Below are 50,774 nucleotides of genomic sequence, written 5' to 3' on the forward strand. Positions count from 1 at the left end.
GACGTTCGGATAAAGCTTCCGTTGGACAAAGTAATCGTCTTCAAGGGCAATTCTTTCGAGTTCTACGGCCATTTCAAGTAACGGATCGTCTTTCACGCCTAATTCATCAAAGACCTCACGGCAGGTTTCTTGGAGAATTTTTGCCCGCGGGTCGTAGTTCTTGTAGACCCGGTGGCCGAAGCCCATCAGACGGAACGGATCGTCCTTGTCTTTGGCGCGTAAGACGGCTTCACCGACCTTATCAACCGAGCCGATTTCACCCAACATCTGCAACACGGCTTCATTGGCACCACCATGGGCAGGTCCCCAAAGCGATGCGATCCCGGCCGCAATACAGGCAAACGGGTTGGCACCAGAAGATCCAGCTAATCTCACTGTTGATGTTGACGCGTTTTGTTCGTGATCGGCGTGCAGGGACATGATTTTGTCCATCGCACTCGCGACCACGGGGCTAACTTTGTAGTCTTCCGCCGGGTGGGAGAACATCATGTGGAGGAAGTTTTCAGCAAAGCCCAGTTCGTTCCTGGGATAGACGAAGGGCTGGCCAATCGAGAATTTGTAGGCCATCGCTGCAATCGTCGGCATTTTAGCAATCAGCCGGTGCGACGAAATCATGCGATGTTCAGGATCATTAATATCCAAGCTGTCATGATAGAATGCAGATAAGGCACCAACGACGCCACACATGATGGCCATCGGATGCGCGTCACGACGGAAACCCGTGAAGAAACGGTGAACCTGATCATGGACCATCGTGTGGTTGGTAATAATACTATCAAAATCAGCTTTTTCAGTCGCGTTCGGCAAATCACCGTTCAGAACCAAATAACAAACTTCTAAGAAATCAGCGTTATCGACGAGTTCAGCGATAGGGTATCCGCGATACAACAGAATGCCTTCTTCGCCATCAATGTAAGTAATTTCAGATTCACAACTGCCGGTCGACGTGAAGCCAGGGTCATAAGTAAAATGACCTGTCTGTGCATACAGCTTGCTGACGTCAATGACGTTGGGCCCGATGTTACCCTGATACACCGGCAACTCATAATTATCGCCAGAGGCGTTGTCTGTCAGTGTGAAGGTGTGATTGGCTGTGGTTTTTGGCATATTGATCCTCCCAGTCCGTTGGCGGTCTCAGCGTTACTTCCCATCCCAGGCCGTCGCGTGATCCGTCCGTTGATATAAATGTTTTTTGTTCGCTACTGTTTTAAACAAATTCCCAATCAATTCAAGACATCGTCGAGTCGACCTAAGGATTCTTCGCGCCCCAGGACGGCCATAACATCAAACATTCCGGGCGAAACATGGGTGCCCGTCAGGGCCGCGCGAAGCGGCTGCAGAAGCTTGCCAAGCTTGAGGTCCTGTGCCTCTGCTAAGTCTCCGACGGATTGCTTCAAACGATCTGCCGACCAGTCGTCAATATCGGCCAAAGCGGCGTGAAGAAGGCACAGTTTTTCAATCCCGTCCTCCGACAACAGCGTGGTTGCTTTCTCATCCATAGTCAAAGGACGTGTCTTGGCATAAAATAGTGCACTATCAGCGAGTTCTATAATTGTCTTCGCACGTTCCTTTAAGTCATCCAGCCCCTTGTTTAGCCAGATTTCAGTACCTTCTGCGACGCGACCACCAAGCTTTTCCGTGATCACGGGCAAGATGAATTTACTGAGCCGTTCATTGTCACCATGGCGGATATAATGGCCGTTCAGGCTGGTTAATTTGTCAATGTCAAAACGCGCTGGTGACTTGCCGACGCCGCCCAGATCAAACCATTCTACAGCCTGCTCGCGAGAGATAATTTCGTCGTCGCCATGACTCCAGCCAAGACGTAACAAATAGTTAAAAACAGCTTCGGGCAGGAAGCCATCATCGCGGTAAGCTTCGACACCCAGGGCACCATGTCGCTTTGATAGTTTGGCGCCATCTGCACCATGAATAAGCGGGATATGGGCAAACTCAGGACGCTCCCAACCAAGCGCATCAAACAACAAGGACTGGCGAAACGCATTGGTCAAATGATCGTCGCCACGGATTGCATGGGTGACCCCCATGTCGTGGTCATCGATGACCACGGCCAGCATATAAGTCGGCGTTCCATCGGCGCGCATTAGCACCATGTCATCGAGTTGATTGTTAGCAACCCGAACCGTGCCTTGGACCAGGTCCTCAATAACGGTCTCGCCCTCATTAGGTGTTTTAAGCCGGATGACGGGATCAACGCCGTCTGGAGCCTCAGAGGGGTCGCGGTCACGCCAGCGTCCATCATAAAGGGCCGTCGTTCCCTTCGCCCGCGCTTCCTCGCGCATTTGGGTCAGTTCTTCCGGCGAACAGTAGCAGCGGTAGGCGTTGCCCTCTCCTAATAGACGCTCGACAGCGGCCTTGTGGTCTTCAACCCTTGCGAACTGCGAAATCGCATCCCCATCCCAGTCCAGTGCCATCCATTTGAGACCGTCAAGAATGGCGGCCACGGCATCGTCGCTCGAGCGCTTGCGGTCGGTGTCTTCGATCCTCAGCAGGAACTTGCCACCATGGTGACGGGCGAACAGCCAGTTATACAGTGCTGTGCGCACGCCGCCGATATGAAGGAATCCGGTGGGCGAGGGGGCAAAACGGGTGACAACGGTCATGAATTGATCTGTTATGCTGCGGTTGAAGAGAGTGCCAGTGATGTAGCATATTTTGGTTGTTGTCCAGCAGAGTGTTTTAAAGGTCTGAGAGAACGTGCCTATGATTTTTGCCCGTATATCCGAGATGGCGTTGGAGGAGCAGGATCGCTGGGTGCTGTGGGTTCCCGTGCTGTTCGGGCTCGGCATTGCAATTTATTTTGCTTTACCGACCGAGCCGGTCATTTATGGCGGGATTCTGGGGTTAATTGCGATCGTTGGCATCGGCTATCGCGGACGCAGTAATCGCATCATCCTGTGGTGCGCGATCCTCATTGGAATAATAATCGCCGGTTTTTCAGCGGCACAATACAGAACCGCGTCGATCGACGGTCCGATCTTGTCCCGAGCCGTTGGTCCGACGACGGTGACAGGGCAGGTGGTCCGGGTTGAACTTTTCCCTACCGGGTCCCGGCTAAGCCTCCAAAAACTGCGCATTTCTGGGGTTGGTCCGGCGGAGACCCCCAACCGCATTCGTCTTCGGGTAAAGACCTCCAAAGGGCCGGATGTTGGGCCTGGCGACTGGATCAGAATTCGCGCCCGTATTACGCCTCCGCCGCCCCCCGCAATGCCAGGCGCATTCGACTTTCAGCGCCAAGCCTATTTTAAGGGACTGGGCGGTGTCGGGTTCAGTTATGGCGCACCTACAATTCTAACACCGGCAAAAGAAACCGGCGTTATGTCCTTGATTCTTAAGATAACATCTCTTCGACAGGAATTGGGCACTCGAATTTCTGCGGCCTTATCTGGTGACACCGGGGCCGTCGCACGGGCCTTGATGCTGGGGGACCGGACCGGCATTTCCAAGAAGACCATGGAGGCGATCAGAAATTCAGGGCTGGCGCATCTACTGGCAATTTCAGGACTGCATATTGGCCTCGTCGCGGGGCTTTTATTTTTAGGGATTAGAGGCCTGTTCTCGCTGATCCCCAGAGTATCGCTTTATTACCCCGTCAAGAAGTGGGCGGCGGCCTTGGCGCTGCCAGGCGCGTTTGCCTATGCGGTAATAACGGGTGGGTCCGTGCCGACGGTCCGGGCATTACTGATGTTCAGTCTCGTTTTGCTGGCGGTGATCCTGGATCGGCGCGGATTGTCGATCCGGCTGGTCGCTTGGGCAGCGCTAATTGTCCTTATATTTCAACCGGAAAGCCTGTTAGGCGCTAGTTTCCAACTTTCCTTTGCAGCGGTGACTGCGTTGATCGCCGGGCATGAAGAAATCACACGGCGGCGGCGCTACCAAGAAGGCGAACGTCCGTGGTGGCAGCGCTTTGGCTTTGTGTATTTAGCGGGTGTTGCGCTTACAACCGTGATTGCCAGCACGGCGACTGCGCCCTATGCACTGTTTCATTTCAATAGGTTCGCCGATTATGGATTATTGGCAAACCTGATGGCCGTGCCGGCGACCGCGCTTTGGATCATGCCGTGGGCGTTGCTGGCATTTGTGCTGATGCCCTTGGGATTGGAAGCCCTGGCGCTGCACCCAATGGGGTGGGGAGTAAATTTGGTCTTGGATGTTGCACATTTCGTGGCCGGGATTCCTGGCGCAGTTACGGTCCTGCCGTCAATGCCGACCATTGGTATAGCCGCGATGACCCTTGGCGGGCTGTGGTTGTGCTTGTGGCGCGGTAGGTGGCGACTGTTCGGTGGTGTCGGGGTCGCCGCCGCGCTGATCAGTATAACGTTAGTCCAAACGCCCGACGTCATTGTCGATGGCGAAGCGAAATTGATGGCGGTGCGGACGGCGGACGGTGGGTTGGCGGTATCGTCCTTGCGAACGGCGCGGTTCAATCGTGAGATCTGGCTTCGAAAAGCCGGAGTGACAGAGGCATCGGTCTGGCCCAAGACCGGGCGAAATACCGAACAGTATCTGACATGCGATGGGGTCGGATGCCTTTACAAGAGGGCTGGTCGGGTCGTGTCTTTGACCCGGGTCCCGGCGGCCCATAGCGAAGACTGCTGGACCGCAGACGTGCTGATTAGCCTGGTGCCGGTTCGCATTGTTTGTCGCGGACCGAACGTGGTCATCGACCGCTTTGATCTTTGGCGAAACGGGACACATGCGATTTGGCTGAAGGGTGCAAAGATCATTGTCCGTTCCGTGAATGAAGATCGTGGGCACAGGCCGTGGGTCGTCAGGCCTGTTTCCAGGAGCGAGAGGAAAGGATCTAGCTCCTAACCGAATATTTTTAAAGAGTATTCAAGTCCGAATTCGATTCGATTATGTAGTGAATTTATTTCGCCATAACTTATTGAAATTATGTCGATAATTTATACTTAAATTTTTTTTCAGCCACTACAGTTATCGCCGAACGCTAAGCGAAATGAAAATCCTGCAATTAAATCGTTGTTTTTAGTTGTATTTCCGAAACAATCCGACCAATTTGCCTTGAACTTTGACCTGATCCGGCCCGCAGATTCTTGTTTCGTAGGCGGCGTTCGCAGGCTCCAGCGCGATGGAATCCCCCTTGCGGCGCAGGCGTTTTAGGGTGACTTCGGTGTTGTCCACCAGGGCCACCACGATTGTGCCGTTTTCTGCCGTGTCTGTCTGTTGGATAATGACCGTATCGCCATCGTGGATGCCGGCTTCAATCATAGAATCGCCATCGACATCAAGGGCATAATGGTCGCCCCGCCCGAGTATGGAAGCGGGGACTTCAACGGAGTTTGAATTATCCCGCAGTGCCTCAATAGGGGTACCCGCAGCGATCCGACCCCACAGCGGTAGGCGCACGGCCTCGCTTTCACCAAGCGCTGAGTCAGGCATGACCGGCATGGCGGTGGCAGCACCATTGAAACTGCCTTGGATAACGTTTGAATCTGGCGAATTAGCGTCGTCTGAGAGGTCCCGATCCAACTGGTTTTCAGGCCGCTTCAAGACTTCAAGCGCGCGCGCCTTATGCGGCAGGCGACGGATGAAACCGCGTTCCTGGAGAGCTGTAATCAGGCGATGGATACCGGATTTGGAAGCCAGTCCCAAAGCATCTTTCATTTCGTCATACGACGGCGAAACACCTTTTAAATTCAGTTGCTTATCAATATATGAAAGTAGTTCATGTTGCTTCTTAGTCAGCACTGGATGTCTCCCGCGATACCGGTACATGTAGCCTAAATTTGCAAAATTCCACAAGCTACAGAACAAAACCAAAACATTTGCCTATGTTCTAGTTTAGTTCTCCTTTGGCGTCAAGAGGGTTTTTCGGGACGACCTGTCTTTAGATTGTCAGTAAGCCTTGAGCGAGCGTAATGATTTCTACCCGATCCCCGGCTTTGGCGGGGGCCGCGTGGGGAGCACGGATTACCAGGCAGTCGGATTGGGCCAAGCGGGCCAGCATCGCGCTGTCCTGCAATTTTGCCGAAACAACCACAGGGTTGCCGTCTGCATCTTGGCTGAACTGAGACCGGAGATAATCCTGACGTTCATCGTTGGCGGGCAGGTCTTCGCCGAGAATTGCGGTCTCTCCTGTGGCTGATGAGGTAGGCATCCCCAGCATGACCTGGATTGCCGCGCGGACAAATATGATTGTTGAAACCGCCGCAGATACCGGGTTTCCTGGGACACCCAACACTGGAACATCGCCCAAGCGGCCAAATATCAGCGGTTTCCCAGGACGCATGGCGACCTTATAAAAGCCAAGGTCCATGCCTTGATCGCCCAAGACCTTGCCAACCAGATCATAGTCCCCGACAGATGCCCCGCCCATGGTGACCAACAAGTCTGCGCCCTTTGCCCCTTGCAAGCATTCCAGCAAAGATTCTTCAGTATCCTTGGCAATACCTAAGTTAATCGCCTCACCACCACAGGCTGCGACATAGCTACCAAGCGCAACACTATTTGAACTGATGATTTGACCAGGGCCAACAGGTTCCCCTGGCATGACAAGTTCATTTCCCGTGGCCAGCACCGCAATACGGGGTTTGCGGCGCACAGTAAGCCAAGGCGCGTTCATCGCTGCGGCAGTTGCAATGTCTCGTGCTGTCATCAAGCGTCCCGCCTTCAGCAACACGTCGCCATCACAAAAGTCCATGCCTTTTGGGCGGATAAACTTTCCTTTGGGCGCACTTGTCAGGACTTTTATTTGGTCGCCATTGGTCTCGGTATTCTCTTGAATAACAATAGCATCTGCGCCATCGGGGACAGGGGCACCAGTAAAAATCCGCGCAGCCTGGCCCGTCTGAACGACCGCGTCGTAGCTGCCACCTGCCTGGGATTCTCCCACTTGCGTCAAGGTTACCGGGACTTCCGCCACATCCTCAGCCCGCACTGCATAGCCATCCATGGAGGAAACGTCCGCGGGGGGGTGGAATACCTTGGCCGTAACATCTTCTGAGAGGACGCGACCGTGTGCCTCTTTCAGGGTGATCGTCTCACTGCTGAGTGGGGAGAAACCCGCAACGACGAGATCAAAAGCCTCTTGTACCGATATCATTTTATTATTCTGCCTTGAACTCGCCGGACTTGCCGCCAGCCTTGTGGATCAATCGTACATCCGTGATCTGCATGCCGCGATCAACCGCCTTGCACATATCATAAACCGTCAGCGCTGCCACGTTGACGGCGGTCAGGGCCTCCATCTCAACACCCGTGCGGCCCTTGAGCTTGCAGGTCGCTTCAATCTCAACCGCATTGTTCGCCTCGTCACAGTGAAGGTCCACGGTTACTGAGGAAAGGTTTAGGGGATGGCAGAGCGGTATGAGGTCAGGCGTTCTTTTCGCACCCATAATTCCAGCCAGCTGAGCGACGCTTAGGACATCACCCTTTTTAACGCCGCCACCAACGATCAGAGCCATGGTCTCCGCCTGCATGAGGACCCGGCCACGTGCGGTCGCAGTGCGCTCCGTCGTGTCCTTTTCGGACACATCAACCATAACGGCGTTACCGTCGGCATCAAAATGGGTTAAGTCAGCCATCAATCGACGCCGAGTAAGGTTTTGAGTGCCTGTTCCACGTCGTCTTGGCGCATTAAGGATTCTCCGACCAAGAAGCAATAAACCCCAAGATCCGCAATCCGGTCCAGGTCGGCCTTTGTATTAAGCCCGCTCTCACTGACCGACAGGGTGCCTTGTGGCAGCATTTTAGCCAGCCTTTCTGTCACACCTAAGTCAACTTCCAACGTTTTCAGGTTGCGATTGTTAATGCCAAGGAGGCGGGTGTCGAGGTCCAGGGCCTTGTCCAATTCTTCTTCGTTATGAACCTCCACCAAGACAGACATGCCCATTTCCATAGCTTGTTGTTCGAACTCATGGGGCTGGGCACCCTCAAGGGCCGCCATAATCAGTAGAATGCAATCGGCACCGAGGGCTCTGGACTCGGTGATCTGGTAAGGATCGATCATAAAGTCCTTGCGGAGAACCGGAAGGGACACCGCGTCCCGCGCGGCGATCAGATGATCGTTTGAGCCTTGGAAGTAAGGCTCATCGGTTAAGACAGAAAGACACTGCGCGCCGCCGGCCTCATATGCCTTGGCCAACGTTGCCGGATCAAAGTCTTCACGGATAAGTCCTTTAGAAGGCGAGGCTTTTTTGATTTCAGCGATGAGTCCATATGCACCAATAAAGGCTGAGTTTTCGAGCTCACGCTCAAACCCACGGACAGGTGACGCTGCCTTTGCCTGTTCTTCAAGCTCGCTTAGGGGAACCGCAGATTTACAAGCGGCGACATATTCGCGTTTGCGATCACAGATTTCAACCAGGATGTCACTCATCTGCTAGTTCCCAGAGTTGGTTATCTCGACCAGTTTATCCAGCGCAGCCTTGGCGGCTCCGCTATCGATGGAAGCCGTAGCCTGAACCGCACCATCCTGTAGGTCTTCCGCTTTGCCGGCGACGATTAGGGAGGCGGCGGCATTGTAAATCACCACGTCCCTAAAAGGGAAAATCGCCCCCTCCAACAAGCCAATTATCGCATCAGCATTATAGGCAGGGTCGCCCCCTTTGAGGTCAGCTGGCGTCACAACTGGAATATTGGCATCGAAGGGTTTGATCTCGAATGTCGTCACTTCACCGTTCTTTAGTTCAGCGACATAGGACGGACCCGTTGTGGTTAGTTCGTCCAGGCCATCTGAACCATGCACCACCCACGCGGCTTCACAGCCGAGGTTTTTGAGAACACGGGCCATTGGTTCGACCCATTCCTTGGCGAAAACCCCGGTGAACTGGCGCTTTACGCCGGCAGGGTTGGAGAGCGGGCCGAGAATATTAAAGATCGTGCGGATGCCCATCTCAACCCGCGGCGGGCCGACATGGCGCATGGCGCTGTGGTGGCGGGGGGCCATCAGGAAACCAATGTTGGCTTCTCGAATAGACTGCTCAACCAAGCTTATGTCCGCGTCGATGTTAACGCCCAGGGCTGTCAGGACGTCGGCGGCACCTGATTTTGACGACAACGCGCGGTTGCCGTGCTTGGCGACGGGAACACCAGTGCCGGCAACGACAAATGCCGTGGCTGTAGAAATGTTGTATGTGCCGGAACCATCACCACCGGTGCCGACGATATCCATAGCATTTTCAGGGGCTTGGACGGATAAAGCTTTGGAGCGCATGGTTCGAACGGCACCCGTGATCTCCTCCACAGTTTCGCCCCGAACCCTGAGTCCCATCAAAAACGCGCCGATTTGTGCCTGGGTGGCGTCACCCGACATGATGATGTCAAATGCACTTTCGGATTCTGCTTCGCTTAAAGTCGTGCCGTCGGCAATCTTGCCGATAAAGGCCTTCATATCGTCAGCTTGTGTGTTCATGCGGCAGCCTTTCCCCCTGAGGCGATGGTTAGAAAATTCTTCAATATTGTATGTCCGTGATCGGACGCGATGCTTTCGGGGTGAAACTGCACCCCATGGACGGGCAGGGTCTTATGCGACAACCCTTGAATGATCCCGTCGTCGCTTTCAGCGGTGATCTCAAAGCAATCGGGCAGGCCTTCTCTCGCGACCGTCAGCGAATGATATCGGGTCGCTGAAAACGGCGACGGTATTCCGTGAAACACACCGGTCCCCGTGTGGCTGATCTGACTGACTTTGCCATGCATTGGTTTCGGTGCGCGCACGACCGAGCCACCAAATATTTGACCAATGGTTTGATGACCGAGACAGACCCCGAAAACAGGGATTGAGGAGGACGCTTTTTCGACAAGGTCCAAGCAGATTCCAGCTCGGTCAGGATCGCAAGGTCCTGGCGAAATGACGATCCCATCTGGCCGCAAAGCAATAACGTCGTCGGCGCTTAAAGCGTCATTACGATAGACATCAACCTCCGCCCCCAACTCCCCAAGATAATGCCGAAGGTTGTAGGTGAAGCTGTCATAGTTATCGATTAGTACATACATTTCAGTCTTCTATGTATTTCTCTTAAAGCGTAATATTGATTGATTTCCCGGCAATACCGCCAGCCGCAAACCCCATTTACGCCCTATCTGAAAGAATGCAAGCCCCACGGGGATGCGTCAACCATGTGGTTTGCAGTGTTTAAAGGCAGTGGAAGGCAAAAAATGATTGAAACTGCAACTGCAAATATTTTTCAGTGTCCAGTCGAGTGTCCAGTCGACGGTTTTTTGTGTCCAGTATCAGCCCCAATTCAGCGCAGCAATAAGATACTTGCCGATTTGTGGGTATCGCTAAATTTCAACGGGTTAGGTGTGGGTTACTAGACAGTTCAATATACTGTCCCTTTAATTATTTTCAGGGAAGTCGAAAATCTTTTTTGTTCGCGAACATTTTAGGCTTTGCATCCGGAATCAAACTCCGCCTACTTATTGGGTCGAAAATCTTAACAATATAAGGAAATTCGACAAATGGCCTTTAACTTCCCCCCTGATCACGAAAGCCCTTCAAAAAAGAAGCGCGCTGAACAAAAACGCAAAATTGATGCTCGTAAAAAGCACGAGACCGACTTGGAAGCCGACAGCAAAGAGCGGCAGCAGAGAGTGCGGGATAAGTATTCGAGTTTAGGCTCAACTGGAAAAAAAGTTGAGGAAACATCAAGGACGAAAAAGAAGGCTGCTTCAACCAAATCTGGGGTCGACTGCCACACTTGTATTAGCACCAAGAGTATACACCGATTACCACTTGACGGTAGTACGTTGTATGGCATAGGCGTGGCGCCATTCAACAAAAACATTTCTTACAAATGTGTGCCCGGTTTAGTTTGGGGGTGCAATTGGGAGAAAGCATGAGGTCAATCAAGGCGTTGATTGGTGCCATCCTGGAGTATCTGAATTAGGAAGCCAACTATTTTGGCGAATGCGAGATTTTTCTCGGCGCCGGATAGATGTCCGTAATTCTTAACAAGTTCGTCTTTGTATGGCTGAGGATCAATGAGGGAAAAAGAAATAGCTCTCCATCCTAGGCTTTCAATTTGGTCTACTTTAGACGGGGCTTTGCCTGTCTCTTGTAATTTTGCGATGGCACTTGCGGCTTTGCCTGAGCCACGTTTTGCAGCTGCGACGTATTGGGACAGGGCGGGCTGGAAATTTCCAGTCCGCTCCACTTCCGCGTGCAACTCTTGACCCTTTCGGAAGTCTGTAACTCCTTGGTTCAAACCCTTTTTAACGACCATTTTTCGGTAAGCTTTGCCCAATTCCGCCATGGCAGAATAGTAGCCCAGGTTATGTGACTTGAGATATAAATTGATGCCTTTTATTGGGTCCCAGGAGACGCCGCATCCCTGCATATAAAGTTCACCTAGTAAGCTGGGTGCATATGGGTCTCCTTGGGCAATGGATCGTTTGAACCAAACAATAGTTTGTTCGATGTCCCTGGGAAGACAGTTGTCTTCATCTACATAAATGAACCCGATGCGGTAGAGCATTTCGCTGTTCCCGAGGCGGGCCGCGAGGGCCATCCATTTTTTAGCCTCTTCTTCATTTTTCTCGGTGCCTTCCCCCAACTGAAACGTCTCAGCCAGAGTTAGCGCTGATTGGGCGTGGCCGTCATTGGCGGCCTGGGTTAGCCAATATACTGATTTTGCATGATCTTTTGGGACGCCCCAGCCACGCTTGTAGGCGGTACCAAGTTCGTCTTTCGCACCGGTATGGCCTTGCTCAATAGCCTTGCGGAGCCAGAATACGCCCTTTACAGGGTCATAATCGGGAAGGTTCTTAAATTGGTATGAGTCCCCCAACCTGAATTGCGCCTCTGCATCACCGGCCTCGGCGAGCGTCCGCCATATATCTCGCGCCCCCCTGATATCGGAATTATCCATGGCTTTCCAGGCGCGTTCGTGATCAGACAAATTGGTGCAAGCGGAAATGATGAACACGAGTGCCAGACACGCCAGTATTCGCATAATTGAAATGTCCCCCGATTAGGTTTGGTAAGTGTATTTGTTCTAAAGGCTTCTATGAAAGGACTAGGCGGATTTTCTCGATTTAACATTCCGATCCCCCTTGACCTTCCAGTTGCTGGAAGGACCATATAAACATTACAGTGTGCTATAATGTTTGAAGTGAGACCTTTCCATGAATGATGTCGCCACCAACACCCATCTTGATCCTGTCTGTGGAATGACCGTCGATCCGACGACGTCTTCGCATCATTTCGCTCATGATGAAGCGGATTATTATTTTTGCTGCAATGGTTGCAAAACGAAATTCTCTGACAGTCCGGAGTATTATTTATCGGGCCAAGCGGCGCGAGATAAAGCGGCTAAGGAAAAAGCCTCGGCAGAGGCGGAGTTTACCTGTCCCATGCATCCGGAAGTGGTCCAAATAGGGCCGGGGGATTGCCCCGCCTGTGGCATGGCGTTGGAGCCAATGGAGGTCAGTCTCGATGATGGCCCCAACCCTGAACTCATCGACATGACCCGGCGGTTCAGGATCGGGCTGGTTCTGGCGTTGCCACTGGTTGTGCTGGCAATGGCGGCACACATCCCCGGCGTGACGGTCCCAGAGGCCGTACAAGGCGTCGCTGGGGTCTGGCTGCAGGCACTATTGGCGACACCTGTGGTGTTGTGGGCTGGCTGGCCCTTACTGACCAAGGGGGTTGGCTCAATTGTGTCCTGGAACCTGAATATGTTTTCCCTCATCTTGGCAGGTACGGGGGCGGCTTACCTTTATAGTGTTGCGGCCACGGTTGCGCCGGGGGTATTCCCCGAAACCTTGCGCATGGCCGACGGCACCATTGGTGTGTACTACGAGAGTGCGGCTGTGATTGTGGTGTTGGTGTTGCTGGGCCAGGTGTTGGAGCTCAAGGCCCGTGATCGGACGGGGGAAGCGCTGAAAGGGTTGCTGAACCTGGCCCCGGACAATGCGTCCCGCGTGGCCGAGGATGGATCTGAGAAATCCATTAGCCTGGAAAATGTCCATGTAGGGGACTGCCTGCGGGTGCGGCCTGGCGAACGGGTTCCTGTCGACGGGCAGATTTCTGACGGCGAAAGCCACATTGATGAATCGATGATCACCGGCGAGTCTGAGCCTGTGCGAAAAGCTGTTGGTGCTACGGTGATTGGCGGGACGGTGAATGGCAAAGGATCATTCTTGATGAAGGCGGAGCGGGTCGGGCGCGAGACCATGCTGTCGCGGATCGTTCAGATGGTGGCGGAAGCCCAGCGGACCCGTGCACCCATCCAAAGCACGGCGGACAAGGTGGCGGGAATATTTGTACCCTTGGTCGTGGCCGTCGCCGTCTTGGCGTTTGTTGTTTGGTGGATTTATGGGCCTGAACCATCGTTAAGCTATGCGTTGGTAGCGGCGGTCTCCGTCCTGATCATTGCCTGCCCGTGTGCCTTGGGGCTGGCAACACCGATGTCGATTATGGTCGGTACCGGACGGGGCGCGGAAGCCGGCGTTCTGGTCCGCAATGCCGAAGCCTTGGAAACCCTAGAGAAGGTCACCACGGTCTGTGTCGATAAGACCGGGACCTTAACCGAAGGCAGGCCTATTTTAACCGCCGTGCACCCAGCTGAGGGAGTCGACGAAAACGATCTTTTGTCTGCTGTCGCTGGTCTGGAACGCGGCAGCGAACATCCAATCGCCGCCGCCATTGTCGCCGGGGCTGAGGCGAGGGGAGTGAGTATCCTTGAACCTTTGGATTTTGAGGCTGTGCCGGGGTTTGGAGTGCGGGGCACTGTAAATGGGGAATCGGTGATCGCGGGGACTGAAAAATTTCTAGTTGATCAAGGGATAGCTTCACCCACAATTTCATCAGATGACACCGGCAGTCGTGTTTATATCGCCGTGGATGGGCAGTTCGGTGGAATATTGGAGGTCGCGGATGCCGTCAAATCTAATGCCAAGGAGGCGGTGGAACGTCTTCAAGGTATGGGTATACACGTTGTGATGATTACGGGTGATAACCGGGAGACCGCCCGCCATGTCGCAAAGGAAGTCGGCATTGACGTTGTTCATGCCGCGGTATTGCCTGAAGGCAAAGCAGAGATTGTGAGAGATCTCAAAGATAATGGTCAGGTCGTCGCCATGGCTGGCGACGGGATCAATGATGCGCCAGCCCTGGCAATTGCCGACGTGGGAATTGCGATGGGAACAGGCACAGATATTGCTATTGAAAATGCCGGGATTACGCTCTTGAGGGGTGATATTGCCGGGATTGCTCGCGCCAGACGGCTGAGTACTGCAACCTTAAAAAACATCCGGCAGAATTTATTCTTTGCGTTTATTTACAACGGATTAGGCGTTCCCGTTGCGGCAGGGGTTTTGTTCCCAATCTTCGGCGTAATGCTAAGTCCGATGATCGCGGCAGCGGCAATGAGCTTGAGTTCAGTGTCGGTTATTGGAAATGCGCTACGGCTGGGCAGCATAGATATAAAGGGAAATGAAGAACGATGAACATTGGAACCGCATCTGACCTATCTGGCGTACCGCCGAAAACGATTCGTTATTATGAAAGTATTGGGCTGATTCCGGCAGTACTCCGAGCCGAAAACGGATATCGGGATTACGCCCAGGATGATGTCGAGACCTTACGATTTATCAATCGGGCGCGGCGATTGGGCTTTTCGGTGAAGGATGTCGGGAATCTTTTAGGGTTGTGGGGAGACCGCGGTCGTTCCAGCGCAGATGTCAAAGCGGTGGCGTTGCGCCATATTGATGAAATTGATGAGCGGATCAACGAACTGAACAGCATTCGCCGAACACTCGCGCACTTGACTGATCAGTGCCATGGAGACGACAGGCCGGAGTGCCCAATACTCGACGACCTATCCCGAAAAATGATTTGAACTCAATGTCTTACCAGGATAATTAGTGCGTTGCCGAAACGTCTTCTTCCTTAGGCTTCGTGCGGGCTTTTGCCATAGCACGCTCTAACTTATCAATTTTTTGTGTCAGGACCTTCATGTCCATCGTTTGTTTTGCAGCATCGGTGCGAATTCCCTGGACGTGTGCTTTAACGAACTCAACCGTTAACACCTGAACCTTCTTCATAGCAATAATGGCCACCAACAGCGCTGAAATAGCCGTAATGAATGCAACACCACCAAGTAAGTAAACCAAGGGACCCCTCCATCCGATTTAATTCTAACCAAATTTTTCTTTAGGCCAGAATAATCAGCGGGATAAAAATTGCAACCATTCCAAAGTCGATTTTGGTGGATAATTCGGATTTATTTTTAAAATTTAGGATTCATTAACCATCACAGGTCATGATCCGTTAACCATACCAACATGAGTGACCTGGGGGACTCAATGTTAAACGCAAAATCATATGAGCATATTAGTGCTCAATTTCAGAATATATCTCAATGGATTAGCGAAGCTGAGACGGTGGATGATCCTGACCGGGCCAAAGCTTTGTATCAACTTGCTATGGACCAAACCCAGGCTTTGGCTGATTCTGTTCGCCAAGGGCTGGACGTAAATGATTTAGTACGGGCACTGCCACGCCCTCAAGGACGGTCCTAAATCCCACCAAATCCGCCAACGAAACCTAAGCCTCGAAAAAAACGAGGGAATAAGTCTCCTGAGCCCGTGTTTAGCCGCCTAAGTGTGCTAGGCCGACGCGCAAAAATATCAAAAAGTTGGGGTGTCTTGGCGGGCTTAGCGGTTTTAGGGTTGATCGGTGGGTACGCCGTTGGGCATTTTTTCACCCCGGAACCGCACTCTTCACTATCTGAAAAACCGCAAAAACCTGCGGTTACCGGACATAAACCGGTTGCGTGGTACAAAAATCAGAGCGCACCGCCAACGATGATTAAGCGGCCAGACGCGCCCATATTTCCAGAAAATAATTTAAAGGTTCCTGGGCAGGAAACCTGGGGGCGGGCCTATGAAGAGGGATTGCCTCGAGAAACTTATATTGCGCCCGATACAAATTTAATGAAGGAAGAATTGGTTCTCGAAGCGCCGGAGTCCTATTTTCAGAAAGAAAAATCATCGGAAGATATTGTAAATAAGGAAGAAAACAGAATATTAGGAAGGATAGAGGAAGCGAAATCAAGTGCCCCCGTAGTGGACATGCCGCCCTGGCGACAATTTGCCCTCGCGACCCCAATTTTAAAGGGGAAACCAGTCATTGCCATCGTAATTGACGACATGGGGGTGGATCGGCGGCGGTCTAATCGGATGATTGGCTTTCAAGGGCCGTTAACGTTGTCATTTTTGACCTATGCAAAGGACTTAAAGGAGCAGGGGGCTCAAGCGCGGGCCAAGGGTCATGAGTTGATGCTGCATGTATCCATGGAACCGAGCAGTAATAAGGTTGATCCAGGGCCCAATGTTTTATTGGTCGGGCAAAAACCTGAAACAATCCTTCAACGGCTCAGGTGGGGGCTTGACCGGTTTGAAGGATTTGTCGGAATCAACAACCATATGGGTAGCAAATTTACCTCTCATGTCGCTTCGATGAGAGTGGTTATCCAAGAACTCAAAAAACGTGGTTTATTGTTCCTTGATTCTCGTACCAGTGGCAGGACCGTCGGTGCAAAGCTGGCCCGGCGGGCGGGCGTGCCATATGTCGAACGGAACGTGTTTCTTGACCACGATGACGACGTTGAAAAGATAAAGGCTCAACTTAAGACAGTAGAAAATATCGCTCGCAAAAGGGGGCGGTCTGTTGCCATTGGTCACCCAAGGGATGCGACACTTAAAGCGCTTGAGGGATGGTTGTCGACTGTTACTTCGAAAGGGTTTCAGTTGGTCCCAATTAGTGCGTTAGCGCGTGTCGTTCGGAGAAAAAGTTAACTGAAATAGAAATGGTTCATTGTGAAATTAAGACTCGGTAAGGTTTTCTTTAAGCAACTCGAGAGCCAGCCATTCTTCCTCGAGTGATTCCTTTATTTTTATCATTTTCGTTATAGAATTAGATAAATTTATCAATTCATTAGCGTTACCAGCAAACTGGTTGGTATTTTCCATTTTTTTGGACAATATTTCAATTTCTAGGTCCAATTCGTCGATCTGATCAGGAATCATTAAGAGCGCGCGTTCCTGTTTGTAACTAAGTTTTTTTTTCTTTTTGGCAGATGTTGTCTTGGGTTTCTCATCGGCCTTAGCTTTGGGCTTCGCTGAAGTGATGTATTCTTGCCTTTGAGTTAGGTAATCGCTGTATCCACCGGGATATTCCTGAACCTGACCGTCTCCTTCTAGAGAGATGGTCGAGGTGACGATCCGATCGAGGAAATCACGATCATGGCTGACCAGAAGTAGGGTGCCATCATAGTCCGATAGAACTTCTTGAAGGATGTCCAAGGTATCAATATCGAGATCATTTGTCGGTTCATCCAAGACCAAAAGGTTGGAGGGCATGGCTAATGCTTTTGCCAGCAAAAGACGATTCCGCTCTCCTCCAGACAAACTTCCAACAGGACTTTTTGCCTGACTGGGTGCAAACAGGAAATCTTTCAAATAAGAAATCACATGTCGCCCGATACCACCGACAAAAACTTGATCCCCACCTTGGTCACATAGCGTGTCCCAAACAGATTTAGATGGGTCCAACTGGCTCCGGGTCTGATCAAGAAACACAGGCGTAAGGCTCGTTCCTAGTTTTATTTTTCCACTATCGGGGGGAAGGTCCCCCAGCAGGATCCGCACCAACGTCGTCTTGCCGGCACCATTGGGGCCAATAATGCCAACTTTATCGCCACGCAGAATTCGAGTTGAAAATTTATCCAAAATCACAGTGTCGCCGTAGGATTTGCAAATATCTTCAACGTCGACCACAAGTTTACCCGACGACTCACCTGATTTTGCGGCCAATTTAACCTGTCCAGGCGTTGAAATCTGTGCCGCGCGGTCGCGTCGAAGGTCTCGTAGCCGCCGCATTCGGCCCATATTGCGTTTACGCCGGGCCGTGATGCCTTGGTGCGACCAGACAGTTTCCTGGGCGATCAACTTATCGAGCTTTTTTGTTTCGGTTTGTTCCTGGGTCAGGATTTCTTCGGACCAGGCGTCAAACCGACCAAACCCTTCATCCATTCGGCGCACAATACCACGGTCGAGCCAAAACGTGGTGCGGGTCAGAGTTTCGAGAAAACGGCGGTCATGGCTGATCAGGACAATTGCGCCGCGGTAGCCAGCCAATTCCTGTTCCAGCCATTGAATGGTCGGCATATCAAGATGGTTGGTTGGCTCGTCCAACAACAAGATATCCGGTTCAGGGGCAATAACGCGCGCCAGGGCAGCGCGCCGGGCTTCTCCGCCTGACAGCGTTGTGGGGTCCAAGTCTCCTGAGATTCCAAGGGCTTCCATGTAGATATCAGCTTTATAGGCGGCATCAGGTCCTTGATCCGCGAGCCCTTCATTCACAAACGCCCTGACAGTATCGTAACCTCCAAAATCTGGTTCTTGCGGGAGATAGGCGATCTGGGTGCCGGGCTGAACAAAACGTTCGCCGCCGTCGGCTTGACTAATATCTGCGATCACCTTCAACAGGGTCGATTTACCGGCACCATTACGGCCCACCAGACAAATCCTGTCATTACCATGAATGGCCAGCTCAGCCCCCGTGAACAAGGGAGTTTCGCCAAACGCGAGGGTAATATCTTTGAGGGTAATTAAGGGCGGTGCCATGAGACGCGTAATCGGGGCCTGTACATTTGTTGAAGTGGGTACTAGTCCTTAAGTGCTTCTCACGCAAGAAAAAGGCGAATTGGTGGAAAAAGATCGATTGCGATCAGGGTTTTGGATCAGCGCTCAAGTCCGGTTATGCGATCAGGCGTTTATCCCTGTGGCTGTATTGCACAAGGGGGACCCGGATGCTGGGGCAATATTGTTGAAACTCAATCGCTTAGCTGCGGGTTGTGAGGTCTTAACGCAGGTTCGAAACATCGACGGCACCCCAGCGTGGATGAGAGGAACTGGTGAAACGCTGGTAAATGAAGAAGATGCAGATGCATATATCGACCGCCAAAGAGGGCGCGACCCTGATCTCTGGGTTCTAGAGATTGAAGACCCGGACCGCCGTTATGATCTCGATGGAGAGATTATATAGCTCTAACACCTTAATTATATGATGTTATTTCGGTTAGTGTGATGTTCGTCACAGGTTCTGAAATTCTAATGCGTTTAAATTGACGCATACTTTTAGATGGTGCACTGTTTCCCTCGTTCTACTGGGCCTATATCATTTGGTCGATAATTGAATAGAGAACCCCTTATTTTAAAGAGATAACAAATGGATTTTGCAACGCTAGCCGGATTATTTATCGGCGTTTCGGTTGTGACCCTGGCGATCCTAACTGGGTCCGATTTTTCGATTTTTCTTAATTTACCCGGGATTTTGATCGTTCTTGGCGGCACGTTTGCCGCGACAATGATCAAGTTTCCCATGTCGGGCTTTATGACTGCGTTGCCAATTGGCATTAAAGCAGCATTCACCAATGACAAGACCGACCCCCGTGACTTCATTTATCAGGCCGTTGCCATGTCCAAGCGGGCACGGAAGTCCGGTTTGGTTAGCCTCGATGGCGTAAAACTTAAAAACCATTTTTTTGCCCAAGGGGTGCAGTTGTGCGCCGACGGTCGGGACCTTGATTATATCCGTATGATCTTGACCCGCGAAATGGCCCGCTCCATCCAACAAGAAGAAATGGGTGCCAAGGTCTACGCTGCGATCGGCGAGGCCGCGCCTGCCTTCGGCATGTTTGGAACCTTGGTCGGCCTTGTGCAAATGCTGGCCAATATGAGCGACCCGACGACCATTGGCCCGGCCATGGCTGTGGCGTTGTTGACCACCCTGTATGGGGTGCTGATCGCCAACCTGATCGCTCTGCCCATTGCTGACAAGTTGGAGGCAAAGAGCGACGTCGAAAAGACAACCCGTGGCTTGATCATTGAATGCGTTTTCCAAATTCAGCAAATGACCAACCCGACGGAAATGGAAGAAGTGCTTGAACCCTTCCTACCTGAAAAAAGACGTCCGGCCGGGAAGGGGTCCTATACCGGCAAGAGGAAAGGTGGCAAATAGTCATGTCCAGTGATGGTTTCATGGCCAATCCAGCCAAAGTGAAGGTTGCGCGCAGCGGCGCGCCGCGATGGATGGTGACGTTTGCTGATCTGATGTCCCTGTTGTTCGCGCTGTTTGTCCTGCTGTTGTCGTTTGCGGATGTCGATCTTGGAAAGTTCACGAAGAACGCGAGTCAGATCAATGAAGCCTTCAATAACCCCGAAGCGGCGGGAGCGTCATTTAGTCTCGATGAACTTCAGCAGCGCGAACAGGATTTACTAGACCGCGAGGGGCAAAATGCTGAACTGCTCGCCCTCAAAGCGGATAGAGAACGCCGCAAGGCCGCTCTTGTATCAACCCTTAAAGAGTCCCTCACAAAAGAAATCAACGACTCGGTCATTCAATTGGTGGAAGACGAAAATGGTGTTGTTCTGCGCTTTCCGAGCAAAACAGCCTTTCCTGCCGGTGGCCGGGACCTCTCAAGCCGGATGAGGGCTACTTTGGATAAAGTTGCGGTTATGTTAAATCAAAGCAAAGGCGAAATCATTGTCACGGGGCACACGGATAACGCCCCCATATCAACCGAACTCTTCCGGTCCAACTGGAGCCTATCGACTGAACGGGCTGTTTCTGTTGTTCATTATCTAATTGGGAACAACAATTTACCCGCGAACAGAGTCGTAGCCCAAGGCCTCGCCGACAGTCGACCCCTCACCACCAATGATACGCCGGACAATCGAGCCCAGAACCGCCGCGTAGAAATCTTAATCAACGTCCCCAAAACCAAGCCTGGCGAAGCGAAGATCGAGGTGGAGCAGGGCGGCTAGGGACGCACATGGATATTCACTGCCAACTCTTGTGTCTTTCAACCTATAAACCTAAATGAGTCGACTAATTCACATACCTTAGTATGATTTTATTGCTTGGTGGCTGCTTGTTTTGCAACGGTTAGACTGCGGGCTTTCATTTTTCTGCGGATGCGCCTGTTGGCAAGCGGCTTCCGATAAATCTTATTGGGGAGGGTTTCGTGCACGCAAAGTTCTTTCTCGTTTCAGCCGTCTGTTTGTTGCCATTGGTTTCAGGGTGTCAAACCGATTCTGCGTCTCAGGCGCAGCCCGAAACCGTTAATTTAGAGCAGGCAAAGAAAGTCACGGCGACTTTTGAGCGCAGCGGATTTACGCCACCACCTCCTAATATCGAAGACATAACGGCGATCCTGGACAAGGAAAAGCCAGATCCTACAGCGGCGGCAAAAGCGCGGGCCGCAGCCGACCGTTCTCCTCCTAAAGGTCTTGGAGGTACTGAACTTGCCGCGTTTCTTTACGAACGATCGCTCGCTGCCTCAAAGGTTGGACGTCTGAAACAACGCTTGGCCGATATTAGCAAAGCTGTGAGCCTCGCTGAAAAGCATGGCGGCCCTTTGGGACAATACTTACAAGAGCTCTCTTTCACCGAAGATAATGCTGGCAATCTTCGCAACGCGCTAAAAATCGCACTTCGGCGTGCCGAAGTGGAAGAGGCCACACGGGAGCGCCTATCTCACGGCACTTTAGGGCGAATTGTAATGAGCTATCGCCAAATTGGCGATATGGGTCAAGCCAAACAGTGGTTGGAGAGGCTAAAGGAGCGGAATGACCGATCAGTCGATTTTTGTGCTGGAAGTTCTCAACCATCATGCAAAGGAATGCCGGCGGCGACGGCGATTCGCTACAGCATAGCCGCGCTTATGTTGGCTGCCGAGGGAAAGTTCGAGGAAGCGATAGAACTGCGTAAGAACACACAAACTATGATTGACCAATTTCTCGACAAACCAATAGCAGGCCATTTGTCCAAGGATACTTATGTTGATTGGGCGGATAATTCTTTGCAAACAAGTGCTTTACTTAAATTAAGGGCGGGCAGGCTACTTGAGGCTGAAATCGATTCGCGAGCCGGGCTGTCCCGTGTTTTGAAAACAAAGGGGAAATTTTCCTCGCAAGCGGGAAGGCACATCCTAAGTCTACACCGTATAATTTTCGAGCAAGGCCGGTTTGAGGATGCAGAAGCCCTGGCCCTGGAAGCCTTAAAGATTATCAAAACCGTTGGTACCGAAGAAGATACCAAGACCATGTCGGATGCGCGGGCGTTCGTTGCCAATTCACTTGTGGCTCAAGCTGAATGGAAGGCAGCGGCTGGCTTTTATGACAAGATTGAGCGAGCACTTCAACGTGATGCGGTGACTCGGCGCTCAGTGTTGGGTGATAACCTTAGCTTAGTTTGGGCGCGCTACCGTACCGGCAGTGTTAAACCCGGTATCGCGGGTGCACGCAGCATATTTTCCGCACGCAGCAAGAACTTTGGGAAATCCAACTACCTAACGGCCGAGTCGCAGGGGTTTCTTGCTATGGGGTTGCTATATGACGGTAAGATTTCAGAAGCCCTGAAAGAATTCCGAGGCGCAACTTCTGTCTTACTGACGAGCGCCCAAGACTCGGCGAAAGATCGCAGCAAGGTTTCTGCGCGTGATCTCCGCTTAGGGGCGATTCTGGATGCTTATTTGGAGTTACTGGGCAGTGCCGAAGGCGGGAAGGCTGCTACACAAATAGGGTTTGATGCTGTCTCTGAAGCGTTCCGGGTATCCGACTTCGGTCGCTCCCGCTCCGTGCAAAGCGCCCTCGCGGCCTCAGGTGCCCGTGCGGCTGCAAACACCCCAGCCCTTGCCAAGTTGGTCCGCGAGGAACAGGACACCCAGAAGCAAATCGACGGTATATTTGCGATCTTGCGAAACGCGCTTACGGCCCCCGGTGATCAACAGGACGCAAAGTCGATTGCTTCACTTAGGACTGCCATCAAGGCTTTGCGTGCGAACAACAAAAAGCTGACAGCTGAAATCGCCACCAAGTTCCCGAGCTATACCGAGTTGATCGCGCCAAAGCCGCCGACACCTGAAAGCGTGCGCAAAAGTCTGGCTCCGGGCGAGGCTCTGATTTCATATTACCTGACCGAAAAGAACGCCTACGTTTGGGCGGTCCCGAAGACCGGACCCATCGCCTTCGCCAATGCCGCCCTCGGCAAAGAGGATATTGGCGAGATGGTCGATGATTTGCGGGAAGCCTTAGACCCAGGTGTCGGGGAATTGGGCAAAATACCGGACTTCAACGTGGCCCTTTCGCACAAGCTCTATAAATCCTTGTTGGCTCCCGTGCGAAGAGGGTGGAAAAACGCTAAATCTTTACTGGTTGTCAGCCACAAATCCTTGAGCAAGATTCCGCTTTCGGTATTTGTGACCAAACCGAGCAGGCTTCCAAAAGAGTCCGGTGCGCTGTTCGCCAAGTATAAAAATATTCCCTGGTTGGCGAAGACCCACACGGTAACGGCTTTGCCATCGGTGGCGTCGCTTGTCTCGCTTCGGGCACGCCCAGCGGCGGCAAAAACCCGGCGGGCGTTCGTCGGATTTGGTGATCCTTACTTCAGTGTCCAGCAAGCCACCGCCGCGAAGCAAACGGCATCGGTTCAGGTGGCTGCCAGCATGAGAGGTGCATTGATGCGGGGCGGGCGCGTAAATCTTCGCAGTGCGCCCAAATCTCGCGGCGTAGGCAATTCGGAATTGGCCAAGTTGCCGCGGCTTCCTGATACCGGTGAAGAAGTCGTCAGTGTCGCTAAGGCACTAAGGGCAGATCAAAAGCGTGATGTGTTTTTAGGGACTCGGGCAACAGAGGAGGCCGTCAAGCAGGCAAATCTCTCCGACTACAAAGTGCTCCACTTCGCCACCCACGGTCTCATTCCGCTGGACTTGAACGGCTTGACCCAACCCGCCTTGGCACTTTCATCGCCGAACTTAACAGCCGGAACACGGGAAGATGGATTGCTGACCATGGGTGAAATTCTCACGCTCAAATTAGATGCTGACTGGGTTGTCTTATCGGCGTGTAACACCGCCGCCGGTGAAGAAGGTGGCGAGGCCTTTTCCGGACTTGGCCGGGCTTTCTTCTATGCAGGAACTCGGGCGATCTTGCTGTCGAACTGGCCGGTTGAAACCACCAGTGCGCGGGCTTTGACGACGGACCTTTTTAAACGCCAGGCCGACCAAAAAAACCTGTCTCGATCCCAGGCCTTGCAAGCCGCAATGGTGTCCTTGATCAACGGTGAAGGCTACATCGACCCTAAGACCAATAAAGTCGTCTTCAGCTACGCCCATCCCATCTTCTGGGCACCGTTCTCATTGGTGGGAGATGGAGGAGGGGGAAGGCCGGGAGCTTAAAGCCTTAGTCGAGGGGGTACTTAACCGCTTCTTCTGCCGCCTTCAGCAAGGCCTTGGCTTTATTGCTGCTTTCCTGGAATTCGGCTTCTGGGTCTGAATCAGCGACAATGCCGCCTCCCGCTTGCACATACATGGTGCCGTCTTTGACGATGGCTGTTCTGAGTGTGATGCAGGTGTCCATTTGACCGTCCGCCCCGAAATAGCCAATGCAGCCCGCGTAGATGCCGCGCCGGAGCGGTTCCAGTTCATCGATGATTTCCATGGCACGGACTTTGGGCGCACCGGAGACCGTTCCTGCCGGAAACCCGGCGAACAGAGCACTGACTGAGTCATATGCGGGGTCCAGATCGCCTTCAACGTTGGAAACAATGTGCATGACGTGGGAATAGTACTCGACGATCATTTGATCGGTGACCTTGACCGTACCGACCTTGGCCACGCGTCCGACGTCATTGCGGCCGAGGTCAAGCAACATCAAGTGTTCAGACAGTTCCTTTGGGTCTGCCAACAAATCTTCTTCAAGTGCTAAGTCTTCGGCGCGATCTTTGCCGCGGGGCCGAGTACCGGCAATAGGACGGATGGTGACTTTATCGTCACGAACTCGGACCAGGATTTCAGGACTGGACCCCACCACTGAAAAATCAGCAAAATTTAGCAAGAATAAAAAAGGCGACGGATTGAGCCGCCGAAGCGCGCGATACAGAGACAGAGCCGGCATATCGAAAGGCACACTGAAGCGTTGGCCCAACACAACCTGGAAAATATCGCCCGCCAGAATGTATTCCTTAGCCTTCCCAATCATTGCGAAGTAGTCATCTTTGGGCATGTTGGAAACTGGATTTAACGCCGGTGCTTCAGTGCTCATTTCCAAACGTCCATGGGGCAGGCTGGCTTCAAAATCCGCGACGATGTCGGCCAGGCGCTTTTCAGCATCCGCATAGGCCTGCGCCGCATCCAAGCCCTCGCGAGGCCGGACAGGGGTGATGACAGTTACGACGTCTTCAATGGTATCGAACACAGCCATGACCGTAGGGCGCACGAAAATTCCGTCTGGAGTTCCCAGAGTATCGGGATTGTCGTCCGGCAGTTTCTCAACCAAACGCACCGTGTCATAGCCCATATAGCCGACCAAACCGGCTGCCATAGGGGGAAGCCCGTTTGGCAGATCAATCCGTGATTCCGCTACCAAATCGCGCAAGCTATCGGTCACAGGCCCTTCGCATGGGGTAAAGGTATCGGTGTTGTTCTCCGCATCTCGATTGATTTCGGCCTTGTCACCAAAACAGCGCCAGATCAGGTCCGGGTTCAGCCCGATAAATGAATACCGCCCGCGAACAGCGCCGCCTTCGACGGATTCAAGTAAGAAACTGTTCGGCTTGTCGCGCGCCAATTTCAGCATGGCCGACACGGGCGTTTCTAAGTCAGCACCCAACACAACCCATGCGACCTGCGGTTTTCCAGCCTCATAGGTGCTCCGAAAGGAACCGATGTCGGGTTGTATTCTCATTATACTATTATGGCTTACAAGGGGGCGTTAAGGGCCTGGGTATTGATGGTCACGCCGTAACTTTTGCGCAGACCATCAGCCAGTTGCCGAACCAAGTCTTGACGAATACTCTCGGCAATGTCGTTGCCGAGGGCTGTATGCGCTTTTTTGTCTGCGCCAAGTGCTGCGGGCTTAACCTGCTTCAAGCGGGCAACGATATAGCCATTCCCGTCGCGCCCAAATGCAGCTTCGCCAGGGACCATCTCAAACACCTTGCCAGTCAGGACAGGGGGCAGAGAATCTTGAGAACGTGTCGGTTGGCGCAGCAGGGCTTTTCTTTCCTTGTACTCAAACCCGTTGGTCTTAGCGACTGCGGCCATATCAGTGCCGGAACCTTTAATTTGGGTGGTCAGCTTTTCGGCAATTTTGCGCGCACCTTCGGCCCGTTGAGTTTGGTTCCACGCCTCTGTCACTTCCTTGCGAACAGTGTCCAGGGGTCTAAGGACCGCAGGCGTTACGCCATCAACCTTTAGTGCAAAATACCCATCTGATCCGGCTTCGGTCATTTGGCTGTCGTCGCCCAACGGGGTTTCGAAGGCAACATTCAGGAACTGGCCTTTCGGCAAGTTGGGCACGGGCTTACCATTGGCATCGCTGCCAGAGCGATCAACAGAACCTATTTTAAGAATTTTAAGCCCGAGACGGTCAGCAGCTTCTTTCAAGGTTGCCCCACCACCCAGTTCATCTTCAACCTTGTTGGATAGACCGAACAAGCCATCCAAAGCCTTCTCCCGGGCAATGTCGGACTTCAGACGATCTTTGAGTTCGGCATAGGTCTTAGAGCGGCCTTCCTTAACGTCTTTGACACGTATGATGTGCCATCCGAGCGGGCTCTTAACTGGCGCGCTGGATTTGCCTTTCTCGACCGCAAATGCAGATTCGGCCAATTCAGGCATCATTTGTTCCTTGGTCATGAAGCCAAAGCCGAGAGACTCTTTATCTTGGCCGGCGACTTCTTTACCGACCTCTTCAAAGGACCGGCCTTCACTCAGCAATTTTTCGGCCTTTTGCGCCGTCTTCTCATCGCTGAAGACCATTTGCATGATGTCGCGCTGTTCGGCGACGGAGAATTCATGGGCGCGTTGGTCATACGAAGACTTAATTTCATCCTCACTGACAGCAATTTCCTTAGCTAAATCATCGGCGGTCATGCTGATGACGGTGAGGGCTCTGTATTCCGGAGCGGTAAAGCGAGCGGCTTTATCTTTATGAAATTTTGCCAATGTCGCTTCATCGGGCTTCGGCAGGTCTGTTGCGGCTGAATCGGGAATACGAATTGTTTCTGCCGTGCGCTGTTCCATTCTATGACGATAAAGGTCATTGGTAAGCTTTTTCGGCGCGACCACGCCGTACGCCAGACTCGAGACAAATTGATTGCGCTCCATGTCACCACGCAGCAATTCGACGTATCCGGTCTCGCTGAGACCTAAATTGTTTATGGCTTGGGTGAAGCGGGTCCGATCAAAGGTGCCAAGTTCGCTTTTGAACTGTTTGCTCTCGCGGATGGCTTCAGCGACTTGATCGTTGCTGATGGTAATCCCAAGCTTTCCCGCGCCTTGAGAAATCAGGGTGCTGTCGATCAGCTGGTTCAATGTCGCGCGGGTGATGCCCATGGAGCGCGTTTGTTCTTCGGTCAAGTTTTGACCGGTCAATTGCCTGAACTCGTTTAGCCGACGCTGAACTTCGTCGCGCAATCGGTTGCGGCTTATTTCTCTGTCACCGACGGTCGCGGCTACAGATGATGAATCGCCTCCCATGCCGATGTCACCAATGCCCCAAATGGCGAAGCTGAGAATCAGCAACCCCAAAAGTGCTTTGACGACTATTCCTCCGGTTTGTTTGCGAATGGCTTCTAGCATGTCAGTATCACAGTAATTTCAGTTAAGACCCAGGGTGTGTAGCGCCTTATGTACCCCTTTAAAAACGTACAGGCGCGCGCGGCATCATAAGTGCGGGCGGGATAACCCTCAACACCGAATTTAGGCCCCCATTTCACAATTGGCGGATTGCTTGACCGATGGGCGGCATATGCTAAGTAAATCGTTAAATGGTTAGTCAAAAGGAATCTACCGAATGAGCAGCTCAAGACGCCCCCTTATTGCGGGAAATTGGAAGATGAATGGCCTTGTCGCCGATGGCAAAGCATTGGCCGCAGCACTCGCCGCAAAGCGGAGCGACGCCGGGGACGTGGCTTTTGATATGCTGGTTTGTCCGCCGTTTACACTGGTTTCGACGATTGGTGATACGATATCTGGATCTGGGATTTCGCTTGGCGCACAAGACTGCCATACAGCTGAAGCAGGGGCTCACACGGGGGACATCAGTCCGGCTATGCTTAAAGATCTTGGTTGTGAATTCGTTATTGTCGGGCATTCGGAACGCCGCACGGATCATGGCGAAACCGATGATTTGGTGAGAGCGAAGGCAGAAGCCGCTATCGCTGCGGGGCTACAAGCTGTGATCTGCATCGGTGAAACAGAAGCCGAGCGAGATGCAGGCAAAACCTTTGATGTGGTGCGGACGCAAGTGCAGGGGTCAGTTCCCTCCGTTGCAACAGCGGTTAACTCTGTGGTGGCTTATGAGCCTGTCTGGGCTATTGGAACCGGGCGCACCCCCACGACCGATGAAGTGCAAGAGGTTCACGCCCTGATCCGTGCAGAGCTTGCAGGAATTGTTGGGGCTCATGAAGCGGAGGGAACTCGGCTTCTTTATGGCGGATCTATGAAACCAGAAAACGCTATGGAATTATTGGCCTTAGCAGATGTAGACGGCGGATTAATCGGCGGCGCAAGCCTGAAGCCCGACGATTTCTGGGCAATTGGGGAGTGTTGTTCCTAATCACTAACGGCGGAATCCACTCGTCTTGTATTTTTAAATTTTAAAAACACCCTAGCCATTCTGGAACTTTACGACTAAATACCACGTGAAATGAGAACAAAGGGGGCGCGATGTGTGCTCCTGCTAGCGGATAATCCAATATGCAGACGTTTATTCTGGTTATTCATCTGATCTTGGCGATTGCCATGGTCGCGGTGATTTTGTTGCAGCGGAGCGAAGGCGGCGGTCTTGGGATCGGTGGTGGCAGTGGCGGCGGCGGCGGCGGTTTCATGACCGGTCGTGATACAGCCAATCTGTTGACCCGGACGACGGCGATTTTAGCGGTCGGGTTTATTGCAACCAGTTTAACCCTGGCGATCTTGGCATCGAACAGCTCGAAAAAGGGCTCGATTCTCGATTCGCCGAAGCCAGCAGTCCAAGAAGCACCCAAACCGACCGGGCCGAGCGCGCCGTTGGCAAATTAATTTTTGGGGACACGCCCACGACTTCCCCAGAACTCTGGGGGTTTTACGAAATTTTTTAAAGAGGTGGCAAAATTGCCGCCTCTTTTCTTTTGTCAGAGCCTGATTTTGGATTAAAGTGCACGTCCATGACGCGATTCATTTTTATCACTGGCGGCGTGGTTTCCTCACTCGGAAAAGGACTGGCATCAGCGGCTCTTGGCGCGCTGCTTCAGGCGCGCGGCTTTAAGGTTCGCCTGCGAAAGCTAGACCCTTATCTCAACGTTGATCCCGGCACCATGAGCCCGTATCAGCATGGCGAAGTTTATGTGACAGATGATGGGGCTGAGACTGATCTCGACCTTGGTCATTACGAACGCTTTACCGGCGTGGCCGGGCGCCAGAGCGACAATGTCACCACCGGGCGAATATATTCTGACGTGATCGCTAAGGAACGTCGGGGGGATTACCTAGGGGCGACCATTCAAGTCATTCCCCACGTTACCGATGCCATCAAGGATTTTGTCACCAGCGATTTAACCGACGAAGATTTCGTGCTGTGCGAAATTGGCGGCACAGTTGGTGATATCGAAGGTCTTCCATTCTTGGAAGCGATTCGGCAATTGGGCAACCAGTTGGGACGAGACAGGACGATGTACCTGCATCTGACACTCTTGCCCTATATCCCAACGGCAGGGGAGCTAAAGACCAAACCGACACAGCACTCGGTCAAAGAACTGCTGAGTGTTGGAATTCAGCCGGATGTGTTGTTGTGTCGCGCAGAGCGCGAAATTCCTGAGTCCGAGCGCCGTAAGATTGCTCTGTTCTGTAATGTTCGAGAAGAAGCCGTGATCCCAGCCCTTGACGTCGGCAGCATCTACGAAGTGCCGGTCAGTTATCACCGAGAAGGATTGGATGCCCAGGTCTGTAATCATTTTCGCATTGATGCTCCGGCACCCAAACTAAGTCGCTGGTTTGATATCATTGAGCGTGCGACCAAGCCTGATGGCGAAGTCACTATCGCCGTGGTGGGCAAATATACAGGGCTCCTGGATGCTTATAAATCGTTGGCTGAGGCCCTGACTCATGGCGGCATCGCTAACAATGTTCGGGTTAAATTGAACTGGATTGATTCAGAAATATTTGAGAGCGAAGATGCGGTTTTTCATCTTGAAAATGTACATGGAATTTTAGTTCCAGGAGGGTTTGGAGAGCGCGGTTCATTAGGAAAAATAGAAGCCGTTCGCTTTGCCCGTGAGCACAATGTTCCCTATTTTGGTATTTGCTTCGGCATGCAGATGGCGGTGGTTGAATCTGCGCGAAATGTTGCTGGCATCAAGGACGCCGGATCGACGGAATTTGGTGAGTGTAAAGAACCTGTCGTTGGATTAATGACCGAATGGATGCGCAAAGGTGATATCGAACGTCGGGCCGCAGACGGTGACATGGGGGGAACCATGCGCTTAGGAGCCTATGACGCTAGAATTACCAAGGGAAGCCGGGTTTATGACATCTATCAAACGGGTGCCATCAACGAGCGCCATCGTCATCGCTATGAAGTCAACGCGAACTACATGGAGCGTTTGGAAAAAGTTGGCGTAAAATTCCCCGGCATGTCGCCGGATGGAACCTTGCCAGAGATCGTTGAAATTCCAGATCATCCTTGGTTTATCGGGGTCCAGTATCACCCGGAACTGAAATCAAAACCGTTTGAGCCCCATCCGCTCTTTACGTCGTTTATTGGGGCGGCGGTGCAACAGTCTAGATTGGTTTAAGAACATGACCACTCCCCGCCACATAACTGTTGGCGATGTCTCCATCGGGAATGACTTGCCGTTCGTCCTGATTGCCGGGCCGTGTCAGATGGAAAGTCGCGGCCATGCAATGCAGACTGCAGGAACGTTAAAAGAGATAACGGATAAGCTTGGGATTGGACTGATCTATAAGACCTCGTTCGACAAAGCCAATCGCACAAGTGTCGATACACCCCGAGGCTTGGGAATCGATCAGGCATTGCCGATCTTTGCCGATATTAAAGCTGAATTTGGCGTGCCGACCTTGACCGATGTTCACGATGCAGGACAGTGTGCGGCGGTGGCAGAGGTTGTGGATGTTCTGCAAATCCCTGCATTTTTGTGCCGCCAAACTGACTTGTTATTGGCAGCCGGTAAGACCGGACGAGTCCTCAATGTAAAGAAAGGGCAGTTCCTGGCACCCTGGGATATGGCCAATGTGGTGAAGAAGATCGAAAGTACCGGCAATGATCAGATTTTGCTGTGTGAACGAGGTGCCAGCTTTGGCTATAACACCTTGGTTTCGGACATGCGATCCTTACCGATCATGGCGCAGACAGGGTGTCCAATTGTATTCGACGCAACCCATTCAGTTCAACAACCGGGCGGGCAGGGCTCGACGTCTGGAGGGCAGCGAGAGTTTGCTCCTGTGCTTGCCCGGGCGGCATTGGCAATCGGTGTCGCTGCCGTCTTTATGGAAACCCATGAAGACCCAGATAACGCGCCAAGCGATGGGCCAAATATGATATATCTCAATCAATTACCGGAGATTCTAGATGTATTGGTTCAGATAGATAATGTCGCTAAATCCAGTCCTTTAAGGATTTAAACTTATACACTTTTTCAATTAAGTTTGACGTAAGCCAAAAGTACATACCAATTAAACTGTACATGGGTTTGGGCGGGTGTATAGTGTTTGCGATTCCTGGGGATAATATTACGGCTACGGGATATCCTAACATGGGACCCGGTTTTGAGATCGCTATATGAGCAGCCTGACCTTAAATAAAGTAGAGATATTAGTTGTTGATCCCAACAGCAACGCGCGGCGGAGTGTGCAGGACGCGCTTCAAAATTATGGCTATCCTGAGTTTGATTTTGCCGGATCTTTTCGTGAAGTTCGAGACAAATTCCGGATTCGCGAACCGGATATGATTATATCTGAGACAGAGCTTCCAGATGGTACATTGAGTGAGTTTGTTAGGCGGCTTCGCAATGACGAAATTTCTGGAAATCCATTCTTACCGATCATTGGGATATCATCTGATTCATCCAAAGAAGTGATGGCTGAATTGGAAGCGTCTGGCGTTGATGCGATATTATCACGGCCCTTATCAACGACTCATTTGGTTAAATGCATCACCGAAGTTATGAATAAAAAGCGCCAATTTTTGGTGACAGCAAATTACATTGGTCCGGTGCGTCCGTCGGCAATGCCGACTGATGGCATCGGCGCGGAGCCAATAGACGTGCCCCATACGCTTAAGTCCAAGTCAAAGGGGATCGGATATCGTTCCATGTTCGAGGATATTGCCAATGCGACAAAATTGATCAACCGATTGAAGATGTCGCGGCTGTCCGAGAAAATCGTCATGCTGACCAACGGGATTGCCGAAATTCTGGAAAAGCATGGATTCGCTGATGAGGCGCATGGCTTGTTCGAAGATATATTAAAGGCGTCCAGGGATGCGGGCCAGCGTGTCGCCGGAACAGATTATGCCCATGTGACAGAGCTTTGTGATTCCTTAATCAAGTTGCTGAATAAGATTTGTATTGAGGACCAAGGTGCAATTAAAAAAGACATTAAGCTATTGAAACCAATGGCGAGTTCAATTCATTTAGCATTCTCTGAATCGGAAGAAGCAGCGGCATTTTCGCGTCAGGTATCCAATTCCGTGAGCAATAGAAATTCATAAATAATAAATCCAGCGTATCCGCTATTTCTCCGCGGCATAGAATTTTCAATTAGTCAAAATTCGGAATTTTTCTGGTATGCATATCGTCGGTAGGGTATGAGTGCGGCCAACCGAAAGACCGCTTATTAAGCAAACCAGAGAGGCGTTAAAATCATGACTGCTATTGTCGATATCATCGGACGAGAAATTCTAGATTCCCGCGGCAATCCCACGGTTGAAGTGGATGTTGTTCTGGAAACAGGGACTCTCGGACGGGCCGCCGTGCCGTCCGGTGCATCGACAGGGAAACATGAGGCGGTAGAACTTCGCGATGGCGACAAGGCGCGCTTCGGCGGCAAAGGGGTGCTAAAGGCTGTTGAGTCGGTAACCGGTGAGATCTTTGATGCGATTTCTGGAATGGACGCGGAAGAGCAACTCCTCATTGATCGCACGATGATTGATCTGGACGGGACGGAGAATAAGGCGCGACTTGGCGCGAATGCGATGTTGGGTGTTAGTTTGGCAGTTGCGCGTGCCGCAGCGGATGAAGCCTGTTTGCCGCTCTATCAGTTTATCGGAGGCTCGTTCGCGCATATGTTGCCGGTGCCGATGATGAACATCGTCAATGGTGGTGCACATGCCGATAACCCCATCGACATTCAAGAATTCATGATTATGCCGGTTGGCGCGGATAATTTGGCAGATGCCGTCAGGATTGGCGCTGAAATCTTTCATTCTCTAAGGTCAGGCTTGAAGGACGCCGGGCACAACACCAATGTCGGTGATGAAGGCGGCTTTGCGCCAGGTTTGTCCAGTGCCGACGATGCATTGGGGTTCATTATGAAATCTATTGAAAAGGCTGGTTATAAACCAGGTGATGACATCTTTCTGTCTCTTGATGCTGCTTCCAGCGAGTTCTTCAAGGACGGCAAATACGAAATGGTTGGCGAAGGAAAATCTTTGGATGCGGGCGCGATGGTCGCCTATTACGAAGACCTCGTTAGTCGCTATCCGATTATTTCTATCGAAGACGCCATGGATGAAGACGATTGGGAGGGTTGGAAAGCCCTAACCGAAGCCATCGGTGACAAAGTTCAACTGGTTGGCGATGATTTGTTTGTGACCAATCCAAAGCGCCTGGCAGATGGCATATCTCAGGGGGTCGCCAATTCAATTCTGATAAAGGTCAATCAGATCGGCACGCTTTCGGAAACTCTCGAGACCGTCGAGATGGCTCATAAGGCTTCGTACACATCAGTGATATCTCATCGTTCGGGTGAAACCGAGGATTCGACCATCGCCGACATCGCAGTTGCCACCAATGCGGGGCAAATCAAGACCGGGTCGTTGTCCAGGTCAGATCGACTGGCAAAATACAACCAGTTGATCAGAATTGAGCAGGAATTGGACACCTCAGCAGGGTTTGCGGGCCGTTCTGTCGTTCGATAGACCAAGGCAGTGATCCGATAAATCAAATCCTAATGATTTATTAACCTATTCCACGTCCTAATGGTCCTGCAAAGCCTGGGGAGGCTTTTAACAGGTTGATTCTATGGGGCTAATTCAAGAACTTCGTGCACGGGCACACCATGTCATCGGGCCGGTTATCGGTATCTCGTTTGTCATGTATTTTGGCTACCATGTGCTTCACGGTGACCGCGGCTTGATCGCGCTTCGCCATCTGACGCAGACCGTAGAAAGCACCAAACTGGCTCATGCTGATATTCATAAAACGCGCATGGCTTTGGCCCAAAGGGTCAGACTGTTGTACCCGGAAAGCCTAGATCCTGACATGCTGGAAGAGCGCGCACGGGTGATGCTGAACTATGGCTACGCTGACGATATCGTGGTTATGCTGGACAGCTCACTTGAAATAAAAAGCGCAGCTAATTCGGAGATCGTTTCTTACACGCCAATTAGCGTCGTTAGGTCTGACTAATCATCCTATGGACGATAAAGCACCGTCGAAAGCGCAAAATTCAAAGCATATAATTCATCGTTATAAGCAATAAAGTCGATGAATGTATCCGGTACTGTACCCTTCGCGGTGGGGTGTCCATACACCGCTTCTACTTGCTCTAGTGTATCATCAGTTACAGTCGTGCGGGCCTTGCGGGCAATGCGACCAGAAAGTGCTTTTAGAATGACGTTCTCACAATCGTCGTAGAAGGCTTGATCGATTGGTGTTTCGGTCAAATCTGAAGGTTTGGGCCGAATTTACTCACCGTTGCCGCGTTTGCGCCGAAGACATCATCCCAACTTCCCATAATCAACTCCTCTTAACTTAATTGGGCGGATATCTCGCCCACGGCCTAAATCAAGTATCTGAAGTAATCTTACAAAATATAGACTAAAATCCTTATCTAATACTGACGTTTTGCTATGTATTGGATTGCAAAGTCATGAATGCAGCCTGTGGAAAAAACCTGATTATTTATGGGGTTTTCTACTAGTAGATATATAATATCTGTAATTTGTGTGATCACGAAATTGTGGCCAACTTGAATTTGGAGAATTGGGGGGTATTCGCGTACACTATATTCTTGATTATCGCTCCGCAAAATTGACGGAGATCATATCGGAGGTCCGTACGATATTTAGAATTAAATAATACAGTCCTATCAAAACCGGATGAATTGTGGGGTGCTATGGTTGAGAAACGTAAGATCACTGTCGATGGTAATGAGGCTGCTGCCTCGGTTGCCTATCGAACCAGCGAAGTCATTGCGATCTATCCTATTACACCGTCCGCGGTGATGGGGGAGCTATCGGAAGAATGGTCGGTACAAGGCAAAAAGAACCTCTGGGGTATTACGCCCGAAGTTGTTGAAATGCAATCGGAAGCAGGGGCTGCCGGTGCCGTACACGGTGCGCTACAGACCGGTGCTTTATCGACAACGTTTACGGCCTCCCAAGGCTTGCTGTTGATGATCCCGAATCTCTATAAAATTGCTGGCGAGCTGACATCATTCTGCATGCACGTAACAGCGCGCACCATCGCAACCCACGCGCTGTCGATCTTTGGCGATCATTCAGACGTAATGGCCTGCCGCCAGACAGGTATGGCCATGCTGGCGTCTGGTTCATCTCAAGAAGCGCAAGATATGGCCTGTATTGGTCAGGCTTCTACATTACGGGCACGTGTCCCTTTTATGCATTTTTTCGATGGTTTCCGTACGTCCCATCAAATCGATAAACTTGAATACCTGCATGACGAAGAATTGGGCAAAATGATGGACCCGGACTTGATCGCCGCCCATCGCAAACGCGCTCTGACTCCGGATGATCCGGTCGTGCGTGGCACGTCGCAAAATCCAGACACCTTCTTCCAGATGCAGGAATCACGAAATCCCTATTATGCTGAGTGCCCTGACATTGTGCAGGGCGAAATGGATCGGTTTGCTGAGATCACTGGGCGGTCGTACAAATTATTCGAATATTTTGGTGCAGAGAACGCTGATCGAGTGATTATAACCATGGGCTCGTCTGGTGAGACTGTGCATGAGACCGTAGACTATCTGAACCAACGCGGCGCAAAGCTGGGCGTGATCAAGGTGCATTTGTTCCGCCCGTTCTCGTTAAAGCACTTCGCCGCCGCTTTGCCCGCATCGGTGAAGGCCATTGGTGTTTTGGACAGGACCAAAGAACATGGTGCACTGGGAGAGCCTTTGTACCAAGACATCGTCACGGCCTTGGCCCAAGCGAAGGCAGAGGGACTTAGGGAAGCAGACTTCCCGACCGTAATTGGCGGGCGTTATGGCCTCAGTTCCAAGGAGTTTACCGCTGGTATGGCCAAGGCAGTCTTCGATGAACTCGCCAAGGATAAGCCCAAAACTCATTTCACCGTCGGCATTATCGATGACGTGACGCGCTTGTCCCTTGATGTAGATGAAGAATTCAGCACGGAAGGGGATGAAGTCATTCGTTCTGTCTTCATTGGTTTGGGCTCAGACGGAACAGTTGGCGCCAATAAGAACTCCATCAAAATCCTGTCGGAAAACACAGATAACTATGCCCAAGGGTATTTTGTCTATGATTCGAAGAAAGCGGGATCGATGACCATTTCTCACTTGCGGGTGAGCCCCAATCCAATTCGGTCAGCCTATTTGATCGCGGAGGCTGATACCGTCGCCTGTCACCAGTTCAATTTCTTGGAGCAGGTGGATGTGCTGAAATATGCCAAGCACGGTGGAACCCTGCTGCTGAACTCGCCGCATGGTAAAGAGAATACGTGGGATAAATTGCCCCGGAATGTGCAGGAAGAAATCATTCGAAAAGACCTGAAAGTCTATGTCGTTGATGCTCACATGGTTGCCTTCGCAACTGGCATGGGACGGCGCATCAATACCATCATGCAGACCTGTTTCTTCGCGATTTCCGGTATCATCCCCAAAGATGAGGCAATTGATCATATTAAAACTGCGATCAGGCGCACCTATACCGTTAAGGGCCATCATATCGTCGATATGAACAATGACGCCGTGGATCAAGCGCTGGATCACCTGCATCTGATGGACCTACGGGGACACCTGAGTCACGAGGATCTCCCCCCCATTGTCCCCGATCATGCGCCTAATTTTGTTAAGCAAGTGACGGCAATGATGATCGCGGGGAAGGGTGATATGCTGCCGGTCAGTGCGTTGCCAGCTGATGGCACCTGGCCGGTGGGCACCACCAAGTGGGAAAAACGCAATTTGGCGCAGGAAATCCCGACGTGGATTCCGGAACTTTGTATTCAATGCAACAAGTGTGCTCTGGTCTGCCCTCATGCGGCGATCCGCGTGAAGGCTTATGGTGAAGATGTGTTGGCGGATGCGCCTGAGACGTTTCAGTCGATGAAAAACCGCGGCAAGGAATTCGGCGACAACATGGCCTACACGGTTCAAGTTGCGCCGGAGGATTGTACGGGTTGCACGCTCTGTGTGCGTGTGTGTCCGGGTAAGGATAAAGCAAATCCTGACCGCCTTTCCCTCGAAATGATGCCACAACCGCCGTTGGTGAAGGAAGAACATAAGAATTGGGAGTTTTTCCTCAATTTACCCGAGATTGATCGCACGAAGCTCAAGCCTAATGTGAAGCTGACCCAGTTCGCCGAGCCCTTGTTTGAATTCTCAGGTGCTTGTTCAGGGTGCGGTGAGACCCCGTATATCAAGCTCATCACGCAGATGTATGGGGATCGCTCGATGATCGCCAATGCCACGGGCTGCTCGTCTATCTTTGGCGGCAACTTGCCGGCAACCCCCTGGACCAAGAATCTCCAAGGCCGTGGGCCTGCTTGGGCTAATTCCCTGTTTGAAGACAATGCTGAATTCGGTCTCGGCTTCAGGCTCGCCTTGGATAAGCACGTTGAACAGGCGCGGGCAGCACTGCTGGAGAAAAAGGACACCGTTGGGGAAGACCTAACTGACTCCATCCTAGAGGCAGAGCAGCTCACCGAAACTGATATCCAAGAACAACGAACACGGGTTCAAGCTGTGAAGGATAAGCTGGGACCCGATAGTACCGGCCGACTTTCTGAGCTTGCTGATTATTTGGTTCGGAAAGATGTCTGGATTATGGGTGGTGACGGCTGGGCCTATGACATTGGCTCCGGCGGGCTCGACCATGTATTAGCGTCTGGCAAAAACGTCAACATCCTGGTCCTGGATACAGAGGTTTACTCAAACACCGGCGGCCAACAATCAAAAGCCACCCCCATGGGAGCCGTTGCGAAGTTCGTCACCGGCGGCAAATCCTTGCCGAAGAAGGATTTGGGGTTAATGGCGATCAGTTATGGCCATGTTTACGTTGCCTCCGTCGCATTTGGTGCGTCGGATTCTCAGCTGATGAAGGCCGTTACAGAAGCGTCGAGTTTTGAGGGGACATCCCTGATCATTGCTAATGCGCCGTGTATTGAGCATGGCTACGACCTCGCCAATGAACTCGATCAAATGAAAATGGCGGTCGAGTCTGGCTATTGGATGCTCTATCGCTACGACCCACGGCGCTTAACGGCTGGTCAAAAACCCATGCAGTTGGACAGCAAAGCGCCCTCGATTGCACTCGACAGCTACTTTATGAATGAGAACAGATTCCGCTTGGTAAAGCGTCGTACGCCGGACCTTTATGAAAAACTTTTGGAATCAGCCACGGCAGAAGTCCGTTGGCGGCGTACAGTCTTCGAAAAGCTCGCAGAAATGAGTTTGAGCCTTGCTGATGCCGAAGCTGCGATGCAAGCGGCAGAGTAAGGATTTGGATGGTAATAATCTAAACTGTATTGCAGTTAACTAAAAAATAATCGTTTAAAAACAAACAGTTGCGATTGTAAAATCGACTTGAACATTTTGCGCTTTCGCTATACATTACCCCCAATTAAAAATCATTCGCAGGAGGGAGTGGCATGGCAAAGGCTGCGTCGAAATCTGGGGCGAAATCGTCTCCCAAGAAGAAAAAAGTTTCCAAGCCCGCACTCCGGTCCAAACCGGAAGAACTCATAGAATATTATCGTCTAATGCTCCTGATCCGCCGTTTCGAGGAAAAGGCGGGACAGCTGTATGGCATGGGACTGATCGGTGGTTTTTGCCATCTCTACATCGGTCAAGAAGCCGTCGTTGTTGGTATGCAAGCGGCGGCCATTGAAGGCGATTCAGTCATCACAAGCTATCGTGACCACGCTCATATGTTGGCCTGCGGAATGACGGCGAATGGCGTCATGGCGGAACTGACCGGCCGTATTGGCGGATATTCCAAGGGTAAAGGCGGCTCCATGCACATGTTCAGTGCGGAGAAACGATTCTATGGCGGGCACGGCATTGTGGCGGCGCAGGTTCCCATTGGGACCGGCCTTGCTTTTGCTCACAAATACAAAGGCGACGGCAACTGCAACATGGTCTATTTCGGCGATGGTGCTGCAAACCAAGGCCAAGTCTATGAATCGTTCAACATGGCCCAACTATGGAAGCTGCCGGTTATTTATGTGATTGAGAACAATAAATACGGCATGGGCACCTCGGTCGAACGCCATACATCAAATACGGAACTTTATCAGCGGGGTAAGGCGCACGGCATTCCTGGCCTGAAGGTTAACGGCATGGACGTGCAAGAAGTAAAAGAAGCTGGCGCAAAGGCGTTGGACCACTGCCGCAGTGGAAAAGGACCGTATATCTTAGAAATGGAAACCTATCGGTATCGTGGGCATTCAATGTCTGACCCGGCGAAATACCGGACCAAGGAAGAAGTCACCAAAATGCGCCGTGAAAGTGATCCGATTGATAATCTTCGGGGCTTGCTGCTCGACAATAAATTGATCGATGAAGACAAGCTGAAGGAAATGGACCGAGAGGTAAAATCCCTGGTGATGACGTCGGCTGATTTCGCGCAACAGAGCCCAGAGCCTGATGCGAGCGAACTCTACACCGACATTCTCATTGAAGCTTAAGGGCGAGGATATCTGACATGCCTATAGAAATACTAATGCCCGCACTTTCGCCGACAATGACCGAAGGTACTGTGGCGAAATGGCTCAAAAAAGAAGGCGACAGCATCGTTAGTGGTGATGCGTTGGCTGAAATTGAGACTGATAAAGCCACCATGGAAGTCGAAGCCGTTGACGAAGGCACGCTTGGCAAAATTCTCATCGGTGATGGGACGGCGGATGTGCCGGTGAATACCGCCATCGCACTGATCTTGGAAGAAGGCGAAGACGCCAGCGCGCTCGAAGGTGCTGGATCTGCTTCACCGGCCCCTGCCACTGCTACCCCAGAACCTTCTGCTCCTGCGGCAGTCGCAACAGCACCGGTCGCCGTTGCGCCGACTGAATCATCCTACGACGGCCCGACGGTCAACATCACCATTCGCGAAGCCTTGCGGGACGCCATGGCAGAAGAAATGCGCAACGATGAAAATGTCTTCCTGATGGGCGAAGAAGTTGCGCAATACCAAGGTGCGTATAAGATTTCCCAAGGTCTGCTGGATGAATTCGGCGAGAAGCGGGTTGTCGATACGCCGATTACTGAGCACGGCTTTACCGGGCTTGGCGTTGGTGCCGCTTTCGGTGGGCTCAGGCCTATTGTCGAGTTCATGACGTTCAACTTCGCCTTGCAGGCATTGGATCAAATTCTCAACTCTGCGGCCAAGACCAACTACATGTCCGGTGGCCAAATGGGCTGTCCTATTGTGTTTCGCGGTGCGAATGGTGCCGCATCCCGGGTTGGCGCGCAGCATTCTCAGTGTTTCGCCGCTTGGTATGCTCACATTCCGGGTATGAAAGTTGTTATCCCTTATTCTGCGGAGGATGCGAAGGGATTGCTGAAATCGGCAATTCGCGATCCGAACCCGGTCGTCGTGCTGGAAAATGAAATCCTCTATGGCGAGACCTTTGATGTTCCTGACGATCCCGACTTTACCGTGCCGATTGGCTTGGCGAAGATCGAACGGTCTGGGAGTGACGTCACCTTGGTCGCCTACGGATACGCCGTTAAGTACGCGTTAGATGCTGCGGCTGCTCTGGCGGGAGAGGGGATTGAGGCGGAAGTGATCAACCTTCGCTCCATCCGACCGTTGGATATGGAGACCGTGCTGACGTCAGTCCGGAAGACCAATCGAGCGGTAACAGTAGAAGAGGGCTATCCGATGGTCAGTGTTGGCGGCGAAGTTGCCGCCCAAATCATGGAGAAGGCGTTTGATGATTTGGACGCGCCGGTGGCCCGGGTTGCCGGTAAGGACGTGCCCATGCCCTACGCAGCAAACTTGGAAAAATTGGCGCTTCCCAGCGCAGATGAAGTGGTCCAAGCGGCCAAGGCCGTTTGTTATCGCTAATTAAGGACAAAACCATGCCCATTTCTATTCTCATGCCAGCTCTATCCCCCACCATGACCGAGGGGACTCTCGCAAAATGGCATAAAAAAGAAGGCGATACGGTCGAAAGCGGCGACGTCTTGGCCGAGATCGAAACCGATAAGGCAACGATGGAAGTCGAAGCGGTTGACGAAGGCACCCTTGGTAAAATTTTGGTAGCGGACGGGACCGCCGATGTTGCGGTCAACACGCCGATTGCGTTGATCTTGGAAGAAGGCGAGGACGCTTCCGCTTTGGATGCAGCGCCTGCGGCTCCGGCTGCTCCTGCACCAGCAGCAACGCCTGCACCTGCTGCGACTCCAGCACCCGCACCGGCGCCAACTCAAGCAGCTCCGGCCGCAAGCAGCGGCGACAGAGTGATCGCCAGCCCCTTAGCAAAACGTATGGCGGAGATCGAGGGTCTGGACTTAAGCCAAGTCACAGGTTCTGGCCCAAATGGGCGAATTGTGAAGGCTGATATCGAGAAAGCTTTGTCTGGCGGTGCAGCACCAAAATCAGCCGCTACCGCACCGGCACCTGTTTCCACCGCCCCCGCACCAGCAGCCCCATTACCTGCCGGCAGCTTCACCGAAGTGCCCAACAACAACGTCCGCCGCGTTATTGCGCAACGTTTGTTGGAAGCCAAGACCACGATTCCACATTTCTACCTAACTGTGGACTGTGAGTTGGATAAGTTATTGGAATTGCGAAAAGATTTGAATGGTCGTTCCCCTGAAGGCGATGGCGCATACAAAATTTCGGTTAACGATTTCGTTATTCGCGCGGTGGCTTTGGCAATGAAAAAAGTACCCGCTGCGAATGCCGCGTGGAGCGAAGAAGCCATTCGCTTGTTCAATGATATCGATGTCTCAATTGCAGTTGCGACACCGGATGGACTGATTACACCGATCGTGCGCAAGGCCGACACCAAAGGACTCGCTGATATATCCAACGAAATGAAAAACCTCGCGGTCCGGGCTCGCGACGGCAAGCTGGCTCCAGAGGAATTCCAGGGTGGTGGTTTCACGATCTCTAATCTCGGCATGTTCGGGGTGAAGGAGTTCGCCGCCATCATCAATCCCCCACAGTCTGCTATTCTGGCCATTGGGGCAGGCTCTCAACAACCCATCGTGCGGGACAACGCCTTGGCCATTGCAACCGTTATGTCGGTGACGTTGTCGTGCGATCATCGCTCGGTTGATGGGGCTGTGGGTGCACAGTTCCTGCAAGCGTTCAAAGGCTTTGTTGAAGACCCACTGACCATGATGCTTTAAAGGAGGGATATTATGCCCGCCGAAATAAAAAAATTCGACGTTATCGTAATTGGTGGTGGCCCTGGCGGTTACGTCACAGCCATCCGCGCCGCCCAACTCGGTATGAAAGCCTGTGTGGTCGAGCGCGAGCACTTGGGCGGGATTTGCCTCAACTGGGGATGTATCCCGACCAAGGCCTTGTTGCGCACGGCGGAAGTCTATCGCAACGCCGAACACGCCAAGGAATATGGGCTGGAAATCAAAGGGTTATCTTTCGACCTCAAGAAGGTTGTGGATCGTTCCCGGAAGGTGGCAAAGCAGCTCTCGGGCGGCGTTGGGCACCTGTTGAAGAAGAACAAAGTTACGGTGATTGACGGTCATGCGAAACTCAAGGGGTCGGCCACAGTTTCCGTTGAAAAAGACGGTAAGGAAACCCTGCTCTCAGCCACGCATATCATTTTGGCGACGGGCGCACGGTCTCGGTCTTTGCCGGGATTGGAAGGCGACGGCAAATTAGTCTGGACGTACAAAGAGGCAATGGTCCCAGACATCATGCCGAAATCTCTGTTGGTTGTGGGCTCTGGTGCGATCGGTATCGAATTTGCGAGTTTCTTTAGGACACTTGGGGCCGAGGTCACAGTTATTGAGGTGTTGGACCGGGTCTTGCCTGTTGAAGATGCAGAAATTTCAGACTTTGCAGAAAAATCCTTTAAGGCTCAAGGCATGAACATCATGACCTCAGCCACGGTTAAGACCTTGAAAAAAGGTAAAAATAACGTCACGGCGACGGTTGAGCAGGGCGGCAAGAGCACTGACATCACTGTGGACCGCGTCATTCTCGCTGTCGGCATTGTCGGCAACGTTGAGGATTTAGGCCTTGAAGGCACCAAAGTCGAAGTCGACCGCACGCATGTGGTAATTGATGACCGCTGCCGCACGGGTGAGCCTGGAGTTTACGCCATCGGTGATTTAACAGGCCCACCATGGCTCGCTCACAAGGCGAGTCACGAAGGCATGTACTGCATTGATCGCATTAACGGCCAAAAAGACGCCCATCCATTGGATACCAGCCGAATTCCGGGATGTACTTACTGCCATCCTCAAGTCGCAAGTGTCGGTCTGACAGAAGCCGCCGCAAAAGACGCTGGCCATGAAGTCCGGGTTGGACGGTTCCCCTTTATGGGCAACGGAAAGGCGATTGCTCTCGGGGAGGCCGAAGGCTTGGTCAAAACCGTGTTTGATGCCAAAACCGGTGAACTCCTGGGCGCGCACATGATTGGGACAGAGGTAACGGAGCTCATTCAGGGCTACGCGGTCGCGATGACCTTGGAGACAACAGAAGTCGAACTCATGCAAACCGTCTTCCCACACCCGACATTGTCAGAAATGATGCATGAGTCGGTGCTGGATGCTTATGGTCGTGCTGTTCATTTCTAATGTCTGATTTCATCATTCGACCTGCGAGTGCTGCTGACGAAGACGCTTGGCACCCTTTGTGGAAAGGGTACATAAAGTTCTATGGCGCTGAAATCTCTGATGAAATTACCAAAGCCACTTGGGCGCGGTTGCTTGATCCATCAGAACCGATGAATTGCTTGATTGCCGAGGACCGTGAACTTGGTGTTATCGGGATCGAGCATTATATTCTTCACGCAAGCACCTGGACAAAGGCACCTGTCTGCTACCTTCAGGACTTGTTTGTAGCTGAGAAAGCCAGAAATTTAGGCGCGGGTCGGGCTTTGATTGAGACCTTAAGTCAAAAAGCGACGGAAGAAAATTGGTATCGCGTTTATTGGCTAACAGACCGCGATAATACGACCGCTCGTAAATTATATGATAAGGTAACGACGGTGACGAATTGGGTGCGTTATGACATTTCAACCACCTAGCCATCTTGGCACTAACACAATATCAGGCATCCTATGACAAAAGTTCAAACCCTCCGGCATCCAGAAAAGCAAAAGAACCCGGAGTCCCCAACGCCGCGTAAGCCCGCGTGGATCAGGGTTAAGGCACCGACGTCCAAGGGGTATATCGAAACGAAGGCCCTGATTGAGGAACACAATCTGCATACGGTTTGTCAGGAAGCCGCGTGCCCGAACATCGGCGAATGCTGGGAGCAGAAGCACGCGACGGTGATGATCTTGGGCGATACCTGCACCCGCGCCTGTGCGTTCTGCAATGTGATTACTGGCAAGCCTGGACCCGTTGATCCATTGGAACCTGAAAACCTGGCGATTACAGCCAAGAAACTCGGCCTCAATCACATGGTAATTACATCGGTGGATCGGGATGATCTGGCCGATGGCGGGGCATCGCAGTTCGTTAAATGCATTGAGCAAATGCGGGTGACGGCGCCGGGTACGACGGTTGAAGTTCTGACCCCGGATTTCCTAAACAAGGAAGGTGCAGCTGAAGCAGTTGTCCGCGCCAAACCTGACGTATTCAATCATAATTTAGAAACCGCACCCCGGCTTTATCCGACAATTCGTCCCGGTGCGCGTTATTTCAATTCTCTGAAAATACTTAATGATGCCAAGGTGATAGAGCCTAATATTTTTACCAAATCTGGCATCATGGTGGGATTGGGAGAGGACAGAGGGGAGGTCCTTCAAGTGATGGATGACCTGCGCGCGGCCAATGTGGATTTCCTGACCATCGGTCAATACCTGCAGCCAACCCCGCGTCACGCGCCGTTGGATCGCTTTGTGACGCCAGACGAGTTCGAAGAATACAAACGAATTGGCAAATCCAAAGGGTTCTTGTTGGTGGCATCGAGCCCGCTCACCCGGTCTTCCTATCACGCCGACGCCGATTTTAAGGCCCTTCAAGAAGCCCGACGGGCTAAGAACAGCTAGCTTTTCGATCATGCCGAAGCACGCGGAAAAAAAGGTCCTGCCGCATACCCCTGAACAAATGTACGCTCTGGTTGCCGATATTGAGAAGTACCCGGACTTTCTACCTTGGTGCGTCGCGACCCGTATCAAAAAACGTGAAGACGAAGGTCCTACTCTCATCGCCGATATGGTGATCGGATTCAAGATGGTGCGCGAGAAATTCACCTCACATGTTGTCCTAACCGAACCCCGTCAAATTGACGTTAAATATTTCGATGGCCCGTTTAAGTATTTGGAAAACAAGTGGATTTTTGACCCTCATGGGGACGGCGAATGCCTGGTCGACTTCTATGTCGATTTTGAATTTCGTTCGCGTTTGTTGGAGAAGATCATGGGGCCGCTGTTTGAGAAGGCGGTGCACCGGATGATTACGGCGTTCGAATCCCGTGCTGATGAACTTTACGGCAGTTCAGCCTGACGCCGCATCAGGTCGATCACGGTACCGACGGCTTGAAGACGGACTGAGTCTCGATCTCCCTTAAAGACATACCTCAAATGTTCTGTCTCATAGCCTTTGCGCGCCGCCGCCATGTGGACCAGGCCGACGGGTTTATCATCAGACCCACCACCCGGCCCAGCTATGCCTGTTGCTGAGCCTGAGACTTCGGCGTTGGAGTGCTCCAAAGCGCCTTCGGCCATGGCACGGGCGACTTCCTCACTTACAGCGCCGACCTCATCAAACAAATCTGTCGGAACACCGACCATTTCGGTCTTGGCCTCATTTGTATAGGTGACGAAGGTCCGATCAACGACATCAGATGACCCTGGCACCGCCGTCAAACAGCTAGAAATCAATCCTCCCGTACAAGATTCAACGGTCGCCACTTTAAGTCCTCCTGTCTTGCAGGCTTCTAATAACTTTTGGGCCTTCATCAGGGTGTCTTTAGGGAACATGATCAAACCTCCGCCATCATCAGAGTAATTCCATACAGTACCGCCATTGCATAAGGTGCTGCCAACACATCGTCCAGCATGACGCCAAGGCCGCCTTTAACTTGTCTATCGGCCCAATTTGCTGGCCACGGTTTAAAGATATCGACGATGCGAAACAGGATAAAGCCTGCAGCATAAGAGACTAAATCCGCAGGGACCATTAATAATACCAGCCATTGCCCAGCGACTTCATCAATAACGATGGCTTGTGGGTCTTCGCCGCCAAAGCGTTGTACGAATATTTCAGAGGCCCATACCCCAAGGCCAAAGACCAGCACAGTCGCAAGGGCCAGTCCCGTCGTACCGAAATTCTGAACGATGATCCAAGCAAAGGGCAGGGCAGCGAGTGATCCCCATGTTCCGGGAGCTTTTGGCAGTAACCCTGCACCAAACCAAGTGGTAATTATGGCGATCGGGTGAAGGGGCGACATGCCCTCAGGTAAAGCTCGATTCGCCAATTTTTCTGCTCCGTACACGTTTTGACCCAAGAACGATCAAGATAACTGTGTTTAATTTGCGCCACTGCGTCAAACTTAACCTAGATATTTGAAGCCAAACCAAGTTTCACCCTCGATATCTAAGTCTTTAGCCTAAATAACTCAAAAATAAGCAATCTTGGTCAATAGACACTTGCATGAATGACTCCATACAGATACTTTCGTAGCGCTATAAAACGATAATTTTTTGGGGGCGAGTGGGGTTTATGCGCAGGCAATATATGAAAGACTCCTGGGCAGAGAGGTGGCACCAGTATGTAGATGCGGTGTTTCCGGAACGACAGATACACGTACGGACCAACGGCGACGTAAAGTTTATCCAGGTCTCACAATTTGCTCAATTGTGTGTGGCTTTGATGTTTCTCGGTGTTGCCACCTGGGTCACGTTCGCATCAGCGAAGTATGTGCTGCATCAGCGCGTCGTCGCGTCGAAGGACAACCAAGTCGCCAATGCGCATTTGGCCTATCGCAGCCTGTTGAGTGAAGTCGCAAACTATCAGAAGAAGTTTGTTAGCCTGACCAAAGACCTTGAGCAGAACCACAATTTGATGCTCGGTCTTGTGGAACAGAATGCTTCCTTGCAGGAAAGCCTGCGTTCAGTCGAAACAGAACTGGTTTCAACTGATACGGAACGCAAGCAGGTCATTTCGGCGCGCGAAAAATTAAAAGGTAAACTCAACGCCATTGAGAATGAAATGAGTTCGCTTGCCCATCATAACTTCTCATTGAAGGATAATCTGAATTCCATCGAAACTGATCTGCAAACGGCGTTGTTGGAACGTAATTCGGCTTTATTCAAGAATCAACGACTGAGCCAGTCGCTCAAGGATTTGAAGACACGGTTGAGCAGTCTTCAAGAATCTCAGCAAGACTCTGTTTTGCGGCTCAGCGAGAATACGTTGGAACAAATTTCCGATATGGAAAAGGTCATCAAGCTGTCCGGGCTTGATGTTAAAAAGGTTCTCAAGGCGTCGAATAAGCTACCGCGGGGACAAGGTGGCCCCTTTATTCCGATCAAGACAGACGGGCTTCCGGCGGGTGATTTAAAGGCTGGCCTGGATAATCTTGATGCCATGTTGAATCATTCCAAAAACCTTCAGGGAATACTACAAAGAATCCCGTTGGTTGCTCCGCTAAAATCTTATTATATCACCAGCGGGTATGGGAAACGGCGTGATCCGATTAATAAGAGATGGGCTGCGCATTACGGGCTCGACCTCGGCAGTCCTTTTAAAACTTCAGTTTATGCGACGGCACCGGGAGTGGTGACATTTGTTGGCTGGAAAGGAAATTTTGGTCGATTGGTCGAAATTACCCATGGGTCCGGAATCAAGACCCGCTACGGTCATTTGCACAAGGCCCTTGTGCGGCGCGGGCAAAAGGTTAAATTTCAGCAAAAGATAGGCCTTCTTGGCAGCACTGGGCGGAGTACTGGGGCTCACCTACATTATGAAGTGCTGTTTAAGAAGCGAACGAAAAACCCCATGAAATTTATCAAGGCGGGGCGGTATGTTTTCCAAGACAAACAATAAATCAAATTCATCTAGTGGTACCGCAGCCGAAGCAGCGGTTCGGTCTGCACCTTCTATCCTAAGCTCGGATATGCGGATTACCGGTAACTTGAACAGTGACGGTGAAATTCAAGTAGACGGCACGATAGAGGGCGATATTCGGACGAAAATTCTTCTGATCGGACAAGGTGCTGAAGTGAAGGGTGAAATCGTAGCAGATTCCATTCATGTTCACGGGACCATTCACGGCCAGATTAAGGCGCGTTCCGTTGTTTTGGCGAAAACAGCGCACGTTGTCGGTGATATTCTTCACGAAGATTTATCAATCGAAAAAGGCGCCTTCCTGGAAGGTCACTGCAAAAGCATTTCCAAGAGTACAATACAAAAAGATAGCCTGAATTTGGTGGGTAATAAAGCAACCGACGCAGGGGTTGTTCCTGTGAATAAAGACGTTAAGCCTGCTGTTGCTGTGAGCCCAACGGCTCAATCTGCTCATCAACCACCGAAGAAAACAATCGGCGCTTAGGTCGTTCTTTAATCATTAGATGTTGAGAGTGCTGTTTTGAACACGGCGCTGTCTACGTTGCCGCCAGAGCACACGACAGCGACGACCTTTCCCATAAACCGCTCTTTATCACCAGACAGAACAGCGGCGGCTGCAATGGCGCCACCTGGTTCGCAGACGATTTTAAGGCGAAGAAAGAGTGCGGCCATGGTGCGCTGAACATCATCGTCGGACGCGATCAACCCCGCCGAGACAAGGTCTCGATTTATTTCAAATGTCATCTCACCGGGGGTAGGCGATAACAAAGCATCACAAATTGACTTAGTTCCAGGTGGGTTGGTTTCGTGCTGACCAGAGACAAGAGATCTCGCCGTATCATCGAAGCCTTCCGGCTCTGCCGTATATACCAGAGTTTTCGGCAATAATGAATGGAACGCGAGAGCGCAGCCTGCCGTTAACCCACCTCCGCCACAGGGCACGACAAGAGCATCCAACTCAATCCCTAATGCGTTGCAGTCTTCGGCAATTTCAGCGCCGACTGTGCCTTGGCCGGCAACGACGTAGCGATCGTCATAGGGTTTAATGATTGTTGCATTGCGGTCTTTGGCAATGGCTTCGGCTATATCTTCTCTGACTTCATTATCTCGGTCGTACAGCACGACTTCTGCACCATAGGCCTTGGTGTTGGCGATCTTTAGTTTTGGCGCGTCGGCAGGCATGACAATGATGGCTGGTATGTTCAACGATTGTGCAGCCGCCGCCGTGCCTTGCGCATGATTGCCGGATGAGTAGGCAACAACTCCATTCGCGCGTCGGTCTTCGGGAATACGTGAAACCGTGTTGTAGGCCCCTCTGAATTTAAAGGACCCGGTCTTTTGTAGCATTTCCGGCTTTATCAGCAGGCGGCACCCTGCCAAATCATTCAGAAATGGTGATTCTAACAAAGGTGTCCGGACCGTCAGGTATTTCAGAACACGCGCAGCGTCTTCAATATCAGAAAAAGTCGGCGTCATGACCGGTAATCCTTGGCGTTAGCGATTGAGGTCGCCTTCGAGTGTCTGCGCCACTTGATTGGCAGAGAGGCGAGAACGGTAAACTTGCAAGTTTTCGAGCACTCGTTGAACATAGTTTCGGGTCTCGTCAAAGGGGATCATTTCAACCCAATCGATTGCATTAACGCTGCTATCTCGGGGATCGCCAAATTTTCGAACCCATCGTTTTACCCGCGATGGCCCCGCGTTATACCCGGCGATAGCCATGATATAGGACCCTTTGAAATCCCCCAGGAGACCTTCTAAATAATGACGGCCCAGCTTTAGATTATAGGCTGGGTCAGTGGTTAGTCGGCCTTTCGAATAGGAAATTCCAATTTGCTGCGCGACTTTTTTCGCGGTCGCGGGCATCAGTTGAAGTAATCCGCGAGCCCCAGCATGACTTTTGGCTTTGACGTAAAAGGCACTTTCTTGGCGGATCATGGCCAAGATCAAAGGATATTCGGCAAGACGCCCCTGTCGGTTAATGGATGTCTTTGGCAGTCGGATAATCGGATAGCCGATGTCTGGAAAAAGCATGCCCTTCTGCCGTGCTTTCTTAGCGATGCTAATGGTTTGATCCAACCG

Annotated in this window: 45 protein-coding genes (1 of these 45 only partly in view); 27 read left to right on the top strand and 18 right to left on the bottom strand. The window is 51.8% G+C overall.

The features are described from left to right. Both gltA and HOM51_10870 read right to left on the bottom strand, forming a co-directional pair. Positions 1-1,107: the 5' portion of a citrate (Si)-synthase gene (gene gltA / locus HOM51_10865; GenBank protein MBT5035004.1), read on the bottom strand. 201 nt of this gene lie to the left of the window's left edge; the window shows 1,107 of its 1,308 coding nt (coding positions 1-1,107); the start codon lies at positions 1,105-1,107; the stop codon falls past the left edge of the window. Between the two features lie 116 nt (positions 1,108-1,223). Then, positions 1,224-2,624 carry a glutamate--tRNA ligase gene (locus HOM51_10870; protein ID MBT5035005.1) on the bottom strand — a complete coding sequence of 467 codons (1,401 nt, stop codon included), beginning with the start codon at positions 2,622-2,624 and terminating at the stop codon, positions 1,224-1,226. A gap of 100 nt (positions 2,625-2,724) precedes the next feature. Here HOM51_10870 and HOM51_10875 point away from each other — a divergent pair, with 100 nt between their 5' ends. Next, positions 2,725-4,836 carry a DUF4131 domain-containing protein gene (locus HOM51_10875; GenBank protein ID MBT5035006.1) on the top strand — a complete coding sequence of 704 codons (2,112 nt, stop codon included), beginning with the start codon at positions 2,725-2,727 and terminating at the stop codon, positions 4,834-4,836. 174 nt (positions 4,837-5,010) lie between these two features. Here the strand turns inward: HOM51_10875 and lexA are convergent, their stop codons facing one another. The 6 genes from lexA to HOM51_10905 form a co-directional block, all read right to left on the bottom strand. After that, positions 5,011-5,733, bottom strand: a complete 723-nt coding sequence (gene lexA, locus HOM51_10880) for a transcriptional repressor LexA (protein ID MBT5035007.1) — start codon at positions 5,731-5,733, stop codon at positions 5,011-5,013. 139 nt (positions 5,734-5,872) lie between these two features. Continuing rightward, positions 5,873-7,087: a molybdopterin molybdotransferase MoeA gene (locus HOM51_10885; protein MBT5035008.1), complete on the bottom strand. Its 1,215-nt coding sequence runs from the start codon at positions 7,085-7,087 to the stop codon at positions 5,873-5,875. A gap of 4 nt (positions 7,088-7,091) precedes the next feature. Continuing rightward, positions 7,092-7,568: a cyclic pyranopterin monophosphate synthase MoaC gene (moaC, locus tag HOM51_10890; protein ID MBT5035009.1), complete on the bottom strand. Its 477-nt coding sequence runs from the start codon at positions 7,566-7,568 to the stop codon at positions 7,092-7,094. Further along, the gene (trpC, locus tag HOM51_10895) at positions 7,568-8,362 is read right to left on the bottom strand and encodes an indole-3-glycerol phosphate synthase TrpC (GenBank protein MBT5035010.1); all 795 of its coding nucleotides are present in this window, start codon (positions 8,360-8,362) and stop codon (positions 7,568-7,570) included. The genes moaC and trpC overlap by 1 nt, the downstream gene beginning before the upstream one ends. Before the next feature lie 3 nt (positions 8,363-8,365). Then, complete coding sequence (gene trpD, locus HOM51_10900; GenBank protein MBT5035011.1) at positions 8,366-9,397, bottom strand: anthranilate phosphoribosyltransferase; 1,032 nt, start codon at positions 9,395-9,397, stop codon at positions 8,366-8,368. Further along, positions 9,394-9,981 carry an aminodeoxychorismate/anthranilate synthase component II gene (locus HOM51_10905; GenBank protein ID MBT5035012.1) on the bottom strand — a complete coding sequence of 196 codons (588 nt, stop codon included), beginning with the start codon at positions 9,979-9,981 and terminating at the stop codon, positions 9,394-9,396. The genes trpD and HOM51_10905 overlap by 4 nt, the downstream gene beginning before the upstream one ends. Positions 9,982-10,446: 465 nt before the next feature. Here HOM51_10905 and HOM51_10910 point away from each other — a divergent pair, with 465 nt between their 5' ends. After that, positions 10,447-10,827 carry a hypothetical protein gene (locus HOM51_10910; protein ID MBT5035013.1) on the top strand — a complete coding sequence of 127 codons (381 nt, stop codon included), beginning with the start codon at positions 10,447-10,449 and terminating at the stop codon, positions 10,825-10,827. Between the two features lie 2 nt (positions 10,828-10,829). Here the strand turns inward: HOM51_10910 and HOM51_10915 are convergent, their stop codons facing one another. After that, positions 10,830-11,939, bottom strand: coding sequence for a sel1 repeat family protein (locus HOM51_10915; protein ID MBT5035014.1), 1,110 nt, complete (start codon positions 11,937-11,939; stop codon positions 10,830-10,832). A gap of 172 nt (positions 11,940-12,111) precedes the next feature. Between HOM51_10915 and cadA the strand changes: the two genes are divergently transcribed. Beyond that, a complete protein-coding gene (gene cadA, locus HOM51_10920) occupies positions 12,112-14,436 on the top strand; it encodes a cadmium-translocating P-type ATPase (GenBank protein MBT5035015.1) in 2,325 nt (774 codons plus the stop codon). Next, positions 14,433-14,828, top strand: coding sequence for a Cu(I)-responsive transcriptional regulator (gene cueR / locus HOM51_10925; protein MBT5035016.1), 396 nt, complete (start codon positions 14,433-14,435; stop codon positions 14,826-14,828). Before cadA ends, cueR begins: the two co-directional genes overlap by 4 nt. A gap of 22 nt (positions 14,829-14,850) precedes the next feature. Here the strand turns inward: cueR and HOM51_10930 are convergent, their stop codons facing one another. After that, positions 14,851-15,102 carry a hypothetical protein gene (locus HOM51_10930; protein MBT5035017.1) on the bottom strand — a complete coding sequence of 84 codons (252 nt, stop codon included), beginning with the start codon at positions 15,100-15,102 and terminating at the stop codon, positions 14,851-14,853. Positions 15,103-15,294: 192 nt separating this feature from the next. Here HOM51_10930 and HOM51_10935 point away from each other — a divergent pair, with 192 nt between their 5' ends. Next, entirely contained in the window at positions 15,295-15,510 is a 216-nt protein-coding gene (locus HOM51_10935; GenBank protein ID MBT5035018.1) for a hypothetical protein, read from the top strand. A gap of 126 nt (positions 15,511-15,636) precedes the next feature. After that, positions 15,637-16,788 carry a divergent polysaccharide deacetylase family protein gene (locus tag HOM51_10940; protein MBT5035019.1) on the top strand — a complete coding sequence of 384 codons (1,152 nt, stop codon included), beginning with the start codon at positions 15,637-15,639 and terminating at the stop codon, positions 16,786-16,788. A gap of 27 nt (positions 16,789-16,815) precedes the next feature. Here the strand turns inward: HOM51_10940 and HOM51_10945 are convergent, their stop codons facing one another. Then, positions 16,816-18,618 carry an ABC-F family ATP-binding cassette domain-containing protein gene (locus tag HOM51_10945; GenBank protein MBT5035020.1) on the bottom strand — a complete coding sequence of 601 codons (1,803 nt, stop codon included), beginning with the start codon at positions 18,616-18,618 and terminating at the stop codon, positions 16,816-16,818. Positions 18,619-18,700: 82 nt separating this feature from the next. Here HOM51_10945 and HOM51_10950 point away from each other — a divergent pair, with 82 nt between their 5' ends. From HOM51_10950 to HOM51_10965, 4 genes are all read left to right on the top strand, one after another. Continuing rightward, a complete protein-coding gene (locus HOM51_10950) occupies positions 18,701-19,039 on the top strand; it encodes a DUF1491 family protein (GenBank protein ID MBT5035021.1) in 339 nt (112 codons plus the stop codon). 183 nt (positions 19,040-19,222) lie between these two features. Next, entirely contained in the window at positions 19,223-20,014 is a 792-nt protein-coding gene (locus HOM51_10955) for a flagellar motor protein PomA (GenBank protein ID MBT5035022.1), read from the top strand. 2 nt (positions 20,015-20,016) lie between these two features. Beyond that, positions 20,017-20,820 (top strand): OmpA family protein, encoded by an 804-nt coding sequence (locus HOM51_10960; protein ID MBT5035023.1) that lies wholly within the window; start codon positions 20,017-20,019, stop codon positions 20,818-20,820. Between the two features lie 200 nt (positions 20,821-21,020). Further along, positions 21,021-24,233: a CHAT domain-containing protein gene (locus HOM51_10965; GenBank protein ID MBT5035024.1), complete on the top strand. Its 3,213-nt coding sequence runs from the start codon at positions 21,021-21,023 to the stop codon at positions 24,231-24,233. Positions 24,234-24,237: 4 nt separating this feature from the next. Here the strand turns inward: HOM51_10965 and HOM51_10970 are convergent, their stop codons facing one another. Beyond that, complete coding sequence (locus HOM51_10970; GenBank protein MBT5035025.1) at positions 24,238-25,740, bottom strand: anthranilate synthase component I; 1,503 nt, start codon at positions 25,738-25,740, stop codon at positions 24,238-24,240. Positions 25,741-25,754: 14 nt separating this feature from the next. Next, entirely contained in the window at positions 25,755-27,638 is a 1,884-nt protein-coding gene (locus tag HOM51_10975) for a hypothetical protein (protein MBT5035026.1), read from the bottom strand. A 214-nt stretch (positions 27,639-27,852) separates the two neighbouring features. Here HOM51_10975 and HOM51_10980 point away from each other — a divergent pair, with 214 nt between their 5' ends. The 7 genes from HOM51_10980 (at position 27,853) to HOM51_11010 (ending at position 34,684) form a co-directional block, all read left to right on the top strand. Next, a complete protein-coding gene (locus HOM51_10980) occupies positions 27,853-28,617 on the top strand; it encodes a triose-phosphate isomerase (protein ID MBT5035027.1) in 765 nt (254 codons plus the stop codon). Positions 28,618-28,757: 140 nt separating this feature from the next. Next, a complete protein-coding gene (gene secG, locus HOM51_10985) occupies positions 28,758-29,081 on the top strand; it encodes a preprotein translocase subunit SecG (GenBank protein ID MBT5035028.1) in 324 nt (107 codons plus the stop codon). A 125-nt stretch (positions 29,082-29,206) separates the two neighbouring features. Further along, positions 29,207-30,832, top strand: a complete 1,626-nt coding sequence (locus HOM51_10990) for a CTP synthase (GenBank protein ID MBT5035029.1) — start codon at positions 29,207-29,209, stop codon at positions 30,830-30,832. A 4-nt stretch (positions 30,833-30,836) separates the two neighbouring features. Continuing rightward, positions 30,837-31,679: a 3-deoxy-8-phosphooctulonate synthase gene (gene kdsA, locus HOM51_10995; protein ID MBT5035030.1), complete on the top strand. Its 843-nt coding sequence runs from the start codon at positions 30,837-30,839 to the stop codon at positions 31,677-31,679. A 157-nt stretch (positions 31,680-31,836) separates the two neighbouring features. Continuing rightward, the gene (locus HOM51_11000; GenBank protein MBT5035031.1) at positions 31,837-32,766 is read left to right on the top strand and encodes a response regulator; all 930 of its coding nucleotides are present in this window, start codon (positions 31,837-31,839) and stop codon (positions 32,764-32,766) included. A 153-nt stretch (positions 32,767-32,919) separates the two neighbouring features. After that, positions 32,920-34,194: a phosphopyruvate hydratase gene (eno, locus tag HOM51_11005; GenBank protein MBT5035032.1), complete on the top strand. Its 1,275-nt coding sequence runs from the start codon at positions 32,920-32,922 to the stop codon at positions 34,192-34,194. Between the two features lie 103 nt (positions 34,195-34,297). Beyond that, positions 34,298-34,684, top strand: a complete 387-nt coding sequence (locus tag HOM51_11010) for a septum formation initiator family protein (protein MBT5035033.1) — start codon at positions 34,298-34,300, stop codon at positions 34,682-34,684. A gap of 5 nt (positions 34,685-34,689) precedes the next feature. Here HOM51_11010 and HOM51_11015 read toward each other — a convergent pair whose 3' ends face one another. Next, positions 34,690-34,941, bottom strand: a complete 252-nt coding sequence (locus HOM51_11015) for a hypothetical protein (protein ID MBT5035034.1) — start codon at positions 34,939-34,941, stop codon at positions 34,690-34,692. A gap of 452 nt (positions 34,942-35,393) precedes the next feature. Here HOM51_11015 and nifJ point away from each other — a divergent pair, with 452 nt between their 5' ends. The 8 genes from nifJ to HOM51_11055 all read left to right on the top strand — a co-directional run bounded on the left by nifJ (position 35,394) and on the right by HOM51_11055 (position 46,127). Next, complete coding sequence (gene nifJ, locus HOM51_11020; GenBank protein MBT5035035.1) at positions 35,394-38,972, top strand: pyruvate:ferredoxin (flavodoxin) oxidoreductase; 3,579 nt, start codon at positions 35,394-35,396, stop codon at positions 38,970-38,972. 152 nt (positions 38,973-39,124) lie between these two features. Continuing rightward, positions 39,125-40,162 (top strand): pyruvate dehydrogenase (acetyl-transferring) E1 component subunit alpha, encoded by a 1,038-nt coding sequence (gene pdhA, locus HOM51_11025; GenBank protein MBT5035036.1) that lies wholly within the window; start codon positions 39,125-39,127, stop codon positions 40,160-40,162. A 17-nt stretch (positions 40,163-40,179) separates the two neighbouring features. After that, the gene (locus HOM51_11030; GenBank protein MBT5035037.1) at positions 40,180-41,541 is read left to right on the top strand and encodes a pyruvate dehydrogenase complex E1 component subunit beta; all 1,362 of its coding nucleotides are present in this window, start codon (positions 40,180-40,182) and stop codon (positions 41,539-41,541) included. Between the two features lie 14 nt (positions 41,542-41,555). Next, on the top strand, positions 41,556-42,833 hold the full coding sequence (locus HOM51_11035) for a pyruvate dehydrogenase complex dihydrolipoamide acetyltransferase (protein MBT5035038.1): 1,278 nt from the start codon (positions 41,556-41,558) through the stop codon (positions 42,831-42,833). Positions 42,834-42,845: 12 nt separating this feature from the next. Continuing rightward, positions 42,846-44,249, top strand: coding sequence for a dihydrolipoyl dehydrogenase (gene lpdA / locus HOM51_11040; GenBank protein ID MBT5035039.1), 1,404 nt, complete (start codon positions 42,846-42,848; stop codon positions 44,247-44,249). Beyond that, positions 44,249-44,701 (top strand): GNAT family N-acetyltransferase, encoded by a 453-nt coding sequence (locus tag HOM51_11045; protein MBT5035040.1) that lies wholly within the window; start codon positions 44,249-44,251, stop codon positions 44,699-44,701. The genes lpdA and HOM51_11045 overlap by 1 nt, the downstream gene beginning before the upstream one ends. Positions 44,702-44,734: 33 nt before the next feature. Then, positions 44,735-45,670: a lipoyl synthase gene (gene lipA / locus HOM51_11050; GenBank protein ID MBT5035041.1), complete on the top strand. Its 936-nt coding sequence runs from the start codon at positions 44,735-44,737 to the stop codon at positions 45,668-45,670. A 10-nt stretch (positions 45,671-45,680) separates the two neighbouring features. Beyond that, a complete protein-coding gene (locus tag HOM51_11055) occupies positions 45,681-46,127 on the top strand; it encodes a type II toxin-antitoxin system RatA family toxin (GenBank protein ID MBT5035042.1) in 447 nt (148 codons plus the stop codon). Here HOM51_11055 and HOM51_11060 read toward each other — a convergent pair. Both HOM51_11060 and HOM51_11065 read right to left on the bottom strand, forming a co-directional pair. After that, entirely contained in the window at positions 46,109-46,603 is a 495-nt protein-coding gene (locus HOM51_11060) for a CinA family protein (GenBank protein ID MBT5035043.1), read from the bottom strand. The genes HOM51_11055 and HOM51_11060 overlap by 19 nt on opposite strands. Positions 46,604-46,605: 2 nt before the next feature. Further along, complete coding sequence (locus tag HOM51_11065) at positions 46,606-47,073, bottom strand: phosphatidylglycerophosphatase A (GenBank protein ID MBT5035044.1); 468 nt, start codon at positions 47,071-47,073, stop codon at positions 46,606-46,608. A 272-nt stretch (positions 47,074-47,345) separates the two neighbouring features. Between HOM51_11065 and HOM51_11070 the strand changes: the two genes are divergently transcribed. Together HOM51_11070 and HOM51_11075 are read left to right on the top strand one after the other, a co-directional pair. Then, positions 47,346-48,671, top strand: coding sequence for a peptidoglycan DD-metalloendopeptidase family protein (locus tag HOM51_11070; protein ID MBT5035045.1), 1,326 nt, complete (start codon positions 47,346-47,348; stop codon positions 48,669-48,671). Next, a complete protein-coding gene (locus tag HOM51_11075; protein ID MBT5035046.1) occupies positions 48,649-49,176 on the top strand; it encodes a polymer-forming cytoskeletal protein in 528 nt (175 codons plus the stop codon). Before HOM51_11070 ends, HOM51_11075 begins: the two co-directional genes overlap by 23 nt. Positions 49,177-49,184: 8 nt before the next feature. Here the strand turns inward: HOM51_11075 and HOM51_11080 are convergent, their stop codons facing one another. Together HOM51_11080 and HOM51_11085 are read right to left on the bottom strand one after the other, a co-directional pair. Continuing rightward, complete coding sequence (locus tag HOM51_11080) at positions 49,185-50,168, bottom strand: threonine/serine dehydratase (GenBank protein ID MBT5035047.1); 984 nt, start codon at positions 50,166-50,168, stop codon at positions 49,185-49,187. 18 nt (positions 50,169-50,186) lie between these two features. Next, positions 50,187-50,774 (bottom strand): lytic transglycosylase domain-containing protein (locus HOM51_11085; protein MBT5035048.1); only part of this gene is annotated, 588 nt, incomplete at its 5' end.

The sequence above is a fragment of the Rhodospirillaceae bacterium genome (assembly GCA_018660465.1).
Lineage (GTDB): Bacteria > Pseudomonadota > Alphaproteobacteria > Rhodospirillales > JABJKH01 > JABJKH01.

Excerpts from the sequence above, each read along its gene's own strand:
- lipA (MBT5035041.1), top strand. The coding sequence starts at position 44,735 with ATGACAAAAGTTCAAACCCTCCGGCATCCAGAAAAGCAAAAGAACCCG.
- HOM51_10935 (MBT5035018.1), top strand. The coding sequence starts at position 15,295 with ATGTTAAACGCAAAATCATATGAGCATATTAGTGCTCAATTTCAGAAT.
- HOM51_11075 (MBT5035046.1), top strand. The coding sequence starts at position 48,649 with ATGTTTTCCAAGACAAACAATAAATCAAATTCATCTAGTGGTACCGCA.
- HOM51_11060 (MBT5035043.1), bottom strand. The coding sequence starts at position 46,603 with ATGTTCCCTAAAGACACCCTGATGAAGGCCCAAAAGTTATTAGAAGCC.
- nifJ (MBT5035035.1), top strand. The coding sequence starts at position 35,394 with ATGGTTGAGAAACGTAAGATCACTGTCGATGGTAATGAGGCTGCTGCC.
- HOM51_10910 (MBT5035013.1), top strand. The coding sequence starts at position 10,447 with ATGGCCTTTAACTTCCCCCCTGATCACGAAAGCCCTTCAAAAAAGAAG.
- HOM51_10975 (MBT5035026.1), bottom strand. The coding sequence starts at position 27,638 with ATGCTAGAAGCCATTCGCAAACAAACCGGAGGAATAGTCGTCAAAGCA.
- HOM51_10970 (MBT5035025.1), bottom strand. The coding sequence starts at position 25,740 with ATGAGAATACAACCCGACATCGGTTCCTTTCGGAGCACCTATGAGGCT.
- HOM51_11030 (MBT5035037.1), top strand. The coding sequence starts at position 40,180 with ATGCCTATAGAAATACTAATGCCCGCACTTTCGCCGACAATGACCGAA.
- HOM51_10875 (MBT5035006.1), top strand. The coding sequence starts at position 2,725 with ATGATTTTTGCCCGTATATCCGAGATGGCGTTGGAGGAGCAGGATCGC.
- eno (MBT5035032.1), top strand. The coding sequence starts at position 32,920 with ATGACTGCTATTGTCGATATCATCGGACGAGAAATTCTAGATTCCCGC.
- HOM51_11010 (MBT5035033.1), top strand. The coding sequence starts at position 34,298 with ATGGGGCTAATTCAAGAACTTCGTGCACGGGCACACCATGTCATCGGG.
- HOM51_11000 (MBT5035031.1), top strand. The coding sequence starts at position 31,837 with ATGAGCAGCCTGACCTTAAATAAAGTAGAGATATTAGTTGTTGATCCC.
- cueR (MBT5035016.1), top strand. The coding sequence starts at position 14,433 with ATGAACATTGGAACCGCATCTGACCTATCTGGCGTACCGCCGAAAACG.
- HOM51_10960 (MBT5035023.1), top strand. The coding sequence starts at position 20,017 with ATGTCCAGTGATGGTTTCATGGCCAATCCAGCCAAAGTGAAGGTTGCG.
- secG (MBT5035028.1), top strand. The coding sequence starts at position 28,758 with ATGCAGACGTTTATTCTGGTTATTCATCTGATCTTGGCGATTGCCATG.
- kdsA (MBT5035030.1), top strand. The coding sequence starts at position 30,837 with ATGACCACTCCCCGCCACATAACTGTTGGCGATGTCTCCATCGGGAAT.
- HOM51_11065 (MBT5035044.1), bottom strand. The coding sequence starts at position 47,073 with ATGTCGCCCCTTCACCCGATCGCCATAATTACCACTTGGTTTGGTGCA.
- HOM51_11080 (MBT5035047.1), bottom strand. The coding sequence starts at position 50,168 with ATGACGCCGACTTTTTCTGATATTGAAGACGCTGCGCGTGTTCTGAAA.
- HOM51_10915 (MBT5035014.1), bottom strand. The coding sequence starts at position 11,939 with ATGCGAATACTGGCGTGTCTGGCACTCGTGTTCATCATTTCCGCTTGC.
- moaC (MBT5035009.1), bottom strand. The coding sequence starts at position 7,568 with ATGGCTGACTTAACCCATTTTGATGCCGACGGTAACGCCGTTATGGTT.
- HOM51_10905 (MBT5035012.1), bottom strand. The coding sequence starts at position 9,981 with ATGTATGTACTAATCGATAACTATGACAGCTTCACCTACAACCTTCGG.
- HOM51_11070 (MBT5035045.1), top strand. The coding sequence starts at position 47,346 with ATGCGCAGGCAATATATGAAAGACTCCTGGGCAGAGAGGTGGCACCAG.
- HOM51_11055 (MBT5035042.1), top strand. The coding sequence starts at position 45,681 with ATGCCGAAGCACGCGGAAAAAAAGGTCCTGCCGCATACCCCTGAACAA.
- HOM51_11035 (MBT5035038.1), top strand. The coding sequence starts at position 41,556 with ATGCCCATTTCTATTCTCATGCCAGCTCTATCCCCCACCATGACCGAG.
- HOM51_10945 (MBT5035020.1), bottom strand. The coding sequence starts at position 18,618 with ATGGCACCGCCCTTAATTACCCTCAAAGATATTACCCTCGCGTTTGGC.
- HOM51_10955 (MBT5035022.1), top strand. The coding sequence starts at position 19,223 with ATGGATTTTGCAACGCTAGCCGGATTATTTATCGGCGTTTCGGTTGTG.
- HOM51_11045 (MBT5035040.1), top strand. The coding sequence starts at position 44,249 with ATGTCTGATTTCATCATTCGACCTGCGAGTGCTGCTGACGAAGACGCT.
- HOM51_10980 (MBT5035027.1), top strand. The coding sequence starts at position 27,853 with ATGAGCAGCTCAAGACGCCCCCTTATTGCGGGAAATTGGAAGATGAAT.
- pdhA (MBT5035036.1), top strand. The coding sequence starts at position 39,125 with ATGGCAAAGGCTGCGTCGAAATCTGGGGCGAAATCGTCTCCCAAGAAG.
- trpD (MBT5035011.1), bottom strand. The coding sequence starts at position 9,397 with ATGAACACACAAGCTGACGATATGAAGGCCTTTATCGGCAAGATTGCC.
- lpdA (MBT5035039.1), top strand. The coding sequence starts at position 42,846 with ATGCCCGCCGAAATAAAAAAATTCGACGTTATCGTAATTGGTGGTGGC.
- HOM51_10870 (MBT5035005.1), bottom strand. The coding sequence starts at position 2,624 with ATGACCGTTGTCACCCGTTTTGCCCCCTCGCCCACCGGATTCCTTCAT.
- trpC (MBT5035010.1), bottom strand. The coding sequence starts at position 8,362 with ATGAGTGACATCCTGGTTGAAATCTGTGATCGCAAACGCGAATATGTC.
- HOM51_10885 (MBT5035008.1), bottom strand. The coding sequence starts at position 7,087 with ATGATATCGGTACAAGAGGCTTTTGATCTCGTCGTTGCGGGTTTCTCC.
- cadA (MBT5035015.1), top strand. The coding sequence starts at position 12,112 with ATGAATGATGTCGCCACCAACACCCATCTTGATCCTGTCTGTGGAATG.
- HOM51_10990 (MBT5035029.1), top strand. The coding sequence starts at position 29,207 with ATGACGCGATTCATTTTTATCACTGGCGGCGTGGTTTCCTCACTCGGA.